40 protein-coding genes, 2 pseudogenes and 1 riboswitch (2 of these 43 only partly in view) are annotated in these 57,671 nt (G+C 73.1%); of the genes and pseudogenes, 20 read left to right on the top strand and 22 right to left on the bottom strand.

Annotated features, from left to right (window positions below; genetic code table 11):
- A protein-coding gene (locus L3i22_RS37525) for a LysR family transcriptional regulator (protein ID WP_221322205.1) crosses the window boundary here: on the top strand, positions 1–673 show its 3' portion. 302 nt of this gene lie to the left of the window's left edge; 673 of the gene's 975 nt are visible here — the last part of the coding sequence; the start codon falls outside the window, past its left edge; its stop codon occupies positions 671–673.
- 287 nt (positions 674–960) lie between these two features.
- On the opposite strand, the gene L3i22_RS37530 is transcribed toward L3i22_RS37525, so the two are convergent.
- On the bottom strand, positions 961–3,528 hold the full coding sequence (locus L3i22_RS37530; protein ID WP_221330358.1) for an ATP-dependent Clp protease ATP-binding subunit: 2,568 nt from the start codon (positions 3,526–3,528) through the stop codon (positions 961–963).
- A gap of 241 nt (positions 3,529–3,769) precedes the next feature.
- Between L3i22_RS37530 and L3i22_RS37535 the strand changes: the two genes are divergently transcribed.
- From L3i22_RS37535 to L3i22_RS37560, 6 genes are all read left to right on the top strand, one after another.
- Positions 3,770–4,180 carry a hypothetical protein gene (locus L3i22_RS37535; RefSeq protein ID WP_221322206.1) on the top strand — a complete coding sequence of 137 codons (411 nt, stop codon included), beginning with the start codon at positions 3,770–3,772 and terminating at the stop codon, positions 4,178–4,180.
- Positions 4,181–4,459: 279 nt separating this feature from the next.
- The gene (locus tag L3i22_RS37540) at positions 4,460–5,170 is read left to right on the top strand and encodes a hypothetical protein (RefSeq protein WP_221322207.1); all 711 of its coding nucleotides are present in this window, start codon (positions 4,460–4,462) and stop codon (positions 5,168–5,170) included.
- An 842-nt stretch (positions 5,171–6,012) separates the two neighbouring features.
- Positions 6,013–6,273, top strand: coding sequence for a hypothetical protein (locus tag L3i22_RS37545; RefSeq protein WP_221322208.1), 261 nt, complete (start codon positions 6,013–6,015; stop codon positions 6,271–6,273).
- Positions 6,274–6,277: 4 nt separating this feature from the next.
- The gene (locus L3i22_RS37550; protein ID WP_221322209.1) at positions 6,278–7,180 is read left to right on the top strand and encodes a hypothetical protein; all 903 of its coding nucleotides are present in this window, start codon (positions 6,278–6,280) and stop codon (positions 7,178–7,180) included.
- A gap of 39 nt (positions 7,181–7,219) precedes the next feature.
- Entirely contained in the window at positions 7,220–9,934 is a 2,715-nt protein-coding gene (locus tag L3i22_RS37555) for an FtsK/SpoIIIE domain-containing protein (RefSeq protein ID WP_221322210.1), read from the top strand.
- Positions 9,931–10,632 carry a hypothetical protein gene (locus tag L3i22_RS37560; RefSeq protein ID WP_221322211.1) on the top strand — a complete coding sequence of 234 codons (702 nt, stop codon included), beginning with the start codon at positions 9,931–9,933 and terminating at the stop codon, positions 10,630–10,632. The genes L3i22_RS37555 and L3i22_RS37560 overlap by 4 nt, the downstream gene beginning before the upstream one ends.
- Before the next feature lie 10 nt (positions 10,633–10,642).
- On the opposite strand, the gene L3i22_RS37565 is transcribed toward L3i22_RS37560, so the two are convergent.
- The gene (locus L3i22_RS37565; protein WP_221322212.1) at positions 10,643–10,828 is read right to left on the bottom strand and encodes a hypothetical protein; all 186 of its coding nucleotides are present in this window, start codon (positions 10,826–10,828) and stop codon (positions 10,643–10,645) included.
- Between the two features lie 77 nt (positions 10,829–10,905).
- Here L3i22_RS37565 and L3i22_RS37570 point away from each other — a divergent pair, with 77 nt between their 5' ends.
- Positions 10,906–11,055, top strand: coding sequence for a hypothetical protein (locus tag L3i22_RS37570; RefSeq protein ID WP_221322213.1), 150 nt, complete (start codon positions 10,906–10,908; stop codon positions 11,053–11,055).
- Positions 11,056–11,107: 52 nt separating this feature from the next.
- On the opposite strand, the gene L3i22_RS37575 is transcribed toward L3i22_RS37570, so the two are convergent.
- From L3i22_RS37575 to secA2, 6 genes are all read right to left on the bottom strand, one after another.
- Positions 11,108–11,755 (bottom strand): hypothetical protein, encoded by a 648-nt coding sequence (locus L3i22_RS37575; RefSeq protein WP_221322214.1) that lies wholly within the window; start codon positions 11,753–11,755, stop codon positions 11,108–11,110.
- Positions 11,756–12,120: 365 nt separating this feature from the next.
- Positions 12,121–12,564, bottom strand: coding sequence for a DUF72 domain-containing protein (locus L3i22_RS37580; RefSeq protein ID WP_370644277.1), 444 nt, complete (start codon positions 12,562–12,564; stop codon positions 12,121–12,123).
- An 85-nt stretch (positions 12,565–12,649) separates the two neighbouring features.
- Entirely contained in the window at positions 12,650–13,072 is a 423-nt protein-coding gene (locus L3i22_RS37585; RefSeq protein WP_221322215.1) for a TraR/DksA C4-type zinc finger protein, read from the bottom strand.
- Between the two features lie 187 nt (positions 13,073–13,259).
- Complete coding sequence (locus L3i22_RS37590; protein WP_221322216.1) at positions 13,260–13,892, bottom strand: uridine kinase; 633 nt, start codon at positions 13,890–13,892, stop codon at positions 13,260–13,262.
- 3 nt (positions 13,893–13,895) lie between these two features.
- Positions 13,896–14,357 carry a winged helix-turn-helix domain-containing protein gene (locus L3i22_RS37595; protein WP_221322217.1) on the bottom strand — a complete coding sequence of 154 codons (462 nt, stop codon included), beginning with the start codon at positions 14,355–14,357 and terminating at the stop codon, positions 13,896–13,898.
- Positions 14,358–14,731: 374 nt separating this feature from the next.
- A complete protein-coding gene (gene secA2, locus L3i22_RS37600) occupies positions 14,732–17,023 on the bottom strand; it encodes an accessory Sec system translocase SecA2 (protein WP_221322218.1) in 2,292 nt (763 codons plus the stop codon).
- A 144-nt stretch (positions 17,024–17,167) separates the two neighbouring features.
- On the opposite strand from secA2, the gene L3i22_RS37605 reads away from it, so the two are divergent.
- The 5 genes from L3i22_RS37605 (at position 17,168) to L3i22_RS37625 (ending at position 24,437) form a co-directional block, all read left to right on the top strand.
- Positions 17,168–17,905 carry an ATP-binding protein gene (locus tag L3i22_RS37605; protein ID WP_221322219.1) on the top strand — a complete coding sequence of 246 codons (738 nt, stop codon included), beginning with the start codon at positions 17,168–17,170 and terminating at the stop codon, positions 17,903–17,905.
- A gap of 1,764 nt (positions 17,906–19,669) precedes the next feature.
- Complete coding sequence (locus L3i22_RS37610) at positions 19,670–19,891, top strand: hypothetical protein (protein WP_221322220.1); 222 nt, start codon at positions 19,670–19,672, stop codon at positions 19,889–19,891.
- Positions 19,892–21,617: 1,726 nt separating this feature from the next.
- Positions 21,618–21,998 (top strand): hypothetical protein, encoded by a 381-nt coding sequence (locus tag L3i22_RS37615; protein WP_221322221.1) that lies wholly within the window; start codon positions 21,618–21,620, stop codon positions 21,996–21,998.
- 252 nt (positions 21,999–22,250) lie between these two features.
- On the top strand, positions 22,251–22,772 hold the full coding sequence (locus tag L3i22_RS37620) for a hypothetical protein (RefSeq protein WP_221322222.1): 522 nt from the start codon (positions 22,251–22,253) through the stop codon (positions 22,770–22,772).
- A gap of 186 nt (positions 22,773–22,958) precedes the next feature.
- Positions 22,959–24,437 (top strand): glutamate--cysteine ligase, encoded by a 1,479-nt coding sequence (locus tag L3i22_RS37625; protein WP_221322223.1) that lies wholly within the window; start codon positions 22,959–22,961, stop codon positions 24,435–24,437.
- Between the two features lie 81 nt (positions 24,438–24,518).
- Here the strand turns inward: L3i22_RS37625 and L3i22_RS37630 are convergent, their stop codons facing one another.
- From L3i22_RS37630 to L3i22_RS37655, 7 genes and pseudogenes are all read right to left on the bottom strand, one after another.
- Complete coding sequence (locus L3i22_RS37630) at positions 24,519–35,081, bottom strand: hypothetical protein (protein ID WP_221322224.1); 10,563 nt, start codon at positions 35,079–35,081, stop codon at positions 24,519–24,521.
- 127 nt (positions 35,082–35,208) lie between these two features.
- Positions 35,209–35,403: pseudogene (locus L3i22_RS54710) on the bottom strand (cobalamin biosynthesis protein); the annotation flags it as partial.
- A 93-nt stretch (positions 35,404–35,496) separates the two neighbouring features.
- Positions 35,497–35,721 (bottom strand): annotated as a pseudogene (locus L3i22_RS54715) (cobalamin biosynthesis protein); the annotation flags it as partial.
- Positions 35,718–37,073 carry a cobyrinate a,c-diamide synthase gene (locus L3i22_RS37640; protein WP_221322226.1) on the bottom strand — a complete coding sequence of 452 codons (1,356 nt, stop codon included), beginning with the start codon at positions 37,071–37,073 and terminating at the stop codon, positions 35,718–35,720. The gene L3i22_RS37640 and the pseudogene L3i22_RS54715, both read right to left, overlap by 4 nt.
- Positions 37,067–37,666: a cob(I)yrinic acid a,c-diamide adenosyltransferase gene (gene cobO, locus L3i22_RS37645; protein WP_221322227.1), complete on the bottom strand. Its 600-nt coding sequence runs from the start codon at positions 37,664–37,666 to the stop codon at positions 37,067–37,069. The genes L3i22_RS37640 and cobO overlap by 7 nt, the downstream gene beginning before the upstream one ends.
- 258 nt (positions 37,667–37,924) lie before the next feature.
- Entirely contained in the window at positions 37,925–40,171 is a 2,247-nt protein-coding gene (locus L3i22_RS37650; RefSeq protein ID WP_370644278.1) for a VWA domain-containing protein, read from the bottom strand.
- Between the two features lie 9 nt (positions 40,172–40,180).
- A riboswitch (cobalamin riboswitch) is annotated at positions 40,181–40,312 on the bottom strand.
- Positions 40,313–40,898: 586 nt separating this feature from the next.
- Positions 40,899–42,182, bottom strand: coding sequence for a citrate synthase (locus L3i22_RS37655; RefSeq protein WP_221322229.1), 1,284 nt, complete (start codon positions 42,180–42,182; stop codon positions 40,899–40,901).
- A gap of 183 nt (positions 42,183–42,365) precedes the next feature.
- Here L3i22_RS37655 and L3i22_RS37660 point away from each other — a divergent pair, with 183 nt between their 5' ends.
- Positions 42,366–43,223: a universal stress protein gene (locus tag L3i22_RS37660; protein ID WP_221322230.1), complete on the top strand. Its 858-nt coding sequence runs from the start codon at positions 42,366–42,368 to the stop codon at positions 43,221–43,223.
- A gap of 40 nt (positions 43,224–43,263) precedes the next feature.
- The gene (locus L3i22_RS37665) at positions 43,264–45,594 is read left to right on the top strand and encodes a bifunctional diguanylate cyclase/phosphodiesterase (protein ID WP_221322231.1); all 2,331 of its coding nucleotides are present in this window, start codon (positions 43,264–43,266) and stop codon (positions 45,592–45,594) included.
- On the opposite strand, the gene L3i22_RS37670 is transcribed toward L3i22_RS37665, so the two are convergent.
- Positions 45,591–46,130, bottom strand: a complete 540-nt coding sequence (locus L3i22_RS37670; protein ID WP_221322232.1) for a hypothetical protein — start codon at positions 46,128–46,130, stop codon at positions 45,591–45,593. The genes L3i22_RS37665 and L3i22_RS37670 overlap by 4 nt on opposite strands.
- Before the next feature lie 129 nt (positions 46,131–46,259).
- Between L3i22_RS37670 and L3i22_RS53960 the strand changes: the two genes are divergently transcribed.
- The 4 genes from L3i22_RS53960 (at position 46,260) to L3i22_RS37685 (ending at position 50,007) form a co-directional block, all read left to right on the top strand.
- A complete protein-coding gene (locus tag L3i22_RS53960) occupies positions 46,260–46,385 on the top strand; it encodes a hypothetical protein (RefSeq protein WP_255657468.1) in 126 nt (41 codons plus the stop codon).
- Positions 46,386–46,392: 7 nt separating this feature from the next.
- Positions 46,393–47,166: an exodeoxyribonuclease III gene (locus L3i22_RS37675; protein ID WP_221322233.1), complete on the top strand. Its 774-nt coding sequence runs from the start codon at positions 46,393–46,395 to the stop codon at positions 47,164–47,166.
- Positions 47,167–47,261: 95 nt separating this feature from the next.
- Positions 47,262–48,953, top strand: coding sequence for a PP2C family protein-serine/threonine phosphatase (locus L3i22_RS37680; protein ID WP_221322234.1), 1,692 nt, complete (start codon positions 47,262–47,264; stop codon positions 48,951–48,953).
- A 16-nt stretch (positions 48,954–48,969) separates the two neighbouring features.
- Positions 48,970–50,007 (top strand): B12-binding domain-containing protein, encoded by a 1,038-nt coding sequence (locus L3i22_RS37685; RefSeq protein WP_221322235.1) that lies wholly within the window; start codon positions 48,970–48,972, stop codon positions 50,005–50,007.
- A 111-nt stretch (positions 50,008–50,118) separates the two neighbouring features.
- Here L3i22_RS37685 and L3i22_RS37690 read toward each other — a convergent pair whose 3' ends face one another.
- From L3i22_RS37690 to L3i22_RS37710, 5 genes are all read right to left on the bottom strand, one after another.
- Positions 50,119–50,367, bottom strand: coding sequence for a hypothetical protein (locus L3i22_RS37690; protein WP_221322236.1), 249 nt, complete (start codon positions 50,365–50,367; stop codon positions 50,119–50,121).
- Between the two features lie 414 nt (positions 50,368–50,781).
- Entirely contained in the window at positions 50,782–51,522 is a 741-nt protein-coding gene (locus tag L3i22_RS37695) for a LamG-like jellyroll fold domain-containing protein (RefSeq protein ID WP_221322237.1), read from the bottom strand.
- Positions 51,523–51,587: 65 nt separating this feature from the next.
- Positions 51,588–51,965 carry a DUF6401 family natural product biosynthesis protein gene (locus L3i22_RS37700; RefSeq protein ID WP_221322238.1) on the bottom strand — a complete coding sequence of 126 codons (378 nt, stop codon included), beginning with the start codon at positions 51,963–51,965 and terminating at the stop codon, positions 51,588–51,590.
- Between the two features lie 84 nt (positions 51,966–52,049).
- Entirely contained in the window at positions 52,050–55,964 is a 3,915-nt protein-coding gene (hrpA, locus tag L3i22_RS37705; protein WP_221322239.1) for an ATP-dependent RNA helicase HrpA, read from the bottom strand.
- A gap of 64 nt (positions 55,965–56,028) precedes the next feature.
- On the bottom strand, positions 56,029–57,111 hold the full coding sequence (locus tag L3i22_RS37710; protein WP_255657470.1) for an LCP family protein: 1,083 nt from the start codon (positions 57,109–57,111) through the stop codon (positions 56,029–56,031).
- A gap of 152 nt (positions 57,112–57,263) precedes the next feature.
- Between L3i22_RS37710 and L3i22_RS37715 the strand changes: the two genes are divergently transcribed.
- Positions 57,264–57,641 carry a response regulator gene (locus L3i22_RS37715; protein WP_221322240.1) on the top strand — a complete coding sequence of 126 codons (378 nt, stop codon included), beginning with the start codon at positions 57,264–57,266 and terminating at the stop codon, positions 57,639–57,641.
- Between the two features lie 6 nt (positions 57,642–57,647).
- Here the strand turns inward: L3i22_RS37715 and L3i22_RS37720 are convergent, their stop codons facing one another.
- Positions 57,648–57,671 carry the 3' end of an ATP-binding protein gene (locus L3i22_RS37720; RefSeq protein WP_221322241.1) on the bottom strand. It continues 2,331 nt past the right edge of the window, so only the last 24 of its 2,355 coding nucleotides appear in the window; its start codon lies off the right edge, out of view; the stop codon is at positions 57,648–57,650.

Genomic DNA, 57,671 nt, shown 5'->3' on the forward strand with positions numbered 1-57,671 from the left:
GGCGATCGGCGGGCCGGTCTTCGCCCACCTCCTGCACCGGCTCTCCGCCACCCAGCCGGAGTCGGCGATCTCCACCTACGCGTCCTACTCCGTCGACGAGCTGGCCGGCATGGCGCTCAACGGCAAGCTGGACTACGTCCAGGTCGGGGTCTGCGGCGACGCCCTGCCCTCGGCCGACTTCGGCCTGTTCTGGGACACCATCGCGGTCGACGCGGTCTGCGTGCTGATGCCCGAGGACCACCCGCAGGCCAAGGGCGCCGAGGTAGACCTGGCCGAGCTCGCCACCGAGCAGTGGGCGGCCGCGCCCGGCGACGGCTGCTTCGAGACCTGCTTCGCGGCGGCCTGCGCCCGGGCCGGCTTCGCGCCGCGCCGGGTGCTCGAGACGGACGCGCGCGCCTGCATCGACATGGTCGAGCTCGGCGTGGCCATCGGCCTCTGCCAGCCGACGTTCCGCCCACCGGCCGGGCTGACCACCCGACCACTCAAGGGGGCGCCGCTGCGCTGGCGCCTGATCCTCGGCTGGCATCCGGAGTCGGCCGCCGCCCGCTCCGCGCCCAAGCTGCTGGAGCTGGCCCGGGAGGCGTATGTGGACGTCATCGCCCGCAATGAGGATTATGTCGCTTGGACGAAGGAGTATCCGACGCTCGGCGGCCAGACCCTCGCGGCGGCCTAGCTGCGGTTTTCCCGCCAAGATCACGATCAAGTGCTTTTTGCCTCGGTCCGCCGGGGTACAGATCGCCGCTCCCGCGGGGACCCTTCCGGGCCTCGCAGGGCGCGGGGCGCCCAAAAACGCGAGGCCCTCCAGGGCGACGTCCGAGGGTGGTTGCGGTTCAAAAGGACCCAAGATCAAAACCCGGCAGCCAAACGACGAAGGGCGCCAGGCTTTTCGCCTGACGCCCTTCATGTCCGATATTTCAGGGCATCGGCGCGCTCACGCCGTACCCAAGCCGGATTTTGATCTTAAAGCGAACTCAGCGACGCCGACTCGATCTCGAACGTCAACTCGTCGTCCCGGGCGTCCACCTTGACCGTCTGACCCGGCGCCAGATCCGCCGCGAGCAGCATCTTCGACAGCCGGTTGTCCAGCTCCCGCTGGATCGTCCGGCGCAGCGGCCGCGCCCCGAACTCGGGCTGGAAGCCCCGGTCCGCGAGCCAGTCCACCCCGGCCGTGGTGATCTCCAACCGCACGTCCTGGGCGTGCAGCCGGCGCCGCGTCGACTCCAGCAGCATCTCGGTGATCTTGCGGAGCTGATCCGTCTCCAGCTGCCGGAAGATGATGATCTCGTCGATCCGGTTGATGAACTCCGGCCGCAGCTGCTCCTTGAGCCGCCGCTCGATCCGGTCCTGCAGCTCGTCCCCGGCCTCGCCGCCGCCGAACCCGACGCTCCGGGTGGTCCCGTTGATCAGGTCCGACCCGAGGTTGCTCGTCATGATCAGCACGGTGTTCTTGAAGCTCACCGTGCGGCCCTGGCTGTCGGTCAGCCGGCCGTCGTCCAGCACCTGGAGCAGCATGTTGAACACGTCCGGGTGCGCCTTCTCGATCTCGTCCAGCAGCACCACGCTGTACGGCCGCCGCCGCACCGCCTCGGTCAACTGCCCGGCCTCGTCGTAGCCGACGTACCCGGGCGGCGCCCCGACCAGCCGCGACACCGTGTGCCGCTCCTGGAACTCGCTCATGTCCAGCCGGATCATCCGGTCCGAGTCCCCGAACAGCGCCTCCGCGAGGGACCGCGCCAGCTCGGTCTTGCCGACCCCGGTCGGCCCGAGGAACAGGAAGCTGCCCACCGGCCGCTCCGGGTCACCCAGCCCGGCCCGCGAGCGGCGCACCGCCTCGGCGACCGCGCTGACCGCGTCCTCCTGGCCGATCACGTGCTCGTGCAGGTGCTGCTCGAGCCGGAGCAGGCGGTCCCGCTCGGCCTCGGTCAGCTGCGCCACCGGGATGCCGGTGGCCCGGGAGACCACCTCGGCGATGTCCGCCCCGGTGACCCGCGGGACGCTGTCCCCGCTCGCGCCGGAGCCGGCGATCTGCTCCTTCAGCTGGTTGATCCGGTCCCGCAGCTGCGACGCGACCTCGTAGTTCTCCGCGTGCACGGCCTGGTCCCGGTCCCGGCTGAGCTGCTCCAGCTGCCGCTCCCGCTCGCGCAGGTTCGCGTCCGGCGTCTTGACCCGTAGCCGGACCCGGGCGCCGGCCTGGTCGATCAGGTCGATCGCCTTGTCCGGCAGGAACCGGTCGGTGATGTACCGGTCGGAGAGCACCGCCGCGGCGTCCAGCGCCTCGTCGGTGATCCGCACCTGGTGGTGCGCCTCGTAGTTGTCCCGCAGCCCGCGCAGGATCGCGACCGCGTCCTCCACGCTCGGCTCGCCGACCAGCACCGGCTGGAACCGCCGGGCCAGCGCCGCGTCCTTCTCGATGTGCTTGCGGTACTCGTCCAGCGTCGTCGCGCCGATCACCCGCAGCCGCCCGCGGGCCAGCGCCGGCTTGAGCATGTTGCCGGCGTCCATCCCGCCGCCCTCGCCGCCGCCACCGGCGCCGACCAGGGTGTGGATCTCGTCCATGAAGACGATCAGGCCGTCCCCGGACGCCTGGATCTCGTCGATGATCTTGCGCAGGCGCTCCTCGAAGTCGCCGCGGTACCGCGTACCGGCGACGAGGCCGGCCAGGTCCAGCTGGACCACGCGCTTGTCCTGCAGGGTGAGCGGCACGTCGCCGTCCACGATCCGCTGGGCCAGGCCCTCGACGATCGCGGTCTTGCCGACGCCGGCCTCACCGATCAGGACCGGATTGTTCTTGGTCCGCCGGGACAGGATCTCCACGGCCTGCTCGATCTCGTCGGCCCGGCCGATCACCGGGTCGATCTCGCCGCGCCGCGCCACCTCGGTCAGGTCCGTCCCGAACTGCTCCAGCGTCGGCGTCGGGGACGCGCTCCGCCCGCCGCCCCGGGAACCGCCCTGGCCGCCGCCGGTCGGCCCGGCCGGCACCTCCGGATGCGGGATCGCCCGCGGGTCGAGCCGCCCGGCCAGCAGCCGCCCGGCCGCCGAGTCGGTGTTCAGGCCGAGCGCCATCAGGATGTGCTCCGGCCCGATGTAGGAGGCGCCGACCGCCCGGGAGATCTGCAGGCTGTCCAGCAGCGCGCGCTTGGCGGCCGGGGTCAGCGCGACCTGCTCGGTCCGGTCCGCACCCATGTCGGCGCGCCGGTTGGCGGCGGCGATCCGGGACGGCTCGTCGCCCAGCGCCGCCTCGATCTCACCGAGCAGCGCCTGCGGGTCGGTGCCCGCGCGCCGCACGGTCTGCTTCATCGGCTCCTGCTGCAGGACGGCCCAGAGCAGATGGTCGGTGTCGAGGTCGGCGAGGCCGCCGTCGTTCTGCCCGAGATCCGCGGCGCGCCTCGCGGCGTCGGCCAGCACCTGCCGGGCGTCGTTGCTCATGTAGCGCGCGATATCGATCCGCTGCGCCGCCCGGCGCGGCTCGGCCGCACCGAAGAAGCGCGCGAACAGGTCGTCCCACTGACCGGGGCCACCCGGCCCCAACGGTCCGATGCTCATCAGTCTCTCTTCCCCTGGTACTCCACCGGCGACCCGAACGCCGGCCGCCGACTGTTAGAAGCGCGTGAGGCGGTCCGGTGATTCCCGGATATCGCAAAAAGTTGACAGGAGTACGCTCAACTCTATGTCCGACCCCACCGAGCCGGTTTTCCGGGAACCCGCCTTCCCCGGACCCGCGCCCGCGTCTCCGGAGTCCCCGTTTCAGGGAGCCACACCACAGGCGGCCGTGTCCGGCGAACCGGAGTCTCCGGCCGCGGTTTCGCCGCTTCCCCTGATCATCGTCGACGGGGCCAACGTGGTGGGCTCGGTTCCGGACGGCTGGTGGCGGGACCGGGCCGGGGCCGCGGTCCGGCTCCGGGACAGCTTGGCGCCGGTGGCCGCGGCCGGGCTGGCCGGCGTGCCGGGGCCGGTCGAGGTGGTGCTGGTGGTCGAAGGGAAGGCGCGGGACATTCCGCAAGGTCCGCCGGGGGTGCGGGTGGAGCGCGCGCCCGGCTCCGGCGACGACAAAATCATCGATTTGGTACGGGGGGAGCGTCGTCCCCGGCAGATCGTGGTCGTGACCGCGGATCGGGGGTTGCGGGATCGGGCGCTTGCTCTGGACGCCGAGGTGCGTGGCCCCTCCGCGGTCCCCCGCTGACGCCTGTCGCCACCCCCTGACGGCCGCTGCTCCCTGACGCCTGCCGCTGCCCGCGGACACCTGCCGCCGCTGCACGCGGACACCTGCCGCCGCTCCCTGACGCCCGCCGCTCTCCCCCGCTGACGCCCGCCGTCGATTCGCGCCGGCCCAACCCTTGCTGCCCCGGCGCTCGCCGCCCCAGCGCTCGCCGCTCCGGCGTTCACGGGCCCGGCTCTCGCGGCCCGGAAATGTCAGACCTCTTCGGTAGGCTGCGGGGTGTCGACAGATCGGGGGATCACGATGGGTGCGAAGACTTCGTTGGTGCTGATCGGGGACGGTTCGCTGGCCGGGGCGGGCAGTCCCGACCCCGCGGCCGCCCGTGCGCTGGCCGCCGCCTCGGTTCCGGGCTACGAGCTGACCCCGCTGGGTGAGACCGAGCTCATCGAGGAGGTCCGGCCCGCCCACGAGTTGATCTACGTGGCGATCGCCGGGGACACCGCCGCGCTCAGCGACCGCCGGGTCGCCGACTGGGCCGCCCCGCCGGCGCCCCTGCTGGAGCTGGCCGCCGGGCGGCGCATCGTCCGGCACGCGATGCACTCGGTCTCCGACGCGTTCCAGCTGACCGTGTGGGAGGCCGGCGAGATCGTCCGTGACCTGGCCATGTCCGCGGGCTCCGGCGTGACGGCGGACGCCGGGCCGCGATACCCGTTCGAGGAGCCGTTCTGGGCCGGCGCCCACCCGGTGCCCGCCCCCGGCTACCGCATCCCGTTCCACCCGCTCGACCTGGGCGAGCAGGCGCTCCGGGCTTTCTTCGGCTTCATCATCGAAGGCCGGGCCGCCCCCACGGACATCGACCCGTTCACCATCCGGGCCCTCGGCTTCCGCGCCGTCGACCCGTCCGGAGCCGAAGCCCGCGCCGAGGAACGAATGCGAGCCACCGTCGCCCGCATGGTCGCCAAGGGCCCCCGCCGCCTCACCCTCGACGACGTCCTACCCCCACAACCCCGCTGACCACCCGACCCCGCTAGCCACTACGACCCCACTGACCAGCAGCCGAGACCGGGTCCCGCCCCCGCGCTCCGGCCCGGGCCCGCGCGGCACTCGCAGGCCCGGCTGGTCTGCAGGGCTGCTTCCCAGGCCTGGAGGCAGCCCTGCAGACCAGCCGGGACGGGAGGCGCGGCCCGGCGCGGGGTGGGGCGGCCCGGCGCAGGGCGGGGCGGCCCGGCGCGGGGCGGGGCGGCCCGGGGCGGCCCGGCTCGGCTCGGCCCGGCTCGGCCCGGCGCGGCCCGACGCGGCCCGACGCGGGGCGGGGCGGCGCGGCCCGGGGCGGCTCGGCGCAGCGCGGGGCGGCCCGGGGCGGCGCAGCGCGGGGCGGGGCTGGGCGGCGGGGCGCGGCTGGGCGGCGGGGCGCGGCTGGGCGCGGCTGGGCGGGAGGGTGTGGATTGGGTTGCGTGGGTTTTGGGACCGTGCCCAGCCTCGGACGTCGCCCTGGAGGGCTTTGCGTTTTGGGCGCCCCGCGCCCTTGCGAAGCCCGGAAGGGTCCCCGCGGGAGCGACGATCTGGACCACGGCGGACCGGGGCAAAGGAGAATTTGAACCTGGTCTTTGGTGTTGATCTTCAACCCTTCCGGGGTATCACCGAGGGGGGCGGCGGCGTGCTGCTGAGCGGCATGATCCACAATGGACGCGGTGGAAAATCGGGTCTCACCTGGGCGATCATTCATGTCGATCGGCGGACTGCTGGTGCGTCTTTTTGCTCCGTAAGGTGCGAAAAGGCACGGCCGGAGCGAGCGCGGGGCGGGCTGGGCGTTAGGCTGGGGCAGCAGGTGGGTTGAGTTACAGGAGGCCGAACGAGTGGCCAGTGTCGCCGAGCTCAGAGCGGCCGTGGATGCCGCTGTCCAGCAGGTGAACGAAGGGCAGGCGGCGATACAGGCGGCTCGGGAGAAGCTCGGGGAGGCTCAGCAGAGCCTCGCCGCCGCGCTCGACGGCGGCGCGCACGAGGCGGTCGGCACCGCGCATGCCTCTCTCTCGCAGGCCGACCAGCAGCTCGAGGAGTGTTTCGGGGCGACCCAGGTCGCGATCGAGGCCGCTCAGACCTACACGGCGATGCTCTGACGCGATGTCAGTTCTGGAAGAACTCGGCGCCCGCCTCCGGGCCGCCTCCGACGAGCTACCCGACGGGCTGGTCGTCAAGGCGATGGAGAAGCTCCGCACCGCCACCGAGCTGCTGAACTGGGTGCGTGAGGCGTCCGAGCAGAAGATGGGTGTGCCCGAGCTGGCCGGCGCCACCGAGCACGCCGAGCGGGCCGCGGCCGCGCTGCGTGTCGCCGAGGACGCCATCGAGGCGTACCTCGCCGCGCTCGGTCTCGGCGGTGTGCCCGGCGCGCCGCGGAACCAGGAGTGGCGGACCGCGCTCAAGCCGGAGGAACACCGGCCGGCGCCCGAGCCCGGGGCGAAGCCGGACCAGCCGGAGAAGCTCGGCCCCTGGTGGCAGGCGCGCGTCGCGCAGCTGACCGGGGAGCCGGCGCCGCCGCCGGAGAAGGGCCGGAAGCCGCAGACGACCGACACCGCGGAGCTGCTGCGCCGGGTGGCGTCCGGGGTCCGCTCCGGGGACCGGGCGCGGCTCGGCCGCGAGCTGCACGGCGTGAACGCCTCGACCGGTCTCGGGCTGTCCGCGGTCACGCCCGCGGTGCTGCACCGGCTCGCCACCGACCTGCTCGGTCACGAGCCCAGGGCGGAGGACGTGCCCCGGTTGCGGACGGCCGCCGAGGGCCGGGTCCGGGCGCTGCTGCCGGGCACCTCGCCGGGGGTGCTGGACACCCTGATCGCCCGGATCTGCCGGGTGCCGGCGAAGGAGCGGGAGAACGGTCCGGCCGGCCATCCGGCGGACAACGCGGTGACCGCGAGCGTGCTGACCGGGGTGCTGCTGGCCCGGCTGGGCCGCGACGCCGGCGCGCTCGATCCGGAGGCCCCGGAGCCGGCCCGGCCGCCCCGCGCCGAGACCGGCGAGCCGCGCTCATGAACCGCCCGGGCTGGGGACCGACGACGATTCCGGCAGGTCATGGCTGAATCCACGAAACAGCAGGTCATGGAGGTCCGGGCCGCGCTGTCACACGCGCTCGGGGCCGCCGGGGACGCGCTCGAGCGGGCCGAGCGGGAACATGCCGCGGCGACCGCGCGCCAGGAGCGGGTCCGGGCGGCGGCCGAGAGCCGGCACCGCAAGCTCGCCGCGGCCCGGGACGAACGGCTGCGCTCGGTCGACGAGTGGCACGCGACCGAGCTGGGCGCGCTCTCCGGCGCGGCGGCCGGGGCGGCGGACCGGGCCGCGCCCGGGGCGGCCGGCGAGCCCTGGCACGCCTGGGACGCGGTCCCGCTGCCGCTCGCCGCCGACCTGCGGATCGGTCAGCTCCTGCTGCCGTCGACGCCGGCGCCGGCCGCGACCCCCGCCGAACCGGCCCGGCCGTGGCAGTGGGACGAGGACGCGGCCGTCCCGCCGGCCGAGTCGCCGGAGGTGGCCGCCCTGGTGCCGCTGCTCGACCACGGGCACGTGGTGGTGCAGGGCGACCGGAAGATCGGCGACGACGTGGTGGCCGGGCTGCTGCTGCGCGCGCTCGGCAGCAGCGCGCCCGGGGCGGTGCAGGTCGTCGGCTACGACCCGGAGCACCTCGGTGGCGGGCTGGCCGGGTTCGCCGCGCTGGCCCCGGCCCGGGTGCTGACGTTCGTCGCCCCGAACGGGCTCGCCACGCTCCTCGACGACCTGGTCGGGCACGTACGGCGGATCAACGAGACGGTGCTGGCCGGGGAGTACTCGTCGCTGCGCGAGCTGCACGCGGCGACCAAGCGGCGGCCCGAGCCGTGGCGGGTCGCGGTGCTGCTCGGCGCCGGCGAGCTGAACCGGCACGAGCGCACCCAGCTGGAGCGGCTGCTGCGGACCGGCGCGGCCTGCGGGGTGCACCTGATCGTGCACGGGCTGCGGGTGGATCCGGGGCCCGGCATCGAGTGCGTCACCGCGGCCCCCGGCGACGACGCCCGGATGAGCAGCGGCGGCGACCTGCCGGTCCGGCTCGACCCCGGCCCGCCGCCGGGCGTGCTCTCCGCGACGTGCCGGCAGATCGCCGAGGCGGTCGCGGCCGGGCCCGCCCCGATCGCGCTGGACAGCCTGCTGCCCGATCCGAACGAGGAGTGGCGGGAGAGCGCGGCGACCGGGCTGACCGCACCGCTCGGCGACAGCCCGCAGGGCACCCGGGTGAAGGTGACGCTCAGCGACTATCCGCCGCACGCGCTGATCGCCGGGCCGTCCGGCACCGGCAAGACCAACCTGATCTACGCCTGGATGGGCGCGCTCGCGGCCCGCTACTCCCCCGCCGAGCTGGCGTTCTACCTGCTCGACTTCAAGGAGGGGGTGTCCTTCGCCCGGTTCGCGCCGGGCCGGCGGGACCAGAGCTGGCTGCCGCACGTGCGCCTGGTCGGGGTGAACGTCAACACCGACCGGGAGTTCGGCCTGGCCCTGCTCCGGTTCCTCGGCACCGAGCTGCGGCGGCGGGCCGACGCGGCGAAACAGCACGAGGTCACCAACCTGGCCGAGCTGCGCGCCGAGGACCCGGACGGGGTCTGGCCGCGGATCGTCGCGGTGGTCGACGAGTTCCAGGTGCTGCTCGCCGGGCGGGACGCGGTCACCAACGAGGCCGTCGACCTGCTCGAGGACCTCGCCCGCCGGGGCCGCTCGCAGGGCATCCACCTGATCCTGGCCAGCCAGGACATCTCCGGCATCGAGGCGCTGTGGGGCCGGCCGGCGCTGGTCGCGCAGTTCACCCTGCGGATCGCGCTGCCCCGGGCCCGCCGGGTGCTGGCCGAGCAGAACAACGCGGCCGACACGCTGCCCCGCTACCACGCCGTGGTCAACTCGGACTCCGGCGCGACCGAGGCGAACCAGGTGGTCCGGGTGCCGTCGGCCGGGAACCGGGAGCAGTGGAGCGCGCTGCAGCACCGGCTGTGGCGCCGGCTGCCGGCCGGTTCGCCGCCGCCCCGGCTCTTCGACGGCGACACCCAGCCGCGGCTCGCCGACAGCCCGGACTTCCGCGGGCTGGTCGCCGAGGACTCGCCGGCCCCGGTGGCGCTGCTCGGCGAGACGATCGACGTGATGTCCCGGTCGGCGCGGACCGTGCTGCGCCGCGCGCCCGGGCGCAACCTGGCCGTGATCGGCACCCGGGTCGAGGAGGCCTGCGCGGTGCTGGCCACCGCCGGACGGTCGCTCGCCGCCCAGTTCGGCCGGGACGGGGCGCGCTTCTCGATCGCCTGCTTCGACCCGGACGCCCGGGCCGCGGCCGAGGCGCTGCACGCCCGGATCCCGGACTGCGGGTGGTACGACACGTCGAACGTCGACTGGCTCCTCGAGGACGCGGCCGCCGAGTCGACCGCGGCCTGGCCGGCCGACCGTCCGCACTTCATCATGCTGTACGCCGCCGACGCGCTCCCCGGCGGCAAGGCGGCCGGCGACCACCTGCGGACCGTGCTGCGGCAGGGCCCGGAGCGCCGGCTGCACGTGCTCGGCTGGTGGCGCGGGGCGGGACTGCTGCGGGACACGCTCGGCGGGCCCGGCTCGCGGACCGACCCGATCGGGGCGTGGGTGGCGCTCGACGTGCACGGGAGTGAGCTGGCGCCGTACTACCCGGGGACCGGGGCGCCGAACTGGTATCCGCGGCCCTGGCGGGCGCTGCACTTCGACCGCTCGGTGCATCGCGGCGCCGAGGTGATCATCCCCTACGGTGTCTCATGAGCGATCTCGAACCGGCCGACTTCGAGCGGGCCGACTACCGAACCGTCCTGCGCCGGCTCACCACGCTGGACCAGCGGGCCGCGCGGCTGCGGGCCGAGGCGGCCGAGTGGCACGCGGCGGAGAGCGCCGCCGCCGACGAGGCGGTGCAGGCCGCCGACGAGCGGGTGCGGGCCGCCCGGAACGCGGTCCGGGACGCCCGCCGGGACCTGGAGCAGGTCGACGCGCGGGCGGCCGGGCTCTGGGCCGACTACGTGCACCGGGCCGGGCCGATCGCGGAACGGTTCGGCAAGCTGCCGCCGGCCGGCATCCCCCGGCAGCGCGCCGACGACCGGCCGCCCGAGGAGTACCTGGCCGAGGTCGAGAAGCGGATCAAGTGGACGGCGCCGGCCCGGCCGATCACGTTCGGCACCAAGATCCTGTTCTGGATCTTCGGGCTGGCCGGCGGGATCCTGGGCGCGATCGGGAACCAGGTGCTCCGCGGGACCGGCGCGGCGTCGACCGGCGACTGGCACGAGGCCGCCCCGGTCGTCGCGCTGCTCGTGCTGCTGGCCTGCCCGGTGCTCGGGGTGGTCGCCGCGAAGCTGGTCGCCGATCAGCGCAAGGTCGGGCTGGACACCGCGACCGTGGTGACCGTGCTGGTCACCGGGCTGGTCACGGCGATGCTGCTGTTCACGGCGGTCCAGTACGCCGGGAAGTGATCAACTCTGTTCAGCGGGGCGCGGCCATCGCGCGGCGGCGCTCCGCCTCCTCGACCAGGGCGGCGGGCACGTCCAGGTGGCCGCCCGCGCCGTGGGCCTCGTCGTATTCCAGATCGCCGGCGGGATCGAACTCGGGGCCGGTGGTGTCGCCCGGGTGCGGCAGGCGGGCGTCCGGCTCGTCGTGCGCATCGGTCATGCCTCTCGTTCTACCCCTCGCCGGGCCGCGGAACCACCGTTCACCGCGGATTCATCCCGGGCGCCGAGACCGGCCGGATGGATCCGACGGGGTGGGCGAAGCGGCTGCTCGATCCGATTCCGGCGCACCGGACGGCCGGGCTGGACGTGGTGCGGGCCGGTGCCGGGGCGGGCGTGGTGGTGATCTGCCGTGGGCGGTTCGACTGGAGCATCCGCCGGGCGGCCTGAGCGGGTGGGGCGGGGCTGCTCCCCCGGGTGGCAGCCCCGCCCCGGTCCCGGGTCAGCCGGCCGGCTGCGGGTCCGGCTTCAGCTCGGTGTGCGGGTCCGGCTTCAGCCCGGTCGGCGGGTCCGGCTTCAGCTCGGTGTGGCGGACGGTGAAGTCGCCCCTGGTCACCGGGGCGAACGGGGCGATGGTCAGGCAGGTGCCGATCTTCGGCTGGCCCCAGGTGCCGTTCTCGTCCTGGACGCCGCTCATCGACCAGGTGTAGCCGAGCCGGTCACCCTGACCGCCGCGGCCGCCGTCCTGGATGCTGAACCCGACCCGGGTGCCGACCCAGTCCGCGACCGGACCGTCGGCCCGGGTGACGATCGCGGTGAGGCCGGCATACCCCGGGCTGGTGATCATGCAGTCGACCGCGGCCTCGAAGGTCACCGTGAGGTTCGCCGCCGCGACGTAGTGCGAGACCCGGACGGTCCCGGTGGCGTCCATCGGATTGCCCTGCGGCCGGTCGGGCACCGGGCGGGTGAACGGGGCGCTGCGGGCGTCGAAGGTGAACCTGCGGACGTCCTGGTCCGGGAAGAACGGCAGGGTGACCTCGGCCGAGCCGGTCACCCGGGCCACCCGGTCGGTTGCCGACGCGGGGGCCGTCGCGGCCCCGATGGCCGACGCCGTCGCCGCTACGGCGAGCCATCCAACAGCTTTCCTCATGGTCGTCCTCTCCGTCTGATCATGTGCTGACGGATTCAGACTCGCCGATGCCGGGCGGCCGGTGATCCCCTCCGCGAGGGGACCGTCTCCCCCGGCAGAGGGATCGGCGCCGGCTGGTCGTGAGGGCTGTCCCGGGGTGCCGGACGCGGCCCTCAGCGCCGGCCGGACCGGGAGCGCGGCTGGGGCTCGGCCGGGCAACCGGGTCGCGTGGGTCCTTTTGAACCGCAACCACCCGCGGACGTCGCCCTTGCGGGTCTCGTGTTCTGGGCGCCCCGCGCCCTTGCGAGGCCCGGAAGGGTCCCCGCGGGAGCGACGATCAGTTATCGGCCGCAGCCGAGGCAACGAAGAATTTGATCTTGAGGGGTTCAGGCCTGCGGGGATTGCGCCGCGTCGCCGAGCAGATCGAGGAGAGTCGTCGCGTTCCGCTGGGCATAATCGCCGAGACAATTGTTCATCAGAACATGTGTGCGCTTCGTCGCAGCGGCGAGCGCGCGCAGTTTCGGCGCCCGGTCGGCCAGTTCCTCGTCAGAATAGCGATAGCCGAACTTCTCTTGGATGTTCTTGCTCGTCCACTTGTCGCGGTCCCCGTGGAATCGCACGACCGCGAGTTCGACGGTCGGTTCGAGGATCGGCGGCCCGCACCGGGCCGTAACCTCCAGCGGGTATTCCTTGTTGGACCGGGTGATGCCGGACCACGGCGGGAACTGGAACAGCAGCGCACCCAGCCGGCCGAGGCCAGCGGGTCGAGCGCGCTCAGAGGCCCTGGTGGATCGCGGACACCCCGGCAAGCCGGCGGAACGCCTTACCACCCGGAGTCGATCAGTGTCGATCCTGATCCGACCCGTTGCACACCGGTGCCCGTCCCCGCCCCCACGGAAACGGGCACCCTTCGACTCAGCTGGCCCGGCGCTCGCGGACCTGCTTGCAGTTCACACACGTGGTCGCCGACGGGAACACCTCGAGCCGTTCCACCGGGATCGGGTTGGAACACCCCTCACAGTTCCCGTACGTCCCGTCCTCGAGCCGCTGCATCGCGTACTCCGCCTGGGTCCGCCGGTCGAGCAGCGTCCGCAGCAGCGAACCCGCCGCGTCCCGCTCGGCTGTCTTGGATCCGCTGTCGGCCTGGTCGTCCCCGGCCGAGTCGCCGATCTCCACGAGGCGCAGCCGATGGCTCGCCGCGACCGCGTCCGAGTACTCCGCGTCGAGCTCCTCGAACCGGCTCCGCAGGAGCACCCGGATCTGCTCGACCTCCTCGGTCGAACGTCGATTCACCGCGCTAGCGCCCTTACCGGCCACAACCGCTCCGTTGACGAGCATGCAGTCCCCCTGCCCTTCCCTCAGCCCCAGCCGGTGGTTCCCGGATCGGCTCGTGGAGCCGCCTGATACCCACCGCCGGAAGTCCCAAACGAGACCCCCGCGAAAAAGTAACCGGAGCATAACTGTCAGTGGTGGGTTGCGCCACGGACTCGGCAGACGGGTCTTGTGCCGACGATCACCTCATCGGTCAGCCCCCGGCCGTGACCAGGGCTGGATGCCGTGGATCGTCGAGACGGACGACCACGTCCGCGAAAGTTTCCGGGGCCACCTCGTCCACATATCGGGCGAAGGCGGGCAACGTCCACCGGTCTGCGGCGGCGGTGCGCCGGCCCAGGGCGGCAGCCGACACCGCAAGGTGGACGGTGAAGTCGAACGGCAGCCCGGCGCCGAGCAGCAACGGGCCGCTGACCAGGACGACCGTACCCGGTGGGAGCTCGCGGTAGGGCTCCCGGGCGGCCCGATCGGTGTCCGCGTTCCACAGCCGGGTGACGATCCGCCCGGAGCCGCCGGGGCCGGCCGGGTCGAGCACCTCGCGGATCAGGCCGGCCTCGTCGAACCAGCCGGCGTAGAACGAGTCCGGATTCGCCCGCCCGAACTCCAGCCGGACCGACGCCGGGCGCAGGAAATCCCTGGTCACGATGCGAACGGCCGGTCGCCCGCGGACCCGCAGCGGGTCGACCAGGGCGTCCGCCAGAGCCGCCGGGTCGGCCGCGTCCGCCCCGTCCACGGCCACCCGGATCATAGTGTCGGATTCCCGACTTGCCAGCCGTTCGGCGAGATCATCGACGAGGACGGCGAACGAGACGGGACGCACACGCATGGCTCAATCGTGCGGCATGATCGTGACCCGGGCGTCGTCGGCCAGCCGGTAGCCCACCCCGTAGACGGTGGTGACGGCGGGCACGTGCGCGCCCAGCTTGAGCCGCAGCCGGCGGACGTGCACGTCGACCGTGCGCTCCCCGGCCCGCTCGTAGCCCCACACGCCGGCCAGCAGCTGGGCCCGGCTGAACACCCGGCGCGGCCGCTCGGCCAGGTAGAGCATGAGGTCGAACTCGAGGCGGGTCAGCGCGACCGCCTCACCCTCCAGCAGGACCTGGCGGGACCCGGTGAGCAGGCGCACCTCCGGCCCGCTGGGGGCCGGCTCCGGCTCCGGCTCGACCGGCACGGTGGCCGACTCCACGGTGACCGTGCCCCGGCTCAGCTCGACCAGCTCGCGCACCGCGGCGAGCAGCCGGTGCGCCTGTGGCGAGACCGCGTCGCCGGTGAGCGGAATGGCGAGCGTCACGGTCAATGCCGGTTCGGAGCGGCGATTGGCGGGGCCCCGCCCCGGTCCGGCAGATCGACGATCGGCTCGCGGCGACAATGCGCTGACCGGCATTGATTGATCCCCCAGAAATTTGTTGCGGCAAGCGAATATGAGCGATCACTGTGCGTTAAGCGGGCCTGATATTTCCCCTCGGCCACTTTGCGGGTCAAGTCACCATCCACAGTGTGAGAAAGACGTTCCATATTGTTCCCGGTAACACGAATGCATTCCGGTAACGCTTTCTGTCAGCCTCATTAAGCATTGCCGAACCCCATGCGTCTGACCTGGGCCGGAACATGACGAAGGGGGCGCCACGCTCACGCGTGGCGCCCCCTTCGTAAACGAACGTGAAATCAGCCACCCGAGGTGAGTCGGCGGCCGACCGCCGCGATCAACCGGTCCAGCTCCGAGCCGAACGGGTTGTCGTGCACCAGGTACGTCCACGTGGCCGACGGCCGGACGATCTCCGCCCGGTCCGGCTGCCAGCCGTCGGTCAGGTCGACCTCGTCGAACGTCTCGATGGTCCGCTCCTCGACCTTGGTCAGCAGGTCCTGGAACGCCGGCACCGCGGACCGGTGGAACTCGTCCAGCGGGTCCAGCTTGCCCAGCGCCCGCAGATGCACGCCCTCGCGGACCTCGGACAGGTACGCCAGATGGTCGGCCCACAGCCGGTCCAGGTGGTAGAGCGCGATCGCCCGGGCCGAGTCGGACAGCACGTCCTCGTCGGTCTCCTTGGCCTTCTCCGGCGACCGCTCCAGCAGCATGATCGCCGCGACCTCGGAGGTGAGCAGGCGCTCGCGCCGCTCGGCCATCAGCAGCCGCTGCTGCTCGATCACCACGCTGTAGCGCCAGGTGTTGCGGTGGATCTCGTGGTTGACGCCCTCGGCGACCCGCTGGGCGTGCTCGACCGCGTAGTCGACCTGCTGGTCGTGCACGACGCCGTCCATGTCCATCCGCGGCGAGGCCGGCAGGATGTCCCCGGCGTGCCGGCTGACCAGCTCGTCCTCGAGGCTGACGAAGAACACCGAGGCGCCCGGGTCACCCTGCCGGCCGGCCCGGCCACGCAGCTGGTCGTCGACCCGGCGGCTGTCGTGGCGGCCGGCACCGATCACGTACAGCCCGCCCAGCTCGACGACCTTGTCCCGGTCCTTCTCGTCGCTGCCGCCCAGCCGGATGTCGACACCACGACCGGCCATCTGGGTGGAGACGGTGACCGCGCCGACCGCGCCGGCCTCCGCGATGATCGTCGCCTCCTCGGCGTCGTTCTTCGCGTTCAGCACGTTCGACGGCACACCGGCCTCGGCCAGCTGCTCGGCCAGCCGCTCGGACGCCTTCACGTCCAGCGTGCCGACCAGCACCGGGCGACCCTTGTCGTGCGCGATCTTGATCTCTTCGACCAGCGCCTCGTCCCGGGTGTCGTGCGCCGAGTAGATCCGGTCCGGGTCGTCCTCGCGGATGTTCGGGGTGTTCGACGGGACGACCGCGACCTCGAGGTTGAAGTACTCCCGGAGCTGCTCGCCGACGTGCACCGCGGTCGCCGTCATGCCGCAGACCGTCTTGTAGAGCGCGATGTACGCCTGCACCGTGATGGTGTTCAGCACCTCGCCCTCGGCGGTCGCGGACAGGCCCTCCTTGGCCTCCACGGCCGCCTGCAGCCCGTCCGGCCAGCGGCGGCGCTGGGCCACCCGGCCGCGCATCTCGTCGATCAGCTCGACCCCGCCGTTGCGGACGATGTAGTCCACGTCGCGGCGCAGCAGGGCGTGCGCGTGCAGCGCCACGTTCACCGCGGACAGGTGCTCGACCTGGTCGTCGGCGTACAGGTCGATGCCGCCGAGCAGCTCCTCGATGTTCTTCAGGCCGGTCTCGGTGAAGGCGACGCTGCGCCCGTCCTCGGCGACCTCGTAGTCCTTGCCGTTGCGCAGGCCCTTGACCAGCTCGGCGGCCTCGTGCACCGGGTCGCTCTCGGTGGCGGTCGAACCGGCCAGCACCATCGGCACCCGGGCCTCGTCGATCAGGATCGAGTCGGCCTCGTCGACGATCGCGGTGGCCAGGTCGCGCTGCACCCGGTCGGCGACGTCGGTGACCAGCTGGTCCCGCAGGTAGTCGAAGCCGGCCTCGGACACCGACACGTAGGTGACGTCCGCGGCGTACGCCTCCCGGCGCTCCTCCGGGGTCATCGCCTCGGTCACCGAGCCGACGGTCAGGCCGAGCAGCGTGTAGATCGGCTCCATCCACTCGGCGTCGCGCTTGGCCAGATAGTCGTTGACGGTCAGCACGTGCACCGGGCCGTTGCCGAGCCGGGTGTGCCCGTAGGCGGCGATCGCCGCGGTGAGCGTCTTGCCCTCACCGGTGGCCATCTCGGCGACCCGGCCGGAGAGCAGCGCCATCGCGCCGAGCAGCTGGACGTCGTACGGCCGCTGGCCGATCGCCCGGCGGGACGCCTCCCGGCCGACCGCGCAGATCTCGGTGAAATCGGATGCCTCGCGCGCGGCGTCGGTGAGCGCCGCGTCGTCCAGCTCCTTGAGGGCCTCTTCACGGGCCTCGATCGGGTCCAGGCGCTTCGACAGCGGGCCGAGGTCCACAGTCGTGCCGGGACGCTGCAAAAACTTGCGGAATCGGTTCTTGAATCGCTGCGACACACCCATGGCGCGCAACGGTACTTTATTTCGCTGGTGCCCATCCGCCGGACTCCCGCGCGCCGCCCGCACGAGATTCGCCGCGCACGGTGGTTTGCCTCCCGGTATCGCCGGGCACCAGCTCTCACGAAACGCACAGGAAGGGGGGTCCGGATGCCCAGCCAGCTCGTCTGCCGGCCGGAACGGGACCTCCCGGTGGCGGTGCTCCGCGTCAGCGGCACCCTGGACCGGCTCACCGGCGACGCGCTCGGCCTCGCGGTCCGCCGCAGCCTCGCCGTCCAGCCGGTGAAACTGCTGCTCGACGTGACCCGATTAAAGGTGGCCGACCCGATCGCCCTCGGCACGTTCGGCTCGGTGGTCTGCCAGACCGCGGAGTTCCCGAACGTGCCGATCGTCGTCTGCGGGGCCGATCAGGGCACGTCCGCCGCGCTGGCGGCGACCCCCGCCTGCGCCGGGGTGGAGATGGCCGGTGACTGTGCCGCCGCCCTGGCCGAGGCCGGCCGCCAGCCCGCGCCGGACCGGGTCCGGGTCCGGCTGCGCCCGGTTCCGGAGGCCTGCCGGCAGGTGCGCCATCTGGTCGATCAGGCCTGCACCGGGTGGCAGCGCTCGGAGTTCACCGCTACCGCGGCGCTGATCGCGACGGAACTGGTGGCCAACGTGGTCCGGCACGCCCGCACGACGATGGAGTTCACCATCGCCCATCGCGACGGGCGCATCACGATGGCGGTCCGGGACGGCAGCCGGCACCTGCCCAAGACCCTCGATCCGGGGATCACCGACGCCGGGGGCCGGGGATTGCGCCTGGTCCGGGAGTTGTCGGCGGCGTGGGGCGTGCTCCCGGTCAGCGACGGCAAGGTCGTCTGGACCCACCTCACCCCGGCTCTCCCCTGACCCTCACCTGACCCTCACCTGACCCTCACCCCGGCCTCGGCCTCGGCCTCGGCCCCGGCCCCGGCCCCGGCCCAGCTTCGGCCCCGGCCCAGCTTCGGGTCCGCTCCGGGTCCGGGCTCGCCTGAGTTCCGCGATCCGGGCCAACATCAAGATCAAATTCTTCTTTGCCTCGGTCCGCCGGGGTACAGATCGTCGCTCCCGCGGGGACCCTTCCGGGCCTCGCAGGGCGCTGGCGCGCCCAGAACGCGAGACCCTCCAGGGCGACGTCCGAGGGTGGTTGCGGTTCACCCCGAAGATCAACCCCAACCGCCACCGGCTGTGGCCATCGGTTCCCGGTGGCGCCGGCCTCCTACCGAACGAAACCGCAGGTCACGGGCGTCCCGGCAGTCCACTCGGCGCGCTGGACGGATCCTCCGGAGCGCCCGTGTCGACCGCAACCACCGGCCGGGCGACCTGAGGCGCGGCCCGTCCCGGCAGACCGGACGGCACACTCGACTCATCGATCGGAGCCCCAGAACCCTGCTCCTGACCAGCCACCTGACCAGCCGACTGGCCAACCATCTGACCAGCCACCTGACCAACCGCCTGGCCAGGCATCTGACCAACCGCCTGGCCGGCCACTTGACCAGCCGCGTGACCAGCCGCCTGGCCAGTCACCTGACCGGCCACCTGGCCGGCCACCTGGCCGGCCACCTGGCCGGCCACCTGGCCGGACTGCCCCATGTCCGGCGGTTGCAGCCCGGGCCGCGCCACCACCGGATTGTTGTGCTGCCCCATGTCCGGCGCCTGCAGCCCCGGCCGCCCGAAAGTCCCACCCGGAGCTCCCGCAGGCGGATTGTGCTGCCCCATATCGGGCGCCTGCAGCCCCGGCCGCCCAAAGGTCCCACCCGGAGCACCGGCAGGCGGATTGTGCTGCCCCAGGTCCGGCGGCTGCAGACCCGGCCGGTTCTGCCCCGTCCCAGGAGCCTGCCCAACCGAAACCTGCCCAACCGAAACCTGCCCAGCCGGAGCCTGCCCAACCGTCCCCTGACCCTGACCCACAGCCCCCTGACCCACAGCCCCCTGAGCCATCGCAGGCTGCCCGGCCGGAACCGTAGGCTGCCCGATCCCAGGACCAGCCGACATCCCAGGCTGCTCCATCCCAGGAGCGCCGCCGCCCTGCCCCATCCCGGGCTGGCCGATCCCAGGCTGCTCCATCCCAGGAGCGCCGCCGCCCTGCCCCATCCCGGGCTGGCCGATCCCAGGCTGACCCATCCCAGGAGCGCCGGCGGGGCCTGCCCCTGGCTGGGCCACTCCGGGCTGACCGATCCCAGGTTGGCCGATCCCGGGAGCGGGTTGCTGTGCAGTCCCAGGAGAGGCCATCCCAGGAGCCGTGGGCATGCCGGAGTGGGCAGCCTGGTCCTGTCCCGGGAAGCCGGGCTGGGCCGTTCCTGGGACCGGTACCGGGAACGTCGCCGGCGCCGGCGGAGGAAGCATTCCGCCGAGGCCGCCGTTACCCGGCCCGCCGGCCGGCCGGGCGGAGCGGGTGAAGCGCGGCGCGTCCAACGGGCTGTTCTGCTGGCTGTAGCTGGGCCCGGCAACCTGCCCGGCCATCGGCTCACCGAGCGGCGCACCGAGCGGCGGGAGTACATCGGCCTGCGGCGCCGCGGCGACCGGCGGCGCGGCCCACGGCGGCGGAGCTCCCTCACTGAGATCCGTAGGCGCGGCCGTCGTCGGCGCTACCGCCGCGATCGGCCCCATCCCACCAGGAGCCTGCTCCATCCCATGCTGAATCCCGCCGAACCCACCCTGCCCCGGACCGAATCCCCCCGGACCCTGGGCAGCCCCATCCTGGGACTGACCGAAGCCACCTTGGACCTGGGTAGCCCCATCCTGGGACTGACCGAAGCCACCCTGGACCTGGGTAGCCCCATCCTGGGACTGGCCAAAGCCGCCTTGAAGCTGGGTGGCCGCAACCTGGGTTGCCCCATCCTGGGTCTGACCTAGGCCGCCCAGAGCCTGACCGAAGCCGCCCTGAGCGTGCTCGATCCCGCCCGCTGCCGGGCCGGCCGCGCCTGGAGTCATCGCCTCGGTACCCGGAGCGGCCCACGACGGACTTGTCGGTACCTCAGCCGTCGCGGAAGTCGCCCACGGCGGAGCACCCGGCGCCGAGCCGGCCGGCTGGGCCAACCCGGCGAGCTGGGCCGAACCGGCAGGCTGACTCATTCCCGGAGGCTGAGTCATTCCCGCAGGCGAAGCCATCCCCCCAAGTGGGGACAGTCCGGCGGACTGGGCAGGCCCGCCCTCGGTCGCCTGCCATTGCTGGGTAGCTCCGGTCTCAGCCGGCGGCCACGGCTGGGCGGCACCGCCTTCGGTCGGTGGCCACTCCTGGGTGGCACCGCCTTCGGTCGGCGGCCGCTGCTGAGTGGCTGCGCCGTCGGCTGGCGGCCACTGCTGAGTGGCTGCGCCGTCGGCCGGGGGCCATTGTTTGGCGGGGCCGCCTTCGGGTGGTGGCCACTGCTTGGTGGAGGGTTCTCCGGCTACGCCGAAGTTGCTCTGGCCGACGGATCCTTGTGGCGCGCCGGAGCCAGGGGACGGAAAGTCTGATCCGGGCTGCCCGGCAAGGCCTGCCATACCGACCGTCTCGGCGTGGCCGGAGAACGCTTTCGGGCCCGGCTCCCCCGGTGTGCCGTCGGCCGGTGGCCAAGCCTTCAGTCCGCTCAACGCAGGCGCGTCGCTGCTGGCCGGTTCCGTGACAGCCCAAGGCGTCGAGCCGCCAGCCGGCACATCGCCACCTGCGGCATCGGCTGCGGGCCACGACTTCAAGCCGCTGGTGGGAGCACCTTCGGGCTCGGCTGCGGGCCACGATTTCAAGCCGCTGGTGGGAGCACCTTCGGGCTCGGCTGCGGGCCACGGCTTCAGGCCGCCGGAAAGGCCCGGGACTTCGGGGACAGGGCCGAGGGAAAGGCCGGAGACTGCCGGGCCGGTGCCGCCGGAAAAGGTTGAGCGGGCCGGGCCGGCGCTGGGGAGGCCTGAGTCGGAGCCGCCGGGGCCTGAGGTGGGGATACCGGGGGCTGAGATGGAGAGGCCGGGAGCGATGGGGTCCGAGGAGGGCCATGGGCGTGGGGTGCTGTCCGTCTCGGACGCGGGCCAGGCGGCCGGCGAACCCGGAGCGGCCGCAGACGCGGGCCACGCTACCGGCGAACCCGGAGCGGCCGCAGACCCGGGCCACGCTACCGGCGAACCCGGAGCGGCCGCGGACCCGGGCCACGCTACCGGCGAACCCGGGGCGGCCGGGGACGCGGGCCAGGCTGCTGACGGACCCGGGGCGGCCGCGGACGCGGGCCAGGCGGCCGGGGAACCCGGGGCGGCCTCGGACGCCGACCACGGGGCGGGCGACGACGGTGCCGCGTGTGCGCCGCGGGTCGGGTTCGGTGGGCTGGGCTCCCATGGGTGCGGTTCTGCCGTGCCGTTGAGGCCGGGTTCGGTGTCGGGGGCGGGGCCGGAGTGGCGGCCCGGCCCCGGCGCGACGGGCGTCAGACCACCGGCGGCCGGTGCCCCGTTCGTACCGTTGCTCAGTTTTTGCGAAAGAAAAGCGGGACCGGCGTTGCCGGCCGGGCCCCCAGCGGCCAGGGCCGGCCCGGTGTTGCCGGCCAACAGGCCGCCGAGGCGGGACTCGGTCCAGGATTCTGTGACCGAGGGACCGGCCTCCGCCGGCGAGGATCCGGCTTCCGTGAACGAGGAAAGCGAGGAAGACAAGGAAGACGGGGAGAATGACGCAGCGGACTCCGCGAATGAGGAGGACGGGCTGGCGAACGGGGCGGGCGAGCCGGCCACCGGCGTCCCCCGGTCCGCGGAGAGATCCGCGCCGGGAGTCCAGGAGGGCAGGAAGGCGGGCTCCCCGGCCTGCGGCGCGAAGGCCACCCGGGTCGCCGCGATCAGCCCGGACGCCTCCATCAGCCCCGCCGCCGCGAGCACCTCGGCCGCGGCCTGGGACGCCCGGCACGGTGGTGTCTCGCCGCAGGCGGGGCAGCGGGTGACGCCCTGGCCGACGGTGTGCGCGTCCATCATCTCGCGCGCGGTCCGCGCGAGGACGCTGTCCGGATTGACGTAATTCGTCGGTGCCACTGGTCCCCGCCCCCCGTGCGCATTTTTCGCGCGACCCGTCGTCCAGTTCACCCTGTCGGGTCGCTCGAATGGGCGAGTTTCCGCAGATCGGTGGGTTGCCGCGGGGAATTGGGCGGGAACCGGCGCGACGAGGGCCGCCGGTTGGTAGGGAGAGGAAGATCAGGTTTTCACCATTCACTCACGGTGCGCATCCGAGCCCACTCCGTAACATTGAGGAACATCCAGGAGGTGACCCCCCATGGACGACACCGAGCTGCAGCGCGAGCGGATCCTCCGGCACGTCAGCCCGATCATCACCGGCCGGTTCATCGGCTACCAGGCCTCGTACACGCGGGAGGTGCGGGTCGGGCGGCCGCTGGCGATCGCGGTGTTCCTGACCGCCGGCATCGCCCAGCTGCTGGCCTCGCTGTTCCGGATGAAACCGGCCCGGCGAAGTCTCAAGGACCTGCGCAAGGGGCCGGAGTTCCTGGTCACCCCGGTGCGGCTGCGGGACGATCTCGGGCAGACCTACGAGATCGAGATGCACGGGCAGCTGCCGCAGTCGGCGATGCACCGCGGGGACCTGGTCCAGGTGCGCACGGAGCCGCAGCGTGACCGTACCCTGCCGGTGAAGCTGATGCAGGTGGTGAACCTGACCACCATGCAGCCGCTCACCCCGCGCATCCCGACCCGCTGGTCGCACCTGGGCCCGGCGATGTTGCTGCAGGCCACCGCGGGGCTGGTCGTGGTCGCGGCGCTGATGTTCGTCCTGTTCCACTGAAAGCGTAGGAACCGCGACGATCGGGTACCGGGGCGTCCATGTTCGACGCACGGTTAACCACCACCCGTAAATGCTGCCCTACCGGGATGAGATCAGGCATCGACAGCGGTAATCATGAGTCCGGGGGGACCGCTGCGACGACGCCCGTTCTCCCTCACCGCTGACGGCTGGAGAAGGTGGTGCCCGGTGGGTGAAAAAGTCGAGAGAACCGAGTTTTCCCGGGAGGACCGGACCCGCTACCGGCAGAAGGTCCGCCGGAGTCTGGACGTGTTCGCGACGATGTTGCGCGAGTCCCGTTTCGACTTCGAGCGGCCGATGACCGGTATGGAGATCGAGCTCAACCTGATCGACGGCAATGCCGACCCGGCGTTCCGCAACGCCGAGGTGCTCGGCGCGATCGCGGACCCGGACTTCCAGACCGAGCTGGGCCAGTTCAACATCGAGATCAACCTGCCGCCCCGGCGGCTCGGCGGGGACGACATCGCCGACCTGGAGAAGAGCCTGCGGGCCAGCCTCAACCACGCCGAGGCCAAGGCCCGGACGGTCGGCGTGCACATGGTGACGGTGGGGATCCTGCCGACGCTGCGCCGCGAGCACCTGACCGGTGAGTCGCTCTCCGCGAATCCCCGGTACGCCCTGCTCAACGAACAGATCTTCGCGGCGCGGGGAGAGGATCTGGACATCCGGATCGACGGGGTGGACCGGCTGGCGGTCACCACCGACACGATCGCGCCCGAGGCCGCGTGCACCAGCACCCAGTTCCACCTGCAGGTCAGTCCGGCGCAGTTCGCGGCGTACTGGAACGCCTCGCAGGTGATCTCCGGGATCCAGGTGGCGCTGGGCGCGAACTCGCCGCTGCTGTTCGGGCGGGAGTTGTGGCGGGAGACCCGGATCCCGCTGTTCGAGCAGGCCACCGACACCCGTTCGGAGGAGATCCGGGCCCAGGGCGTACGTCCGCGGGTCTGGTTCGGGGAACGCTGGATCACCAGCGTCTTCGACCTCTTCGAGGAGAACGTCCGGTACTTCCCGGCGCTGTTGCCGATCTGCGACCAGGACGACCCCGCGGACCTGCTGGAACGCGGCGAGATCCCGGCGCTGAGCGAGCTGCGGCTGCACAACGGGACGGTCTACCGGTGGAACCGGCCGATCTACGACGTGGTGAGCGGCCGACCACATCTGCGGGTGGAGAACCGGGTGATGCCGGCCGGGCCGACGGTCGCCGACACGATGGCGAACGCGGCGTTCTACTACGGCCTCGCGCGGAGCCTGGCGGAGGCCGAGCGGCCGGTCTGGACGCAGCTGAGTTTCCGCGCCGCCGAGGAGAACTTCCACGCCTGTGCCCGGCACGGCATCGAGGCCAGCGTGTTCTGGCCGGGCGTCGGCACGGTGCCGGTGACCGAGCTGGTGCTGCGCCGGCTGCTCCCCCAGGCGGCCGACGGCCTGGACCGGTGGGGCGTCTCGCCGGCCCAGCGGGACCGGCTGCTGGGGATCATCGAGCAGCGCTGCCTGCGCCAGCAGAACGGCTCGTCGTGGCAGGTGGACACGCTGCACGAGCTGGAGAAACAGGGTCTGGACCGGCAGCGGGCGCTGCACGAGATGCTGCGGCGCTACCTGCCGTTGATGCACGAGAACATTCCGGTGCACGAGTGGCCGGTGGGGGCCTGACGGCCGCAAATTCAAGACCCTTTCCCGGTACGGACGGGGCGCTCCCCCGCCGTACCGGGAAATCGGTTTTGATCGTGATTGTCAGCGACCCCGGCGGAACCGCCCCCAGCGCCCCGCCCGCCGCACCGGAAGTTCCGCGGTCAGGTCCGCGTTGAGGCGGATCGGCTCGCGCCGGACCACCGCGCCCGGCGCGCCGAGCGGCAGGCCGTTGCGGGTCAGGACGACCAGGGTCGCGCCGGTCCCGATCATCACGCTGGAGAGCAGCACCATGCCGGTGATCTGCACGCCGGTCACCGGCATCGTCCCGGAGTCCCCGTCGTCGTCACCGCCGCTCGTGCCACCGGTGATCCTGAGGGGCACCGCGACCGTGTTGTCGTCGACGTAGCCGTCCTGGTCGGTCGTGCTGATGGTGACCTGCATCGACCGCGTCCCGTTCCGCGCCCCGCTGCCCACCGCGAGGCTGACCAGCAGGTCGTTGCCGGAGTTGGCGACCGAGTCGGGCGCGTCGCAGATCACCGCGTTCGCGGCGACGTCGGTGGCCGGCACACAGATCGCCTCGACGGTGGTCGCCTGGACGGTCGTGCTGACCTCGCTGCCGACCGCGGCGACCTCGATCTCGGCCTTGCTCACCGTGATCCCGGCCGGCGGCACGACGGTGAACCGCACGTTGTCGGCGGTCTCCGTGCCGCGGTTGCGGTACGGCAGCCGGATCACCGGGCCGGCGCCCGGCTTGGTGGTCACCGTGCCGCCGCGGTACTGCACGTCCAGGTCCACGTCCCAGCGGCCGACGGTCAGGTCGGGCAGCGTCAGGTCGGTGTCGCCGTCGCAGCTCAGCGCGGCGCTGACGGCCTGGTGCAGGCAGCCGCCGGTGAGCGTGGCGCCCGGCGTCGCGCCGGCGTCGACCACCGCCGGGAACAGCAGCTTCGTGGTGGCGCCGGCCGCGATGGTGACCGCGCAGGTGACGACCCGCGCGCTCGCCCCGGCGGTGCAGCCGGCCGGGAGCCTGCCGCGACCGGTGTCGGCCGGCAGCACCACGGTGAACCGGTACGGGTCGGCCTTGTCCGGCCCGGCGTTGTGCAGCGTCACCGGCACGACCGTGGTCTGCGTCCGGGCCGGCTCGGTGACCGACCACGCGCCGGTCGCGACGCTCACCACGGACCCGGTCGCGACCGTCGCGACCAGCTGCCCGGACGCGGTGATCGCGTCGGCGGCGTCGGCCGGGTCGGCCAGCGTGATGCCGGTCGCCCGCCAGACCGTGCTCCTGGTGGCCGTCGCATCGACAGTCACGGCGAGCTCCAGCGCGCGCGGCGTGCCGGCCGCCAGGGTGATCCCGTCGCAGACGATCGCGTCGCCGACCGGGCAGGTGGTGCCGCCCAGGGTCGCCCCGGTCACCTCGATCTCGTCGGGCAGGTCGTCGAGCGGGACGGTCAGGGTGAGGTCGTCGAACGCGGTCGTGGTCCGGATCGTCACGGTCGCGGTGCCGGACTCGCCGGCCGGGACGATCGCGCCGGCCAGGGCGATCGTGCCGTTGTCCCGCAGCGGCTGGTCGACCGTCCACTCGTCGAGCATCACGTCGCCGCTGCCGCAGGTGGCGTCGCCGTCCGGGGAGACGCAGCCGCCGTCGAGGGTGGCGCCCTCCTCGACGTCGCCGTCCACGATCAGCGGCACCGTCCAGGTCACCGACTCGGCCGCGTCGAGGTCATAGGTGCAGGTCAGCACGGTGTCGCCGGTCACCCGGCAGTCCCGGGCGACGGTGCCGGAGAGGTCGCCGACGGTGGTGTGCGGGTGCGCGACCAGGGTGGCGGTGCCGTGGTGGGCGCCGGCCGGGCCGTGGTTGGTGGCGGTCATGGTGACCGTCCGGATCGCGCCGGGCTTGACCGTGCCGCCGCCGGGCGTGGTGACGTCCCAGGTGACCCGGGCGGTGGCGGCGCCGACGGTGAGCAGCGGCCCGCCGCCGGTCGCGGTCTCCCCGCCCGCGGTCACGGTGATCCCGGCCGCCGTCCAGGTGTCGCCCGCGCCGGCCGTACCGCTCACCTGCAGCGGCAGGGTGACCGTGTTGTCGCCGGTCACCAGGCTCACCGGGCCGCAGACCAGGTCGGTGGCCGACGCCGTGCAGGCCGCGCCGCCGGGACCGGTCACCGTGCCGACGACGACGCCGGACGGCAGCGAGCTCAGCGGTACGGTCACGGTCGCGTTCGCCACCGGTCCAAGAGCATTGAGGTGTACGACCGCGGCCCCGCTCCCGCCCGGCACGACCGTCGCCGCCGTCGTGCTGACCGTGACCCGCTCGGCGAGCGGCAGTGCCAGCTGGATCGGGCCGATCGGGACGTCCGCGGCCGTACACGTGCCGCTGGTGTCGGTGTCGACACAGCCGCCGCTGAGCGGGGTGTGCACGTCGGCGCCGGCGGACACCGTGATCGGCAGCGCGAGCTGGGTCCGGGCGTTGCCGTTGACGTCGGTCACGCAGGTCATCGTGGCGCCGGCCGGGCCGAGCGTGCACTTCGCGGCGAGCGTGCCGGTCGGCGTGCCGAACGTGACACCGGCCGGGGCCCGGAACGTGTACCGCACGTTGCGCGCCACCGAGCTGCCGGTGTTCGTCACCGTCGCGGTCATCGTCCCCGAGTCGCCGGGCGCCAGGGTGCCGGTCGCCGGCGGCTCCACGCCGACCGAGAGCACCGTGTCGGGCGCGCCCACGCCGGCCACCTGCACGGTCCGGTCGGTCGCCTGGTTGCCGAGGGTGACCAGCACCGTCGGGCTCCAGGTGTCGCCCGGGTGGGCGCCGTCGTGCACGGCCGCGTTCAGCGTGATCGCCCGGGCGCCGTTCGCCGCGACGTCGACGCCGGTGCAGTTCACCTCGGCGGTCAGGACGGCGCACTGCCCGCCGGCGACCTGGGCCTGGCTGATCGTCATGCCGGCCGGCAGGCCGCCCAGCGGGATGCTGACGGTGAGTCCGGTCCGGGCCCGGGTGGCGTTCACCGTGACGGTCAGCGTGCCGGTACGGCCCGGGACGATCTCCACCGAGGTGGCGGTGATCGGCACGGTGGTGCTGTTCAGCGTCGGGGTCAGGTGGATCGCCGGCAGCGGGGTGTCCGCGCCGGTGCAGCTGTTGTCGTGGTTGGTGTCGACGCAGCCGCCGATCAGGTCGGTGTCCGGGTCGGCGTTGGCCGGGATCCGGACCGGCAGGGTCCACTGCGCCGGGGCCGCGCCGGCCGCCAGGGTGACCTTGCAGTCCAGCTGGTCGTCGCCGACCGTGGCGCAGGCGGTGAGCGCCGGGCCGGTCAGCGGCGTGCCGAAGGTGGCGCCGGCCGGCGCCTTCACCCGGTAGACGACGTCGGTGGCGTTCGACGGGCCCGGGTTGGCCAGGGTCACGGTCACCGGGGCGTCGCTGCCCGGCGCGACCGTGGCCGGCACCAGGACCGCGAAGGTGACCGCCGAGCTCGGCGCGCCGGTCCGCGCCAGCACGCCGCTGACCTGCGAGGTCGCGCCGGTCGAGTTGGTCAGCACGATCGGCTGGCCGGGCGTCCAGGTGGTCCCGGCGGTCATCCCCGGGGCGGCCCGCAGCGTGACGCCGATCAGGTCGGCGGCGCCGGTCGAGGCGGACACGCCGGTGCAGACGATCGTGCCGGTCAGCGTGCAGGACGAGCCGACCGGGCCGGCCGCGCCGACCAGGGTGAGGCCCGGCGGCAGGTCGAGCGGGACGGTGGCGGTGAGGCCGGTCAGCGAGCGGTCGGCGGTCAGGCGTACCTGGCTGGTGCCGGTCGTGCCCGGCACGATGGTGGCCGGGGTCAGGCTCAGCACGGCCTGCGCGCTGAACGGCTTGCCCAGCGTGAACGCCGCGATGGTGGCGTCCCCGCTGCCGCACACGCCGTCGCTGCCCAGGTCGACGCAGCCGCCGCTGCTGATCGTGTCGCCCGGGGTGGCGGTCACCGGCACGTCGATCGGGAGCCGGAACTGGCGGGACTCGACGCCCAGGTCGACCGCGCAGGTGACCAGGGTGGCCGAGGCCCGGACGCAGTAGTCCGAGGCCGGCGTGTCCAGGGTGCCGAAGGTGGTGCCGTCCGGCGCGCGGAACGCGACCTTGGCGTTCAGCTTCGCCGACGGGCCGGGGTTGGTCATCGTCACCCGCAGCACGTTGCTGCCGCCGGGCAGCAGCGCGCCGTTGGCCGGCACGCCCACGGTCACGGTCATCCCGGTGCCGTTGTCCGCGGCGCCGACCGTGGCGATCTGCTCGGCCAGGGTCGCGGTGTCCGAGGTGCCCTGCTTCAGGGCGATCGCCGGGATCCAGGCGTCGCCCGGGTTCGCGAACGGGTCGGCGGCCACGGTCAGGCTGACCGGGGCCGTGCCACCGTTCGCGATGTCCACGTCGGCGCAGGTCACGACGTCACCGCTGATCGTGCACGGGGTGCCGGCGACGGTCGCGGCGGTGATCGACAGGCCGGTCGGGCGGCCGGCCGCGCCGATCGTCAGGGTCAGGTCGTCGCGGACCGCGGTGGCGCTGAGCGTCACCGTCGCGGTGCCGGTGCGGCCCGGGGTGACCGTGGTCGGGGTGCTGGTCGCGGTGAGGACGCCGGTCAGCGGCGTCCGCAGGACCAGCCCGGCCGCCCCGGTCAGGGACGGGTCGGCGGGGTCGCAGCGGCCGTTGCCGTCCAGGTCGACGCAGCCGCCGGTGACCGTGGTCGCGGGCGGCGGGTTCGGCACTACCACCGGCAGCGCCAGGTCGGTGTGCGCGCCGCCGGCCAGCGTGATCAGGCAGCTCAGCGTGGTGGCCGACTGCGGGGTGCAGCCGGCCGGCAGCCCGGTGCCGGCGAACGTGGTGCCGGTCGGGGCGATCACGGTGACCGGGATCGCGGTCGCGGCCCCGCCGCCGGTGTTGGTGACGGTCGCGGTCACCGTCGCGGTGCCGCCCGGGAGCACGGTGTCGGCGTTCGGCGGGGCGACCGTGGCCCCCAGGACGTACGGCAGCGTCCCGGCCACACCGCCCACCCCGCCGCCGCTGACCACCTCGTTCGCGCTGTTCTTCACCTGGATGCCGGTGACCGTCCAGACCTCGCTGGCGGCCGCGCCCGCGGTCAGGGTGACCGGCAGCGAGACGGTCGCGGTGCCGGCCGCGGCGAACGGGACGGTGCAGGTCACCACGCCGCCGGTCGGTCCGGTGCAGCTGCCGCTGTGGCCGGCGTCGAGGGCCGGCCCGGTGATGCTCCAGCCGCCGGGCAGGTTGCCGACCGGGACGGTCACGGTCAGCGGGCTGCCCTGCGGCAGGGACGAGGTGACCTGGATCTGCGCGGTGCCGGTGCCGGACGGGACCACCGCGGCCGGGACCACGCCGACGCTGATCTGCCGGCTGAACGGGGTGGCCACCAGGATCGAGCCGAGCGCCACGTCCGGCGGGATCCGGCAGCCGCCGTCGTTGTCCAGGTCGACGCAGCCGCCGGTGAGCGTGGTGCCCGGGCCGGCGCTCGCGTCGACCGTGACCGGGATCGCCACGGCGCTGCTGCCGCCGGCGATCAGGGTCGCGACGGTGCAGGTCAGCCGGTTGGTGCCGGGGACCGCGACGCACCCGGCGACCGGGCCGAGGGTGGCGCCGGCCGGCGGGACGACCTGGTAGGTCACGGCGGTCGCGTTCGAGGTCCCGCTGTTGGTCACGGTGACGGTCGCGGTGCCGCCCTTGCCCGGCTCGATCGACCCGATCGGGGCGACCGACGCGCCGAGCACCACGTCGGCCGGCCCGACGGTGGCCAGTTTCCGGGTGACGGTGAGGCTGTCGCTGCCCTGGCCCACCACGATGCCGGCCGGGCTCCAGACCGTGCCCGGGGTGGCCACCGCGGCGGCGGACAGGTTCACGGTGACCGGCGTCGACGTGGTGGCGCCGACCGCGACCGCGGTGCACTGGAACGCCGGCCCGGCCGGGTTGCAGGTCGCGCCGGCCGCACTGACCGACGTGACGGTGATCCCGTTCGCCGGGCTGGGCTGCGGGACGAGCACGGTGAGGCCGCTGAGCGCGCCGTTCTCCGCGGTCAGGGTGAGCGTCGCGGCGCCGGTCCGGCCGGGCACCACGGTCGCCGGGGTGCTGCTCACCGAGACGGTCCGGTCGAACGGCACCTTGAGCGTGAGGTCCGGGATCGCCTGGTCGTTCGGGCCGGTGCAGCCGGCCAGCCCGTCCAGGTCCAGGCAGCCGCCGGTGACCGGGCGGAACGGGTCGGCGCCGGCCGGCACGTTGACCGGGAAGGCCAGCGCGCCGGTGCCGGCCAGCGCGGCCAGCGGCAGGCTGCAGGTGGCCACGGTGTTCGCGACGTTCGCGGTGCAGGTGGCCGGCAGGGTGCCGAACGTGGTGCCGGTCGGCGCGCTGACCGTGAACACGGCCGGGGCGGCGGCGGACGGGCCGCTGTTGGTGACCGTCACGGTCACCGTCATCTGGCCGGGCACGACCAGGGTGCCGGCGGCCGGGGAGACCGTGGCCGGGGTCGCGGTGAGCGTGCTGACCGGCGCGCCGACCACGGCGACCGTGCCGTTCGCGGTGGCCCGGCCGGTCTCGCCGACCGCGGCCGCCTGGATGCCGGTGGCCGTCCATGTCCCGGCCACCCCGGTCGGCGCCGACACCACGTGCAGCGTGATCGTGCCCGGGGTGTTCGCGGTCAGCGCGATGCCGCTGCAGGTGACGGTCGCGGTGCCGACGCCGGCGCAGGTGCCGCCGGAGACGGTCGCGGTGGTGATCGACGTGCCGGTGGGCGCGGTGCCGAGCGGGATCGTGACGGACAGGCCGCTCTCCCCGGTCTTCGAGGTGAGCGTGATCGTGGTGTCGTCGGCGCGGCCGGGCACGGTCTGGGCCGCCGTGGTGGCGATGGTCAGGCGCTGCTGCAGCGGCGTGCCGATGACGATGGCCGGGATCGCGGCGTCGGCGGAGGTGCAGGTGGTGCTGCCGTTCAGGTCGACGCAGCCGCCGACGATCGACTTGCCGGGGACCACGTTCGTACCGACCTGCAGCGGCAGGCTGATCGCCAGCGGCCCGGCGCCGGCGGCCAGGGTGATCCGGCAGGTGGCCCGGGCCCCGTCCGGGCTGACCGTGCAGATCGTGCCGGCCGCGAGGGCGGTCAGGTCGCCGAAGGTGGTGCCGGCCGGGGCGTACACGGTGACCGGGGTGCCGACCGCGTCGGACGGGCCGGCGTTGGTCAGGCCCAGGTTCAGCATCAGGGCGCCGCCGGGCATCGCCTGCGGCGCGCTCAGGGCGACGGTGGCGCCGAGGACCGGCTGGGCGGCGGCGACCCGGGCCAGCTCGACGGTCGCGGTCAGCGACTGGGGCGTGGCGGTCGAGACCTGGACGGCCGGGGACCAGCTGCCGCCCGGGGTGGCCGCGGCCGGCGCGGCGACCGTCACCCGGATCGTCGCGGTGTCGCCCAGGTGGGCAGCCAGGCCGGTGCAGTCGTACCGCCCGGTGGCCGGCACGCAGGTGGCGTTCGCCGAGGTGACGTTCGAGACCGAGAGCTGGCCGCTCGGCAGGGCGCCGGTCGGGATGCTCACGGTGACCCCGGAGAGATCGTTGTGGGTCGCGGTGATCTTCAGGGTCGCGGTCGACGACTGCCCGGGTACGACGTCCGCCCGGTCCGCCGCCACGGACACCTGCGAGCTGAACGGCACGCGCAGGCCGAACGCCGGGACGGCCTGGTCCGGGGAGCCGCCGCAGCCGGGGATCCCGTCCACGTCCACGCACCCGCCGGTGACCGGCTGATCCGGGTCGGCGTTCGCGGCGATCCGCAGCGGCACGGTGAGCGTGCCGGTCGCGTTGCCCGGGGCCTGGCCGTTCAGGGTGGTCGTGCAGACCAGCAGCTTTGCCCCGCTGAGTTGGCAGATGCCCGGCGGGGTGCCCTCGAACGTGGTGCCGGCCGGCGCGACCACGTTGAAGGTGGCCGCCGGCGCGTTCGACGGGCCGCTGTTGGTGACGCCGAACGTCATCGAGGTGAGGTCGCCCGGCTCGGCGCTGCCGTCGGCCGGGGCGGTGGCCGACGCGGTCAGGGCGTACGACACGTTCCCGGTGCCGGCCAGCGCGCCGGACGCCGCCGCGGTCTCGTTGCCGGCGGTGATCGTCGCGCCGGTCACCGGCCACACCTTCGGCGGCAGCACCCCGGCGGCCACGGTGACCGGCACCGAGATGTCCTTGGCCACGTTCGCGGTCAGCGCGATGCCGGTGCAGTCGATCGAGCTCGCGCCGGTGACGCAGCTGCCCGGCCCGGGCACGGCCGGCGTGCCCAGCGTGAAGCCGGCGGGCAGCTGGCCGGTCGGGATGCTGATCGCGACGCCGGTCTCGTTCTGGGTGGACTTCAGGCTCAGCTTGCCGGTGCCGGACGCGCCCGGGGTGATGGTGGCCGGGATGAACGTCGCGGCCAGCCGGGCGGACAGCGCGCTGCGCAGCACGATCGTGGGCAGGGCCGGGTCGTTCGGGCCGGCGCAGGAGGTGTCGTTGTCCAGGCTCAGGCAGCCGCCGGTCAGCGGGGTGGCCGGGTTGGCCAGCGCCGAGACGGACAGCGGCAGGGTGAGCGACAGCCCGGCGCCGCCGGCCGGCACGTCCGCGGTGCAGCCGAGCTGGTCCGGGTGCAGGTTCACGGCGGCGCAGAGCTGGCCGGTCGGGGTGCCGGTGATCGAGCCGAACGTGGTGTTCGGCGGGGCGATCACCGTGAACGTGTCCTGCCGGGCGTCGGACGGGCCCTGGTTGTAGACGTTCGCGGTGATCGTCGTGCTCTGGCCGGGGCTGACCGTGCCGTCGGCCGGGCCGGTCGCGGTGACCCCCAGCGTGTGCCGCGGGGCGAGGGTGACCAGGGTGCCGCTCGTGGTGGCGGACGAGTTCCCGGAGGCGGCGGTGATCGGGGTGCCGGCCGCCACGGTCCACGGCGCGGTGATCGACGGGCCGACCGTGACCGGCAGCGACACGGTGATCGTCCGGCCGGCCGCGATGCTGACGTTCTGGCAGGTGATCGTGGTCGCGCCGGCGACACAGGTGCCGCCGCCGGTGGTGCTCACCGGGCCCAGGGCGTACCCGGTGGGCGGCGCCGGGACGGTGATCGTGGTGCCGGCGGCGACCGCCGCGCCCGCGTTGGTGACCTGGACCGTGGCGGTCGCCTGGGCGCCACCGGGGATCGCGGTGGCCGGGGTGATCGCCAGGCCGCCGGCCAGGTTGACGTCCGGGCTGCCGATGGTGAGCAGGCGCCCCTGGCCGGTGACCGGGGTGCCGTTCAGCGGCGCGGTGATCCCGGCCAGGTCCCAGTTGGTGCCGACCGGGGTGTTCGCGGTCGCCGACGTACGGACGTTCACCGTCACGTTGTCACCCCCCGGCACGGTCACCGGGTCGCAGACGATGTTCGACGCGTCGACCGTGCACGGGTTGCCGCCCACGTCCGCGGAGTCCACCGTCACGCCGGCCGGCCGGTTCCCGATCGGGATCGTGATCCGCGCGCTCGCGTCGGACGGCCCGTCGTTGGTGATCCGCACCCCGCCGGTCGCGGTCTTGCCGGCCGGCAGGGTCACCTGGTTCACCGTGACCGAGCCGCTGCCGGTGCTCCGCCCCACCGCGTCGACCAGCGCCGGCGTCGTCGCGTTCGAGATGGTCATCTTGGCCGACGGCGACGCGGCGATCGGAATGCTGGTCGCGGTGATGTCGCCGGCGGCCGGCTTCCAGTCGGTGGTGTTGCTCGCCGCGGACGCCTTCAGCTTCACCGGCAGCGAGACCTTCACGCTGCCGTTGCCGGGGATCGTCACGCCGCTGCAGACCACGTTGCTGGAGTCGGTGGTGCAGGTGCCGCCGCCGGTGACGGTGGGCTGGTCCAGGACGTACTGCGAGCCGGGCAGCGGGATCTTGACAGTGGTGCCCGGGGCGGCCGCGTCGCCGGTGTTGGTGACCGTGACGGCCGGCGTGCCGGACTGCCCCGGGGCGAGTTGCACCTGGTCGACGGCGATCGTGCCGAGCTTGATGGTGCCGGAGCAGACCGACTCGGCGACCACGATGCTGCCGTTGGCGATCACCGCGAGGCCGCCGTTGAGCAGGCTCACGTCGATCGCCCGGAGCGTGTAGTCGAACTGGCCGGTGCCGGTGTTCCAGACCGCGGTGCGCTTGTCGATGGTCACGCTCGCCACCTGCGGGATGTTCAGCCCCAGGTTGATGTCCGGGTTGGCGATCGACTGGCCGCCGACCTTCAGGTTCGCGACGTTGACGGTGGTGGAGATGCCGGTCGCGTTGATGATGCAGGTGGTGGAGACGGCGTCGGCGCCGACGCCGTTCGCGCCGAGCAGGCTCAGGCCGGCGACGCTCGAGTTCGCCCGGCCGCCGCCGCTCGCCGCCGGGCCGGCCATCGAGGTGATCGCGCCGGTGGTCGCGATCGAGGCGAGGCCCAGACCGACGTTGACGCTGGCCACCGTCTGGCTGGCGGTGGTGTTGCTGCCGTCGGACCAGGCCTGGGCGGAGGTCGGCCGGCTGAGGGTGAGCGGCGGTAGCAGCAGGTTGCTCAGCGCACTCACGCTGACGCGCAGCGCCTGCGCGGAGGTGGACAGACTGCCCGCGGCGGAGGCCGAGAACGGGTGGGCGCCGAGCGTGAAGGCCAGGACCACCACCACGATCAGGGCGAAGACTCGTTTACCCAGCACGGGCTGCACAGGAACCACGGAGCCATCTTCAGCGCCCGGGCAGTGAAAAACCTTCACTTCCAGGATGTTCGGACGAATCTGTTCCGTACAGCCTGAGCTGCGGAAACTTGCCCGGGGACAAGCTTGCTCAGGGGCAAGGGTTCGACGACTGTCGGGCTATCGCCACGGTGATGCCATCGATGATCGTCTTGGGCAGCACGAGCACGGCCCCGCCCCCGGCAGCAAGCAACGCGGCCGCCTCAGCCACACTCGGCGTCCCGACCGCAGCCGCGACCCGCCCACTCAAGGCCGCCGCCACCCGCCCGCTCGCGGTCGCCGCCACCGGCCCGCTCGCGGCCACCACCGCCGGCTCGCCCGAGGCCGCCACCGGCCGCCCGCTCGCCGCCGCCCGCTCGCCCGCGGCCGCCGCCCGCTCGCCCGCGGCCGCCGCCGGCTCGCTCGCGGCCGCCGCCAGCTCCGCCGCGGTGAAGGCGGTCAGGCGCCAGCCCGCGGCCCGTGCGAACGCCCGCACCCCGGGCTCGGCGGCCCGCCGGTCCAGAGTGGCCAGCACGCCCACCTCGGCCCGGTCCACACCCGCCGCGGCCAGCGCCGCCGCGACCCCGGCCGCGAACACCGCCGGGCCGGTCCCGGCCCGCGCGCCGACCCCGACGACGATCACCCCGCGGCCGTACCCACCAGCCGCGCCGCCAGTCCACGATGGCCGGCCCAGTGCAGGTGCAGGTAGGACGCATGCACGGTCGCCGACGCGAAGCCCTCCGGATCCCCGCCCCGCCACGCCCAGGCCGCCCCGGACGCCGGCGACAGCAGCACCCCGGACCGCGGATGCACCGTCGTCCGGTGGAACTCGTGCCCGGTGACCCTGGTCCCGGCCGGCGCGAGCGGGCTGTCCGACAGCGCGACCGCGTCCCGGTAGCCGAGGGTCAGCGTCGGGGTCATCGCCGCCTCGGCGTCCAGCACGCCGCACATCGGCGCGCCGTCCAGGCTCCGGCTCAGCCACAGCAGCCCGGCGCACTCGGCCGCGATCGGGAAGCCGGCCGCGGCCAGCTCCCGCACCGACTTGCGCAGCGGCTCGTTCGCGGACAGCTCGGCCGCGTACACCTCGGGGAATCCGCCGCCGACGACCAGCGCGCGGGTGCCCGCCGGCAGCGACTCGTCGCGCAGCGGGTCGACGGTGACCACCTCGGCGCCGGCCCCGGCGAGCAGCTCGGCGGTCTCCGCGTACGCGAAGGAGAACGCCGGACCGCCGGCCAGCGCGACCCGCGGGCGGCCCGGCACCGGGGCCTCCGCCTCGGGGCTCCACGGCGTGGCCGGCAGCGCCGGGGCCGACCGTGCGACCGCGGCCACCGCGTCCAGGTCGACCGAGGCGGCGATCAGGGTGGCGAGCGCGTCCACCGAGGCCAGTGCCTCGGCCCGGCGCTCGGCCGCGGGCACCAGCCCGAGGTGCCGGCTCGGCGCGGCGACCGCGTCGGCCCGGCGCAGCGCGCCCAGCACCGGGGTGCCGACCTCCTCGCAGGCGTCGCGCAGGATCTGCTCGTGCCGGTCCGAGCCGACCCGGTTCAGGATCACCCCGGCCAGCCGGACGGTGCCGAAGCTGCGGAAGCCGTGCACCAGGGCGGCCACCGAACGGCCCTGCGCGGCGGCGTCGACGACCAGGATCACCGGGGCCCGCAGCAGCTCGGCGACCTGCGCGGTGGAGCCGGTCTCGCCGGCCCCGGTCCGCCCGTCGTAGAGGCCCATCACGCCCTCGACGACGGCCAGCTCGGCGCCCTGCGAGCCGTGCGCGAACAGCGGGCCGATCAGCTCCTCGCCGACCAGGACCGGGTCCAGGTTGCGGCCCGGCCGGCCGGCCGCGAGCGCGTGGTAGCCGGGGTCGATGTAGTCCGGCCCGACCTTGAACGGCGCCACCGGCACGCCGCGGCGGGCGAACGCGGCGAGCAGCCCGGTGGCCACCGTGGTCTTGCCGTGCCCGGAGGCGGGCGCCGCGATCACCACCCGCGGGATCGTCACCATTCGATGCCCTGCTGTCCCTTGCGGCCGGCGTCCATCGGGTGCTTGATCTTGGTCATCTCGGTGACCAGGTCGGCGGCCTCGATCAGGTCCGGGTGCGCATCCCGCCCGGTGATCACCACGTGCTGGGTGCCGGGCCGGTTGGTCAGCACCTCGATCACCTCGGCGACGTCCACCCAGCCCCACTTCATCGGGTAGGTGAACTCGTCCAGCACGTAGAACCGGTGGGTCTCGGCGGCCAGGTCCCGCTTGATCTGCGCCCAGCCCTCGGCGGCCTCGGCGGCGTGATCCCTTTCGGTCCCGGCGCGCTGGATCCAGGACCAGCCCTCACCCATCTTGTGCCAGGTGACCGGGGTGCCGTTGACGCCGTCGAGCGCCTTCAGCGCGGTCTCCTCGCCGACCTTCCACTTCTGCGACTTGACGAACTGGAACACCCCGATCGGCCAGCCCGCGCTCCACGCCCGCAGCGCCATCCCGAACGCGGCCGTCGACTTTCCCTTGCCCGGCCCGGTGTGCACGGCGAACACCGCCTGCCGCCGGCGCTGCCGCGTCGTCAGCCCGTCGTCGGGCACGGTCGTCACTTTCCCCTGCGGCATCGAAAAACCCTTTCCCGTACGGCGGTGGCCGCCGCCCCGGCTGCTGCTTCAGCGCGGTGGCGGCGCTGTCCCGCGTGCCCCGGCGTCCGCTGATCGGTCGCGGTCAGCTTCCACCAAAAACCTCAATTCACCGGTACGTCGTGACCATCGCCCGCGCCACACCGCCCGGCCCGCTGTTCCCTTCCGTCCCCGGCCTCGGTGACCACCTTCGGGTCGGCCCCAGGGGCAGAGTCAAGCGGCGATCACGAATTTCCGCGGTCAGGCCGCGCGGCGGTACGCCCGGTCCCCCGGAGCCGCGGCACCCGCGGCCGGGCCGGTCCGCCCGGTCACGCCCGCGGCCGAGCCGGTCTGCGCGGTCGCGCTCGCGGCCGGGCCGGTCTGCGCGGTCGCGCTCGCGGCCGGGCCGGTCCGCGCGGTGGCGGCTTCGAGCTGGTCGAGCGGCATCACGTCGGCCCGCAGCGCGGCGGCCAGCCGACCGGCCAGGCCCAGCCGGATCGGACCGGACTCGCAGTCGACGACCACCGCGGCCACCCCGGACAACGCCGGCGCCAGCAGCAGCGGATCGGGCCCGCTGGTCGCCCGGCCGTCGGTCACCAGCACCAGCAGCGGACGCCGGCGCGGGTCACGGCGCCGCTCGGTGGCGATCGTCCGGGCGGCGGCGCGCAGGCCGGCGGCGAGCGGCGTGCGCCCGCCGGTCCGGAGCGCGGCCAGCCGCATCACCCCGACCTCGTGACTGGAGGTCGGCGGCAGCACCACCTCGGCGTCGGTCCCCCGGAACGTGATCATCCCGATCCGGTCCCGGCGCTGGTACGCGTCCCGCAGCAGGGACAGCACCGCGGTCTTGACCAGGGTCATCCGCTTGCGCGCGGCCATCGACCCGGACGCGTCCACGACGAACAGCACCAGGTTCGCCTCCCGCCCGACGTGGATCGCCTCCCGCAGGTCGCGGGGCTCCACGCCCCACCGGAGCCCGCGGTCCAGCGCGCCCCGGTGCAGCGCGGCCCGCAGGGTGGCCGGCAGGTGCGGGGCGCCGCCGAGCTTGCCGACCGGCTTCCGGGACCCGATCACCCGGCCGCGGCGCGCGTAGGCCGGCGACCGCTTCCCGGTGTGCCCGCCCCCGCCGAGCGCGGAGATCCGCAGGGTGCGGGGGCGGAAGGCGGGGCCGGCGCCGGCCGCGGCCGGCTGCTTCCCGCCCACCGGAGCGGTGTCGTCGGTGTTCGGCGGGGCATCCGTGAGCGGCGGCGTGCCACCGGTCCCGGAGCCGTTCGGCGGAGGATCCCCGGCCGGGCCGCCGCCATCCGGTCCGCGATCGGGGCCGCCGTCCGGGCCGCCGTCGTCAGGCCCGTCCGTGTCCGGGCCGCCGTCGTCGGGCCCGTCCGTGTCCGGGCCGCCGTCGTCGGGGCCCAGGTCCGGGTCCTCGCCGTCGGTGTCCTCCTGCGCCTGGCGCTCCGCTTCGGCGAGCGCCTGGTCCAGCTTCTCCTCGTCGGTGCCCGGCGGGTCCAGCGGGTCGGTGCGCCGGCGGTGCGGCAGCGCGAGCCGGGCGGCGTCCGCCACCTCGGCGGCGGTGACCAGGTCCCGGCCGTGCCAGGCGGCCAGCGCGACCGCGCACCGCGCCACCACGATGTCCGCCCGCATCCCGTCCACGCCGTAGGCCAGGCAGATCCGCGCGATCCGGTCCAGCTCGGCGTCCGGCAGGACGACCGTCGGCAGGATCGCCCGGGCGGCCGCGATCCGCGTCGCGTACTCCCGCTCGTCGGCCGCGAAGCGCTCCGCGAACGCGGCCGGGTCCAGCTCGTAGGCGAGCCGCCGCCGGACCACCTCGGCCCGCAGGCGGGCGTCCCGGGGCGCGGCCACCGTCACCACCAGGCCGAACCGGTCGACCAGCTGCGGGCGGGGCTCGCCCTCCTCCGGGTTCATCGTGCCGACCAGCAGGAACCGGGCCGCGTGCTTGACCGACACCCCGTCCCGCTCGACGTGCGCCCGGCCCATCGCGGCCGCGTCCAGCAGCAGGTCCACCAGGTGGTCGGGGAGCAGGTTGACCTCGTCGACGTAGAGCACCCCGCGATGGGCGGCGGCGAGCAGGCCCGGCTCGTACGCCTTGACCCCGTCGGCGAGCGCCCGCTGGATGTCGAGGGTGCCGACCACCCGGTCCTCGGTGGCGCCGACCGGCAGCTCGACCAGCGTCGCGGGCCGGTACGCCGCCGGGGTGTCGGCGGCGTGCGGCCCGTCGGGGCACTCCGGGTCGGGCGCGGCCGGGTCGCACGCGAACCGGCAGCCGCGCACCACGGTGACCGGAGGCAGCAGGCCGGCCAGCGCGCGCACCACGGTGCTCTTGGCGGTGCCCTTCTCCCCGCGGACCAGGACCCCGCCGACCGCCGGGGACACCGAGGTCAGCAATAGGGCGAGGCGCAGGTCGTCGAGGCCGACCACGGCCGAGAACGGGTACGGAGTCGTCACAGGGTGTTCCCTCCCGGCGGGTGTCCACGCCCGCGCGTCGGCTGTCACGAGCGGCCGGAGTCTCCTGACTCCCGGATCGCCGTTCCCCGCTCGCCTTCCGGCCCGGACGGGCCGTGGCGGGCTGCCGCCGCAGCGGATCGCTCCCCGGTCACAGTGGCGGGACCGTCCCGGACTCGCACCGGGTTCCTCCGCGACCGCTCGGCGATCACTCTTTCCTACCGCCGGTCCGCCCGTCAAACAGCGACCAGGCAGATCACACGCCCGCCGCGCCCGGCAACCCCGCCTGCCACCTCAGCCGCAGCCGACAGTGTCGGCCCGGCCCGCGCGCCGCTCGCGCTCCCCGGCTGGCACTCACGGTCCTTCCCGGCCCTCGAAACAGCCCTCAGCGCCGGCCTGCACCGCGGGACGCGGCTGGGCGGTGACCCGGCAACCGGGTCGCGTGGGTTCTTTTGAACCGTGACCACCCACGGACGTCGCCCTTGCGGGTCTCGTGTTCTGGGCGCCCCGCGCCCTTGCGAGACCCGGAAGGGTCCCCGCGGGAGCGACGATCCGGACCCCGGCGGACCGAGGCAAAAATGAACTTGATCTTGAAGTAGGTCCTGCTCGAAGAGCAGCCGCACCGTCCACCCTGGGCGATCGGGGACGCGAAAACGCCCCACCGGATTTCCGGTGGGGCGCGTTTTCAAAAGTCTTTCCGCCAGTGCCGGCGCCGAACTCCGCCTCTTGAGTCCGGGCCGTGTCGTTCAGTTCTTTCCCAGAATTGCCGTGGAACTTCTCAGCGCTGCGACATCGGAACGAAGTCGCGGACCGGCGCGCCGGTGTAGATCTGCCGCGGGCGACCGATCTTGTTCGCCGGGTCGTGCATCATCTCGCGGTACTGAGCGATCCAGCCCGGAAGACGCCCGATGGCGAACAGCACCGTGAACATCTTCGTCGGGAAGCCCATGGCCTTGTAGATCAGGCCGGTGTAGAAGTCGACGTTCGGGTACAGCTTGCGGGAGACGAAGTAGTCGTCGTGGAGCGCGATCTCCTCGAGCTTGAACGCGATCTCCAGCAGCGGGTCCGGGTTGTCCAGGGTCGACAGCATCTCCTGGGCGGCCTTCTTGACGATGGCGGCGCGCGGGTCGTAGTTCTTGTAGACCCGGTGGCCGAAGCCCATCAACTTGACGCCCTTCTCCTTGTTCTTCACTCGCGTGACGAAGGAGTTGACGTCGCCGCCGTCCTTGCGGATCTGCTCGAGCATCTCGAGCACCGCCGCGTTGGCGCCGCCGTGCAACGGGCCGGAGAGGGCGTTGATGCCGGCCGAGACCGAGGCGAACAGGTTCGCCTGGGCCGAGCCGACCATCCGGACGCTCGACGTGGAGCAGTTCTGCTCGTGGTCGGCGTGCAGCACGAACAGCATGTCGAGGATCTTCGCGACCTTCGGGTCGACGTCGTAGTTGACGGTCGGCAGGCCGAAGGTGAGGCGCAGGAAGTTCTCGACGTAGTCGAGCGAGTTGTCCGGGTACGGCAGCGGGTGACCGATCGACTTCTTGTACGCGTACGCCGCGATCGTCGGAAGTTTCGCCATCAGCCGGATTGCGGAGATATCGACCTGCTCGTCGTCCAGCGGGTCGAGCGCGTCCTGGTAGAAGGTGGACAGCGCGGTGACCGCCGAGGAGAGCACCGCCATCGGGTGCGCGTCACGCGGGAAACCGGAGAAGAAGGTCCGCATCTCCTCCTGGAGGAGCGTGTGCACACGGATCTTGTCGCCGAAGTCGCGCAGCTGAGCCTCGGTCGGGAGCTCGCCGTTCATCAGGAGGTACGAGACCTCCAGGAACGACGACTTCCCGGCCAGCTGCTCGATCGGGTATCCGCGGTAGCGGAGAATTCCGGCGTCACCGTCGATGTAGGTGATCGCCGAGGTGGTCGATGCGGTGTTGACGAAACCGACGTCGAGTGTGACGAAACCGGTCTCCTTCAGCAGAGCACTGACGTCGATGCCGCCCGGCCCGTCGACGGCGTCGGTGACGCCCATCGACAATTGGCCACCGGGGTGGTCGAGCTTGACATCCGTCATGTATTTCCCTCACTTCACCGGCAGATGTCCCAAAGATTTTGCCGTTCACCGTAAACCCTCAACCTGAATGGGTCATCAGGTGGCCACCCGGTGAGGCATTGGTCACCAGTCCCTATGGACCGTTGCGCCATAGATAATGATCGGTATATTGCGAGAACGTTACGGGGAGCGGAGGTCGGACCGATGCAGATCCCGAATCGGCCGCCCGTGGTGGTCGGCGTCAACAAGACCGCGGCCGGTCTGGCCGCCGTGCGCCTCGGCGCGCGCGAGGCGGTCTCCCGAGGCACTTCACTGTTCGTGGTGCACGCCTTCACCTGGAACGCGGCGGGGGACCGCCAGGTCGCCTCACGCGTCGTCGAGGAGGCGGTCACCACCGCCCAGCGTTCCACACCCGGCGTCGATGTGCGCGGTCAACTCGTGGATGGATCACCCGGATCGGTGCTGCGCCGGTACAGCCGGACCGCCACGATCCTGGTCGTCGGCGCGCGGCCGGGCGGGTCGGCGCTGCTGGAGGTGGTGACCCAGGCCTGGTGCCCGGTGATCGTGACGCACGGTCCGCGGCCGCCGGCCGGCCGGGTGCTGGCCGCGGTGGACGGTTCCGGGCCGTCCGTCCTGGCGCTCCGGTTCGCCGCCGAGATGGCCCGCCGCCGGGGGCGCCGGCTGGACGTGGCGTACGCGACCGGCGAGAGCGAGGGCGGCGAGAGCGCCGGGGCCCGGGTGCTCGACGAGGTGATCGCCGCGGTGCCGGACCTGCCGCCGCTGCGCCGCCGGCTGCTGACCGGGACACCGGCCGCCGCCCTGGAACGCGCGTCCCGGCGCTCCGCGCTGCTCGTGCTCGGGCCGCGCGGGACCGGTGGCGCCGCCCGGTTCGGGTCGGTGGCCTACGAGATGCTCCGGCACAGCGGCTGCCCGACCGCCTTCGTCCACGGCCGCCGCGAGCCGGCCGCCCGCAAGGGCCGGGAGAATCGTGGGCCGGCCACGCACAAAGGTGGCGGGAAGTCGGAACCCGGCCACTCGACCACCCGCGCGTTGCTACGGTGAGCAAAAGCTAAGTCTTAGGGCAAAACGGGAGGAATGCCCGGTGCGCTCCGTGCTCCCGCCCGCCATCGCCCGCCGCCAATGGCAGATCATGGCCGCCTTCGGGGTCGTCGTGACCGCGGTCTACACCGCCTACTCGTCGACCGGCCTCGCCTCCGGAAGCCTGGTCCTGCTCGGTGTGCTGACCGTGGTGGCCTGCTTCCTCGGTCCCCGTCGCTGGGGCGCCGAGCCACCTGCTGCGTGGCTGATGATGGCCCTGGCCGCGCTGCTGTTCCTGGTCGGGCTGCTGATCCGGCCGACCGTCACCAACCTGGCGATGCCGCTGCCGCTGCTCGCCGACGTGGCCACGTTCAGCGGCTACCTGCTGCTCGGCGGCTTCCTGTTCATGCTGTTGCGGGCCCGGCAGAGCCTGGAGAAGCACGCCGTGCTGGACGGGCTGATCGTCTGCCTGGCCGCCGGGGTGACCAGCACGCTGCTGCTCGCCGCGCCGGCCGCGGCGATCTCCGGGCGGCCCGCGCTGCTCTCCATCATCCAGAGCAGCTATCCGCTCTTCGACGTGATGCTCGCGCTGCTCGTGATCAACCTGGCCTTCACCACCAAGACCTGGCCGGTCAGCATGGTCGCGCTGCTGGTGATGATGGTCGGACTGTTCCTCGGGGACACCGCGTACGCGATCGTCGGCGTGAACGGCCAGATCTACGCGTCCCCGCTGCTCAACCTGCCGTACGTGCCGGCGTACACGGCGCTGGGCGTGGCCGCGCTGCATCCGTCCGTGGTGGAGATGAGCCGGGCCGATCGGCTGCCCGTGCAGGCCTGGTCCTGGCAGCGCCTGGCGGTGCTGGTGCCGGCCCTGTTCCTGCCGTTCGGCCTGCTCCTGACGACCGGTACCAGCGCCGCCTCGCACCGGCTGCTGATCGCGGTCGCCGGCGCCCTGATGGTGGTGCTGCTGCTGTTCCGGGCGATCTCCGCGGTGCAGGGCCAGGTCGCCGCGCAGCTGCACTCCGAGCACCAGGCCACCCACGACCCGCTCACCTCGCTGCCGAACCGGCAGTCGATGTCCAGTGAGATCGAGCGGCTGGTCACCACCGTCGACCCGCACGGGCCGGACCGGGTCTGGGTGTACATGCTCGACCTGGACGGCTTCAAGTGGGTCAACGACTCGTGGGGGCACGACACCGGCGACCAGCTGGTGATCGAGGTCGGCCGGCGGCTGCGCGCCGCGGTGCCGGAGTCGGTGCCGGTGGCCCGGGTCGGCGGCGACGAGTTCCTGCTCGCCTTCGTCGGCGACAAGGCCGGCGCGCTGCGCCTGGTCGACGACGTCCGCGGCTGTTTCGCCCGGCCGCTGCCGGTGCGCGACACCGAGGTGGTGATCAGCGCGTCGATCGGGATCGCGCACTCCAGCGGCGACGCGATGCGCTCCGCGGTGACCGCCGAGGCGCTGATGCGCGACGCCGACACCGCGATGTACCGCGCCAAGGGCGAGGGCCCGGGCCGGTCCACGATCTTCGACACCACCATGCACGAGCAGGTGCGCGAGCGGATCGAGCTGGAGGTGGCGCTGCGGCAGGCGCTGGCGAACAACCAGCTGTACGTGGTCTACCAGCCGATCGTGCGGCTGGAGACCGGGATGCCGGTGGGCGCCGAGGCACTGGTCCGCTGGGAGCACCCGGAGCGCGGCTCGATCCCGCCGATGCTGTTCATCCCGATCGCCGAGGACGCCGGGCTGATCTCCGAGATCGGCACGTTCGTCCGGACCGAGGCGCTGCGCCAGCTCGGCGTCTGGCGCTCGCAGGGGGTCGTCTCGGAGAGCTTCTACCTGTCGATCAACGTGTCGCCGCGCCAGCTGAGCGAGGCGGAGCTGCCACTGGTGCTCTCCGGCGAGCTGTTCCGGTTCGGCGTGCCGGCCCAGTGCGTGGCGCTGGAGATGACCGAGTCGGTGATGGTGGACGGCTCCAGCGTCACCGCCCGGGTGCTGCACGAGCTGCGTCAGCTCGGCGTGAAGCTGCTGGTCGACGACTTCGGTACGGGCTTCTCCGCGCTCGGCTACCTGCGCCAGTTCCCGGTCACCGGCGTCAAGATCGACCGCTCGTTCGTGACCGGGCTCGGCAAGAACGACCAGGACGACGAGATCGTCCGGGCGGTCGTCGCGATGAGCCACGCGCTGGGCCTGAGCGTGATCGCCGAGGGGGTGGAGACCCCGTTGCAGCGGGAGGCGCTCTACCACTTCGGCGTGGTCAACGGGCAGGGCTGGCTGTGGGGCCGCGGGGTGATCGCGGCCGAGTTCGCCGAGACCTGGCACCTGACCGCGGCGCTGCCCGAGGTGCCGCTGCCGGTCGCCGCGGTCACCAGCAGCGGCCGCCACCGCCGGGATTAGGGGAACTCGTAGAGCCAGAACGACTGGGCGTCCATCCGGGTCGGCACGGCCTTGCCGGCGACCCGGCTCAGGATCACCCCGATCAGCCGGGGCAGCTGGTGCCGGTCCTCGTTGTAGGTGCAGATGTCCACGAACACCTTGCCGTCGACCGCGCCGATCGGCTGGTACAGCGTGCGCAGCAGCTCGACGAAGACCCCGGCGCCGCGCGAGCCGCGGGCCGCGCCGACGAACAGCACGTAGAAGATCCGCCGCTGGGCGTACAGCTCGGGCCAGTGGTGCGCGAAGTAGTCCGGCGAGATCAGCGAGACCGCGCTCAGCTCGGTGGTCATCGCGGCCAGCCCGACGACGTCGCCCGCGGCGTCGCGCGCCACGTACTTGTCCGCCCGCGGGTCGGCCATCAGCTCGTCGAACTCGACCTGGTGCAGCACGTGCCGGTTCACCGCGAGGATCGCCAGCTCGGAAAAGGCGTCGCGGTAGAAGCCCCAGGCCGGGTCGAGCAGCTCGGCCGGCAGCACCGGCATGACGTCCACGCGCATGACTGGCCCCCGTGAAGTTGTCCCGCTTCCCGACAAACCTCTCAGTCCCCCTGGTGCCGCGCGGGCAACTCCGGCATTATTCGCTCACGGATTTGCCCGGGTGATCCCGATCACCAGGTGGGAGGCGTGATGTCGGAACTGTTCGGCGCCGAGGGCCACGCCCTCTGGCTCACCGCCGTGCTGCTGGCCCTGGTCGCCGGTCTCGGCGTGGCGCTGGTCGCGGCGACCCGCGGTGGGCTGCCACCGCGCCGATAATGGGTGGATGCGCTTCGCCACCTGGAACGTCAACTCGGTCAAGGCCCGGCTCCCCCGCCTGCTCGACTGGCTGGAGAGCGCCGCTCCCGACGTGGTCTGCCTCCAGGAGACCAAGGTCGCCGCGGACGGCTTCCCGTCCGCCGAGGTCGCCGAGCTGGGCTACGAGACCGCGGAATACGGTCAGGGCCGCTGGAACGGTGTCGCGATCCTGTCCCGGGTCGGGATCGCCGAGGTCCGCCGCGGCTTCCCCGGCGAGCCCGGCTATCCGGACCCCGAGGCCCGCGCCGTCTCCGCGGTCTGCGACAAGATCAAATTCATGTCGGTGTACGTGCCCAACGGCCGGACCCCGGACGACCCGCACTACACCTACAAACTGGAGTGGCTGCGCGCCCTGCGCCTGACGCTCGCCACGGATCTGGCCGCCGGTCCCCTGGTGGTGGCCGGTGACTTCAACGTCGCGCCGACCGACGCGGACGTCTGGGACCCGGCGGTCTTCGCCGGCTCGACCCACGTCACGCCCCCGGAACGCGAGGCGATCGCCGCGCTGCGCGACCTCGGCCTCACCGACGTGCCGGCCCGGGCGATGAAGGGCGACCACCCGTTCACCTATTGGGATTACCGGGCGGGCATGTTCCACCAGAACAAGGGCATGCGCATCGATCACGTCTACACCAGCGCGGACCTGGCCGCCGCGGTGACGGATGCCGTGGTGGATCGCGAGGCGCGCAAGGGCAAGGGCCCGTCCGACCACGCGCCGGTGATCGTCGATCTGAAGCGCTGACCGGGTTCCGCGGGCCCGCGTACCGCCCGGTTCGCCGGACGACCCCGTAGGCTGAGGGACGTTCTGCACGACTCGGCGGGGAGACGGGAGGGACGATGACTTCGCGGACACCGCGGGTGACGACGGTCCCGGTGGCCACGCCGCTGCTGCTGCGGGCCACGTTCGACGCGGCGACCGAGGCGGTGCTGCTCTGCTCGGCCGCCGACGACACCATCCTGCTGGCCAATCCGGCGGCCTGTGCGCTCGTGCCCGGCCTGCGGCCCGGCGATCCGCTGACCGCGGCGCCGCTGCCCGAGCTGGCCGCCGCCGTGACCGAGGGCGCCGATTCCTTCCGGTCCGAGCACCACCGCCGCTTTCTGTACGGGCACCGCCGCGACCTGGACAACGCCCACTACGCCTGGTTCCTCCGCGACCACACCGACGAACGGGACCGGACCGCCGCCCTGGAGGCCGAGCGGTCCCGGGCCGCGTTCCTGGCCGACGCCGGCCGCCGGCTCTCCGCCTCGCTGAACCCGCGCCGGGTCCGCCGCACCACGGTCGAGCTCGCCGTCGAGCACCTGGCCGACGCGGCCGTGGTGATCCTCCCGCCGGACCGGCGCCGGAACTGCGCCTGGAGCAGTGCGCCCGGCCACCCGGTCGAGGAGGGCCTGTTCGGCGAGGAGACGCTCGGCGACGTGCCCGGCCTGCGCGAGGTGATCGACGGCTTCCCGCCGATCCCGAGCCGCTGGCTGGACGCGTCGCAGGTGCCCGGCTGGCTGTTCCCGGCCGACCTCGGCCCGATCGGCGCGCTGCTGGTCACGCCGCTGCCGGGCAACGCCGAGCCGGCCGGCGCGCTGATCCTGGCCCGGACCGGCGCCGACGCCGTCTTCAGCCCGGCGGACGAGGCGCTCGCCCGGGTGTTCGCCGCCCGGGCCGGCGCGGCCCTCTCCGCCGCCGCGCTCTACCAGGAGCAGGTCGAGACCGCCGCGGTGCTGCAGGCCGACCTGCTGCCGCCGGCGCTGCCCCCGACCGAGGGCTTCGAGCTGGCCGGGACGTACCAGGCGGCCCGCGAGACGATGCTGATCGGCGGCGACTTCTACGAGGTCTTCGGCCCGACCGCGACCAGCGAGGACACCGTGATCGCGCTCGGCGACGTGTGCGGCACCGGGCCGGAGGCGGCCGTCCTGACCGGCAAGGTCCGCCAGACGCTGCGCGCGCTGCGCCTGGTCGGCGCCGATCCGGAGACCATGCTGCGGGTGCTCAACCAGGCGCTGACCGAGTCCGCCCGGCGCCAGCGGTTCGTCACCCTGGTGGTCGGCGCGGTCACCCGGGCCGACCACGGCCGGGTCCGGCTCGAGCTGGCCGCCGGCGGCCACCCGCCGCCCCTGGTGCTGCGCACCGACGGGACCGTCGAGGAGGTGCCGACCAGCGGGACGCTGATCGGCGTCATGCCGCACACGTCGATCCACCCGGCCACCGCCGAGCTCGCCCCCGGCGAGTTGTGCCTGCTCTACAGCGACGGGCTGACCGAGGCCCGGGGTGGCCCGACCGGTGTCGAGCAGTTCGGTGAGGCCCGGCTGCACCGCGCGCTCGCCGACTGCGCGGGCCTGCCCGGCGCGGTCACCCTGGAGCGCCTGCGCCAGCTCGTCTCCGACTGGGTGCACGGCGGCACCACCGACGACATCGCGATGCTGGCGGTCCGCGCGCACCCCCGGCCGCCGCTGAGCCTGCGCGGCGGCGGCGCGAACCAGTCGCCGTACCTGACCGCCGCCCGGCACGGTGACCGGCGGGTGCGCCCACGCGCATGATGGGTACTACACACACATGACCACGTCGGCCGCCTCCCGCGCCCTGTCCGACCCCGATCTCTCGGCGGAGTACCTCCACCTGATCGGGGACGGTGACGAGCACGCCGCCACCGAGCTGGCCGTGACGCTGCTCGAGGACGGTGTCCCCGCGCAACGGATCATGGTCGACCTGATCGGCGGCACGCAGGGCCGGGTCGGTGAGCTGTGGGCGGCCAACGAGTGGTCGGTGGCCCGCGAGCACGCCGCCACCGCGGTCAGCGAGCGGGTGCTGGCCGCGGTCGCCGCCCGCGTCCCGGTCCGCCCGCACCGCGGCCGGGTCGCCCTGGCCTGCGTGGACGGCGAGTGGCACGGCCTGCCGGCGCGGATCCTGGGCGAGCTGTTCCGGATCGACGGGTGGCGGGTCGACTTCCTCGGCGCCAGCGTGCCCGGGCCGCACCTGATCACCCACCTGCACCAGACCGGGCCGGACGCGGTCGCGCTGAGCTGCATGATCCCGACCCGGCTGCCGCGGGCGCACGCCGCGATCACGGCCTGCCGGGCAGCCGGCGTCCCGGTGATCGCCGGCGGCCGCGGGTTCGGGCCGGGCGGCCGCTGGGCGGAACGTCTCGGCGCCGACGCCTGGGCCGGCACCGCCGAGGAGGCGATCACCCGCCTGGCGACCGACTGGCCGCCGGCCCCGGCCCCGGAGTTCCCGGCGGACTTCCTGGGCGACGAGGAGTACACGCACCTGGTGCGCTCCCGCCCGCAGCTGATCGAGACCGCGATGCGGCGGCTGGCCGAGGCGTACCCACCGGTCGACGAGTACGACGAGCAGCAGCTCGAGGCGACGATGGAGGACTTCGGCCACATCGCGGACTTCCTGGCCGCGTCGCTCTACATCGACGAGCCGCAGATCTTCCTGGACTTCACCGCCTGGACCGCCGCGGTGCTGGCCGCCCGCGACGTCCCGGCCGCGGCCCTGCGCGCCGGCCTGCACCTGATCCGCGGCCAGCTGATCGACTTCCCCAAGGCCACCGCCACCCTCGACCAGGCCCTGGCGGGCGTCAAACCATAAGACCGAAAACCCGATTGCGACGTACGGCCGGAGCCCCGCCCACCCCGGCCCGGAAGCGCCGAACGGCGGCCACCCCGGCTGGATGGCCGCCGTCCGTGCCGGTCGGATCGCTCAGCTGCGACGGAACGCGTAGCTCCGCCCACCGCCCGCGGACGCCGCCCGGCCCGCACGGGCCCGGTCGGACCGGGCGCGGGCGGCCTGCCGGCTGTCCTGGGCGCCGTGGTGCGCGGCCGCCGCGGTGTCGTCGTCCGGCTGCTCGTGCCCGCCTGCGCGGCGGGCCGGACCGGACAGGGCCGCGGCGATGTCCTTGCGGGCCAGGTCGTCGAGGTTCGGGTGAATCTTGAAGGGTTCTACAGGCATGCCGGTACCTCCGATGAAGCCGGTTCGGATGGGGAGCCGGTGATCGGTGCTGCACACAGGAGAAGGCCGCGAAGCAAGCCGGAAAGGCCGTGCTGGACCCGTCGCCGCGGCTCGGCCGGTGGACCGATGACCAGCGCGAAGGAGCGATCCACGAAAGCGCCCCGCGGGGACCGGTGCGGTCCGGCGGCGGGGGGTCGGGGATGCCCGGGTACGGATCACAGCATGGGCCGAACCTATGACCCGGAGCCGGGGGCGCGCCACCGATTTATTCGCGGGCTGACGGCCGTACCGTCGCAATCGTGGCGGACCGGAAGAGGGCCGCCGCCGGGCCGGAACAGCGCACCGTGCCCAGGGAATGACGGCGCGGGCCGGCCGTGATCGGCCGGCCCGCGAAGAAAGCGGAGAGCGAACCGGTCAGCCGAGCTGGATGTACACGTCGTCGAGCTGGCCGTGGTACATGTCGCTGGAGGCGCCGAAGTTCGGGCCGCCGATGCGCAGCGGCATGGTGTTGTCCACCGAGAGGGTGGCCGGGATGGTCGCCTTCTTGCCGGCGACGCCGTCGACCGAGATGCCCAGGGCGGTGGCCGAGCGCTCGCAGACGATCTTGTGCCAGGCGCCGTCGGCGATCGGCTTGGCGGACGTCGCGGTGAAGGTCTCCGCGGTGCCCTTGCCGGTCATCGCGCACTGCGCGCGGCCGGTCTTGCCGGTGAGCTGCAGCTTCCAGGCGCTGTCCGTGCCGGCCAGGCCCTTCTGCATGATGTTGGCCTTGCCCTTCATCTGGGCCGCCGCGACGCGGACGGTGGCCGCCCAGCGGAAGTTGCGGACGCCCGGGTTCAGGTCGGGAGAGTTCGGCGCCTCGAGGATCGCGCGGGCGCACGGCGTGGTGGCCGCGCAGGCGACCGGGAAGGCGGCGTAGCGGCCGGCGCCCTCGGTGGTGATCGCCACGGTGCCGCTGTCCGCGCCGCGCACGGTCAGGCTGGAGCCCTTGCCGGACAGGTCGGAGATCTTGCCGGCGGTCGCACCGCCGTCGAAGTTGTAGCGCGCCACCAGGGCCGGCGGCGGGTTTTCCGTGGTGGCAGCCGGTGCGGCGGCCGCGGGGGCGGCCATCGCCGGAACCGTCAGGAGCGCCAGTGCGGAGAGTTTGAACAGCCTCATGTCCTGAAGATGCCTGATAATGCCGGTTTAGGGGGTAATAAACCCGACTAAGTAGATCGTACGAGTCAGAGAAGTTCCGCCGCCTCGGCGATCAGGCACACCGCGACCAGGCGCAGCAGCGGCCACCCGGCGGCGCTCCAGCCGGCCACGGTGGTCGGCGCGAAGCCCGGCTCGGGCAGCGGGCGGCGCATCCGGACGGCCGCGGCGGCGATGCTGCGGGCGTACGCCGCGAGCCCCTCCGCGTCGACCGCCCGGCCGGCGCCGAGCAGCGCCTCCCGGACCGCCGCGGCGTGCTGGTCGACGGTGGCCAGCAGGCCCGGCTCGGCGAACGCGGCCGCGAGCCCGTCCACGCCGACCCGGGCCATCATCTCGTCGAGGAACAGGTCGGCGGGAACGGCGGCGGCGGTGGCGATGGCGGCGAAGGCGGTGCTCTCGTTCGTCATGCCGAGAACCCTAGGAGGCCGGGCGGGGTCACGACAGGGGCGTAACCCAACAGCACCGCACGCGCACCGAACCGCACCCGGCGTTTACATCGGCAGGGCGTCCATCGCCTTGAAGATCCGTTTGTCCGATACCGAGTAGGCGGTGCCGAGTGCCTGGGCGAAGAAGTTGACCCGCAGTTCCTCGATCATCCAGCGGATCTCGCGCAGCCCCTCGGAGGCCGGCCCGCCGACCGGCGCCTCCGCCTTGAGCTCGCGATACTCCGTCTCGATCTCGTGGATCTGGGTGGTCAGCTGGCGGTCCCGGCCGACGCTGCCGCCGAGCCGGTCCATCCGGTAGGCGATGCCCTTGAGGTAGCGCGGCAGGTGGTGCAGCTGCCGCCAGCCGGTCTCGGTGACGAAGCCCGGATAGACCAGCGCCTTGAGCTGCTGTCGGATGTCGGCCATCGCGTGCAGCAGCGCCGGGTCCCGGGTGGTCTTGATCCGCTGCTCCACGTCGTACGCCGTGGCCAGCACCGCCTGGACCTGGGTGACGACGTTGGCGACCGCGTCGACCAGGTCCTCCCGGACGGTGTCGCGCAGCGAGGCGAACTCGACCGACGACCAGACCGGTCCCCCGGCGTCGGCGACGAGCTTGTCGACCGCCGCGCCGGCGCAGTCGTCGAGCAGGTCCGCGATCGACCGGTACGGGTTCGACCGGGACAGCTCCAGCTTGGCCCGGTTGTCCAGCCGGCCCTGCAGGAACCGGGCCGCCGGCGGCAGCGTGAGCAGCAGCAACCGCCGGGTGCCGGCCCGCATGGCGACGCGCTGCTCGGCCTCGGTCTCGAACACCTTGACGCCGATGCTGGCGCCCTCGTCGACCAGGGCCGGCCAGACGTTCACGTCGTAGCCGCCGCGGCGCTGCACGACCCGGTGCGGGATCGCCCCGAAGTCGTTGGTGGTGATCCCGGTGCGCTCCAGCGAGCCGGCCGCCCGCGAGATGGTGGCCTGCACCTTCGGCGCCAGCTGGCGGCGCAGCACCTCCAGGTCACGGCCCTCGGCGACCACCTCGCCGGCCTCGCTGACGATCCGGAAGTTCATCCGCAGGTGGTCCGGCACCTGGTCGGGCCGCCACGCGTCGCGCGGCACCACCGTGCCGGTCAGCCGGCGCAGCTCGGCGCCGATCGCGTCGGGCAGCGGGCCGCGGCGCGGCGGCACCCGGTCGAGGACCGCGCCGGCCCAGTCCGGGACCGGGACGAAGCTGGTCCGCAGCGCCTTCGGCAGCGCCCGGATCAGGGCGATCACCACGTCCTTGCGGAAGCCGGGGACCGACCAGCCGAAGTCCTCCGCGTCCACCTTGTTGATCAGGTCGAGCGGGATCCGGACGGTGACGCCGTCGGCGTGCGAGTTCGGCTCGAACTCGTACAGCAGCGGCAGTTTGATGCCGGCCGACAGCCAGGCGTCCGGGAAATTGTTCGGGTCGACCGTGTCCCGGCCGGCGTTGACGACGTCCTCCCGGGTGAACGTGAGCAGTTCCGGATCGTCCCGGTGCGCTTTCTTCCACCAGCCGTCGAAATGGCGGGAGGAGACCACGTCCGCCGGAATGCGGGCGTCGTAGAGGCCGTAGACCACCTCGTCGTCGACGACGATGTCCCGGCGCCGCGCGCGATTCTCGATCTCGGTCATCTGGCGCAGCAGCCGGCGATTGCTGTCGAAGAACTTGTGGTGGGTCTCCCAGTCCCCCTCGACCAGCGCGTGCCGGATGAACAGCTCGCGGGCGACCACCGGGTCGATCCGGCCGTACTGCACACGCCGGCGCGGGACGATCGGCAGGCCGTACAGCATGACCTTCTCGAAGGCCATCACCGCGCCCATCTTCCGATCCCAGTGCGGCTCGCTATAACTGCTCTTGACCAGGTGCGGAGCGAGTTTCTCGGCCCATTCCGGCTCGATCCGGGCGTTCACCCGGGCCCAGAGCCGGCTGGTCTCGACCAGCTCCGCCGACATCATCCATTTCGGCTGCCGCTTGAACAGCACCGAGCCGGGGAAGACCGCGAACTTCGCGCCCCGGGCGCCCAGGTATTCGCGCTTCTCCGGGTCCTTGAAACCGATGTGACTGAGCAGACCCGCGAGCAGGGCGGTATGCACCGGCTGCGGCGCGACTCCGGCGTCCCAGTCCTCTTTCAAATTCAGATCGAGGGTACGGACCACCGACCGCAACTGCGTGTAGATGTCCTGCCATTCCCGGACCCGCAGGTAGTTCAGGAATTCCGCGCGACAGAGCCGGCGGAACTGGTTCCCGGACAGTTCCTGCTGTTTCTCCCGCAGATAGCGCCACAGGTTCAGGTACGTGAAGAAGTCCGATTCCTTGTCCACGAACCGGGAGTGCTTCTCGTCGGCCTGCTGCTGCTTCTCGGTCGGCCGCTCGCGCGGGTCCTGGATCGAGAGGGCGGCCGCGATCACCATCACCTCGGCGACGCACTCCTGCTTGTCCGCCTCGATCACCATCCGGGCCAGCCGCGGGTCGACCGGGAGCTGCGCGAGCTGGCGGCCCATCGGGGTGAGCTTGCCGGCGGTCAGGGCGCCGAGCTCCTCGAGGAGCTTGATGCCGTCGGTGACGTTCCGCTTGTCCGGCGGGTCGATGAACGGGAACTTGCCGAGATCGCCGAGGCCCAGGTTGGTCATCTGCAGGATGACCGAGGCCAGGTTGGTGCGCAGGATCTCCGGCTCGGTGAACTCCGGGCGGCCGGCGAAGTCCTCCTCCGAGTAGAGCCGGATGCAGATGCCGTCCGACGTCCGGCCGCAGCGGCCCATCCGCTGGTTCGCGCTGGCCTGGGAGACCGCCTCGATCGGCAGCCGCTGCACCTTGAGGCGGTGCGAGTACCGGCTCATCCGGGCGGTGCCGGGGTCGATCACGTAGCGGATGCCGGGCACCGTCAGCGACGTCTCGGCGACGTTGGTGGCCAGCACGATCCGCCGGCCGGTGTGCCGCTCGAACACCTTGTGCTGCTCGGCGGCGGACAGCCGGCCGTAGAGCGGGACGATCTCGGTGTTGCGCAGGTTCCGCTTCTCCAGCACGTCCGCGGTGTCCCGGATGTCCCGCTCGCCGGAGAGGAAGACCAGGATGTCGCCGTCGCGCGGCAGCTCGTCGACCGCGGCCGAGATGCCCTCGGTCTGATCGATCGGCTCCTCGCGGATCTCGTCGTCGTCCAGGACCGCCGTGGTGACCAGCGGGCGGTAGCGGACCTCGACCGGGAACGTCCGGCCGGACACCTCGATCACCGGCGCCGGCTTGCCGTTCGCGTCGGCGAAGTGCTCGGCGAACCGCTGGGTCTCGATCGTCGCCGAGGTGATGATCAGCTTCAGGTCGGGCCGCCGGGGCAGCAGGTCGCGCAGGTAGCCGAGGATGAAGTCGATGTTGAGGCTGCGCTCGTGCGCCTCGTCGATGATCAGCGTGTCGTAGCGGCGCAGCATCCGGTCGGTCTGGATCTCGGCCAGCAGGATGCCGTCGGTCATCACCTTGACCAGCGTGTCGTCGCCGGACTGGTCGGTGAACCGGACCTTGTAGCCGACCGTGGTGCCGAGCGGCCGGTCCAGCTCCTCGGCGATCCGCTCGGCGACCGTGCGGGCGGCGATCCGGCGCGGCTGGGTGTGCCCGATCTGGCCGCGCACGCCGCGCCCCAGCTCGAGGCAGATCTTCGGGATCTGGGTGGTCTTGCCGGAGCCGGTCTCGCCGGCCACGACCACGACCTGGTGGTCGCGGATCGCGGCGGCGATGTCGTCCTTGCGGGCGCTGACCGGCAGGGCCGGCGGGTAGGCGATCGGGGGCACGCCGGCGGCCCGGCTCTCCCGGCGCTGCTCGGCGGCCACCACCTCGGTGACGATCTCGGCGAGGGCGGCGCTCTTCGCGTCGTCGTCGCGGATCCGTCTGGTGCCTTCGAGGCGGCGTCCGAGCCGGTGCTCGTCACGGGGAAGAAGCTGGGAGATCCGGCTGCGGAGCTCTGAAGAAGGCGATGTCGACATGGCGCGGACAAGAATAGGCGGATCCGGCCGGAACCGCCTGGTGATTAACGCCGCTCCCGGCCGGTCACTCGTGCGGCGGGTTGTCGATCAGCCACTGGTCGATCGTGTCGTCCTTGACCGCGGCGAACATCTCGGTGGCGGCCGCCATGTCCAGTTGCACGGCGGAGCCGGCCGGGGTCTTCAGGTTCGCCGAGGTGTACGGCACGGTCGCGTACCCGATGTTGCGCGGCCGGATGTCCCGCACCGCGAAGACCAGGTCCCGCAGGTCCAGGTTCTCGTCGACGGTCAGCGAGTCGGCCGCGATGCCGAGCAGCGTGTCCAGCTCCAGCGGCTTGTAGAGCAGGTTCTTGTCGGCCACCTTCTTGATCACCGACTGGACCACGAGCTGCTGGTTCTTGATCCGGCCGAAGTCGCCGCCGGGCACGTTGTAGCGCTGCCGCATGAACTCCTCGGCGATGTCGCCGTCCATGTCGTGGCAGCCCTGCTTCCACTCCCGGGTCGAGAACGTGGACTTGACGTCGTACGGCACGCAGACGTTCACGCCGTCGACCGCGTCGACCAGGTCCCGGATGCTGGCGAAGTTGGCGATCATGGCGCCGTCCAGCGGGATGCCGGTCAGTTTCCGCACCGTGGTGGCGGTGAGCGCGGCTCCCCCGTACGCGAAAGCGGCGTTGATCTTGTTCTTGCCGCCCTTCCAGGGTCCGCCGGCGGGCACCTCGACATAGCTGTCGCGCGGGATCGAGATGATCGTGGCCTTGTCCCGGCTACGGGCGATGTGCACCAGCATGATGGTGTCCGAGCGCTCGCCGATCGGGCTCTTCTCCCCCGGCTCGACGGCCCGCGAGTCGGAACCGAGCAGCAGCAGGTTCAGCGGGCCGGACGCCCAGTTCTGCTTGCTCTGCTCGGCCTCCCCGGGCGCGGCCGAGGGCAGCAGCGACGCCCGGTCCACCTTGTCGGTGTACCGGTTCACCAGGTAGTAGCCGCCACCGGCCACACCGGACGACACGACCAGCACCAGCGCCCCGAGCATGATCAGGGCCTTCTGCCAGCCCGACCGCCGCCCGAACCAGCCACGCCGCTTCGGCGCCTCCTCGGCGGTGGCCGGCAGGATCCCGGGGTCGGCGTCCGGATCTTGTTCTGCATTCACCCGGCTCACTGTGCCGAACGGCCAAGTTGGACAGATCAACCGAACGGATCAAACTCGGCGGCCGGGATGGACCGTGACCACCCCGTGTCCTCTTGACGGGGTGAATCGATATCCCGGATGACGGGATACCGATAACCGAATCGAGGTCGAGGGTGATCGTTGTCGCAGAGGACCACGACGACATCCGGTACGTGCTGAAGCGTTCCCTGGAACGCGCCGGTCATCGGGTGGTGGTCGCCGCCGACGGGGCCACCGCGCTGGCCGCGATCAAGGAGCATCGGCCGGACCTGGTGGTCACGGACGTCGACATGCCGCAGATGACCGGTCTCGATCTGTGCCGGGCGATCCGGGCCGACGACGATCTGCGGCACATCCCGATCGTGGTGGCCAGCGGGTCGCTGATGCCCGGGGACCGGCAGGCCAGCGACGCGGGCGCGTCGGCGACGCTGCTCAAACCGTTCCTGCCGGCCCAGCTGCTGGCCCTGGTCGCCGCCCTCCTCCCGCAAGGCGTCGAGGACGTCGTCAAGTAACCACCGCTAATCCTGGTGCTGGTGATCCGG

Source organism: Actinoplanes sp. L3-i22 (assembly GCF_019704555.1).
GTDB lineage: Bacteria > Actinomycetota > Actinomycetes > Mycobacteriales > Micromonosporaceae > Actinoplanes.

Bases quoted from the DNA above. Each gene is read 5' to 3' on its own strand.
- L3i22_RS37700 (WP_221322238.1), bottom strand. From the start codon at position 51,965: ATGACGAACGAGAGCACCGCCTTCGCCGCCATCGCCACCGCCGCCGCC.
- L3i22_RS37585 (WP_221322215.1), bottom strand. From the start codon at position 13,072: ATGCTCGTCAACGGAGCGGTTGTGGCCGGTAAGGGCGCTAGCGCGGTG.
- L3i22_RS53960 (WP_255657468.1), top strand. From the start codon at position 46,260: ATGTCGGAACTGTTCGGCGCCGAGGGCCACGCCCTCTGGCTCACCGCC.
- L3i22_RS37605 (WP_221322219.1), top strand. From the start codon at position 17,168: ATGCCCAGCCAGCTCGTCTGCCGGCCGGAACGGGACCTCCCGGTGGCG.
- L3i22_RS37560 (WP_221322211.1), top strand. From the start codon at position 9,931: ATGAGCGATCTCGAACCGGCCGACTTCGAGCGGGCCGACTACCGAACC.
- L3i22_RS37690 (WP_221322236.1), bottom strand. From the start codon at position 50,367: ATGCCTGTAGAACCCTTCAAGATTCACCCGAACCTCGACGACCTGGCC.
- L3i22_RS37695 (WP_221322237.1), bottom strand. From the start codon at position 51,522: ATGAGGCTGTTCAAACTCTCCGCACTGGCGCTCCTGACGGTTCCGGCG.
- L3i22_RS37575 (WP_221322214.1), bottom strand. From the start codon at position 11,755: ATGAGGAAAGCTGTTGGATGGCTCGCCGTAGCGGCGACGGCGTCGGCC.
- L3i22_RS37590 (WP_221322216.1), bottom strand. From the start codon at position 13,892: ATGCGTGTGCGTCCCGTCTCGTTCGCCGTCCTCGTCGATGATCTCGCC.
- secA2 (WP_221322218.1), bottom strand. From the start codon at position 17,023: ATGGGTGTGTCGCAGCGATTCAAGAACCGATTCCGCAAGTTTTTGCAG.
- L3i22_RS37680 (WP_221322234.1), top strand. From the start codon at position 47,262: ATGACTTCGCGGACACCGCGGGTGACGACGGTCCCGGTGGCCACGCCG.
- L3i22_RS37670 (WP_221322232.1), bottom strand. From the start codon at position 46,130: ATGCGCGTGGACGTCATGCCGGTGCTGCCGGCCGAGCTGCTCGACCCG.
- L3i22_RS37675 (WP_221322233.1), top strand. From the start codon at position 46,393: ATGCGCTTCGCCACCTGGAACGTCAACTCGGTCAAGGCCCGGCTCCCC.
- L3i22_RS37655 (WP_221322229.1), bottom strand. From the start codon at position 42,182: ATGACGGATGTCAAGCTCGACCACCCCGGTGGCCAATTGTCGATGGGC.
- hrpA (WP_221322239.1), bottom strand. From the start codon at position 55,964: ATGTCGACATCGCCTTCTTCAGAGCTCCGCAGCCGGATCTCCCAGCTT.
- L3i22_RS37660 (WP_221322230.1), top strand. From the start codon at position 42,366: ATGCAGATCCCGAATCGGCCGCCCGTGGTGGTCGGCGTCAACAAGACC.
- L3i22_RS37620 (WP_221322222.1), top strand. From the start codon at position 22,251: ATGGACGACACCGAGCTGCAGCGCGAGCGGATCCTCCGGCACGTCAGC.
- L3i22_RS37640 (WP_221322226.1), bottom strand. From the start codon at position 37,073: ATGGTGACGATCCCGCGGGTGGTGATCGCGGCGCCCGCCTCCGGGCAC.
- L3i22_RS37570 (WP_221322213.1), top strand. From the start codon at position 10,906: ATGGATCCGACGGGGTGGGCGAAGCGGCTGCTCGATCCGATTCCGGCG.
- L3i22_RS37685 (WP_221322235.1), top strand. From the start codon at position 48,970: ATGACCACGTCGGCCGCCTCCCGCGCCCTGTCCGACCCCGATCTCTCG.
- cobO (WP_221322227.1), bottom strand. From the start codon at position 37,666: ATGCCGCAGGGGAAAGTGACGACCGTGCCCGACGACGGGCTGACGACG.
- L3i22_RS37565 (WP_221322212.1), bottom strand. From the start codon at position 10,828: ATGACCGATGCGCACGACGAGCCGGACGCCCGCCTGCCGCACCCGGGC.
- L3i22_RS37540 (WP_221322207.1), top strand. From the start codon at position 4,460: ATGGGTGCGAAGACTTCGTTGGTGCTGATCGGGGACGGTTCGCTGGCC.
- L3i22_RS37610 (WP_221322220.1), top strand. From the start codon at position 19,670: ATGCTGAATCCCGCCGAACCCACCCTGCCCCGGACCGAATCCCCCCGG.
- L3i22_RS37550 (WP_221322209.1), top strand. From the start codon at position 6,278: ATGTCAGTTCTGGAAGAACTCGGCGCCCGCCTCCGGGCCGCCTCCGAC.
- L3i22_RS37555 (WP_221322210.1), top strand. From the start codon at position 7,220: ATGGCTGAATCCACGAAACAGCAGGTCATGGAGGTCCGGGCCGCGCTG.